Source organism: Alteriqipengyuania lutimaris (assembly GCF_003363135.1).
Lineage (GTDB): Bacteria > Pseudomonadota > Alphaproteobacteria > Sphingomonadales > Sphingomonadaceae > Alteriqipengyuania > Alteriqipengyuania lutimaris.
Map to the genome: position 1 here is coordinate 445,301 of NZ_QRBB01000002.1, position 54,929 is coordinate 500,229.

60 protein-coding genes (2 of these 60 running past the window's edge) are annotated in these 54,929 nt (G+C 66.1%); 30 read left to right on the top strand and 30 right to left on the bottom strand.

Features of this window, described 5'->3' with window-relative positions:
- Both DL238_RS15455 and DL238_RS15460 read left to right on the top strand, forming a co-directional pair.
- Positions 1-662: the end of an AAA family ATPase gene (locus DL238_RS15455; protein ID WP_115493321.1), read on the top strand. The gene continues 2,761 nt to the left of window position 1, outside the view; 662 of the gene's 3,423 nt are visible here — the last part of the coding sequence; its start codon lies off the left edge, out of view; the stop codon is at positions 660-662.
- A gap of 1 nt (position 663) precedes the next feature.
- The gene (locus tag DL238_RS15460) at positions 664-1,389 is read left to right on the top strand and encodes a class I SAM-dependent methyltransferase (protein ID WP_115493322.1); all 726 of its coding nucleotides are present in this window, start codon (positions 664-666) and stop codon (positions 1,387-1,389) included.
- Here the strand turns inward: DL238_RS15460 and DL238_RS16570 are convergent, their stop codons facing one another.
- The 5 genes from DL238_RS16570 to rpmF all read right to left on the bottom strand — a co-directional run bounded on the left by DL238_RS16570 (position 1,390) and on the right by rpmF (position 4,579).
- Positions 1,390-1,875 (bottom strand): MerR family transcriptional regulator, encoded by a 486-nt coding sequence (locus DL238_RS16570; RefSeq protein ID WP_115493323.1) that lies wholly within the window; start codon positions 1,873-1,875, stop codon positions 1,390-1,392. It lies immediately after the preceding gene.
- A gap of 1 nt (position 1,876) precedes the next feature.
- On the bottom strand, positions 1,877-2,179 hold the full coding sequence (locus tag DL238_RS15470) for an integration host factor subunit alpha (protein ID WP_181883979.1): 303 nt from the start codon (positions 2,177-2,179) through the stop codon (positions 1,877-1,879).
- Positions 2,180-2,305: 126 nt separating this feature from the next.
- Positions 2,306-3,283 carry a beta-ketoacyl-ACP synthase III gene (locus DL238_RS15475; RefSeq protein ID WP_115493324.1) on the bottom strand — a complete coding sequence of 326 codons (978 nt, stop codon included), beginning with the start codon at positions 3,281-3,283 and terminating at the stop codon, positions 2,306-2,308.
- Positions 3,280-4,368, bottom strand: a complete 1,089-nt coding sequence (plsX, locus tag DL238_RS15480; protein ID WP_115493325.1) for a phosphate acyltransferase PlsX — start codon at positions 4,366-4,368, stop codon at positions 3,280-3,282. Before plsX ends, DL238_RS15475 begins: the two co-directional genes overlap by 4 nt.
- Before the next feature lie 31 nt (positions 4,369-4,399).
- Entirely contained in the window at positions 4,400-4,579 is a 180-nt protein-coding gene (gene rpmF, locus DL238_RS15485) for a 50S ribosomal protein L32 (RefSeq protein ID WP_115493326.1), read from the bottom strand.
- A 226-nt stretch (positions 4,580-4,805) separates the two neighbouring features.
- Between rpmF and DL238_RS15490 the strand changes: the two genes are divergently transcribed.
- The gene (locus tag DL238_RS15490) at positions 4,806-5,204 is read left to right on the top strand and encodes an MAPEG family protein (protein ID WP_115493411.1); all 399 of its coding nucleotides are present in this window, start codon (positions 4,806-4,808) and stop codon (positions 5,202-5,204) included.
- A gap of 29 nt (positions 5,205-5,233) precedes the next feature.
- Here DL238_RS15490 and DL238_RS15495 read toward each other — a convergent pair whose 3' ends face one another.
- From DL238_RS15495 to DL238_RS15510, 3 genes are all read right to left on the bottom strand, one after another.
- Positions 5,234-5,878: an MBL fold metallo-hydrolase gene (locus DL238_RS15495; protein WP_115493327.1), complete on the bottom strand. Its 645-nt coding sequence runs from the start codon at positions 5,876-5,878 to the stop codon at positions 5,234-5,236.
- A 371-nt stretch (positions 5,879-6,249) separates the two neighbouring features.
- A complete protein-coding gene (locus tag DL238_RS15505) occupies positions 6,250-7,398 on the bottom strand; it encodes an AAA family ATPase (RefSeq protein WP_115493412.1) in 1,149 nt (382 codons plus the stop codon).
- A gap of 82 nt (positions 7,399-7,480) precedes the next feature.
- Complete coding sequence (locus DL238_RS15510) at positions 7,481-8,176, bottom strand: S24 family peptidase (RefSeq protein WP_115493329.1); 696 nt, start codon at positions 8,174-8,176, stop codon at positions 7,481-7,483.
- A gap of 101 nt (positions 8,177-8,277) precedes the next feature.
- Between DL238_RS15510 and DL238_RS15515 the strand changes: the two genes are divergently transcribed.
- From DL238_RS15515 to DL238_RS15525, 3 genes are all read left to right on the top strand, one after another.
- Positions 8,278-8,478: a hypothetical protein gene (locus tag DL238_RS15515; RefSeq protein ID WP_115493330.1), complete on the top strand. Its 201-nt coding sequence runs from the start codon at positions 8,278-8,280 to the stop codon at positions 8,476-8,478.
- Positions 8,468-8,836, top strand: coding sequence for a hypothetical protein (locus DL238_RS15520; protein WP_115493331.1), 369 nt, complete (start codon positions 8,468-8,470; stop codon positions 8,834-8,836). The genes DL238_RS15515 and DL238_RS15520 overlap by 11 nt, the downstream gene beginning before the upstream one ends.
- Before the next feature lie 134 nt (positions 8,837-8,970).
- Positions 8,971-9,696 (top strand): TonB-dependent receptor, encoded by a 726-nt coding sequence (locus tag DL238_RS15525; protein WP_234031144.1) that lies wholly within the window; start codon positions 8,971-8,973, stop codon positions 9,694-9,696.
- 15 nt (positions 9,697-9,711) lie between these two features.
- Here the strand turns inward: DL238_RS15525 and DL238_RS15530 are convergent, their stop codons facing one another.
- From DL238_RS15530 to cysS, 4 genes are all read right to left on the bottom strand, one after another.
- Positions 9,712-11,142, bottom strand: coding sequence for an aldehyde dehydrogenase family protein (locus tag DL238_RS15530; RefSeq protein WP_115493414.1), 1,431 nt, complete (start codon positions 11,140-11,142; stop codon positions 9,712-9,714).
- A gap of 28 nt (positions 11,143-11,170) precedes the next feature.
- Complete coding sequence (locus tag DL238_RS15535) at positions 11,171-12,832, bottom strand: acetolactate synthase large subunit (protein WP_115493332.1); 1,662 nt, start codon at positions 12,830-12,832, stop codon at positions 11,171-11,173.
- 64 nt (positions 12,833-12,896) lie between these two features.
- Positions 12,897-13,835, bottom strand: a complete 939-nt coding sequence (locus tag DL238_RS15540) for a D-2-hydroxyacid dehydrogenase (protein ID WP_115493333.1) — start codon at positions 13,833-13,835, stop codon at positions 12,897-12,899.
- Positions 13,836-13,954: 119 nt separating this feature from the next.
- The gene (cysS, locus tag DL238_RS15545) at positions 13,955-15,397 is read right to left on the bottom strand and encodes a cysteine--tRNA ligase (protein WP_115493334.1); all 1,443 of its coding nucleotides are present in this window, start codon (positions 15,395-15,397) and stop codon (positions 13,955-13,957) included.
- Positions 15,398-15,519: 122 nt separating this feature from the next.
- On the opposite strand from cysS, the gene DL238_RS15550 reads away from it, so the two are divergent.
- Positions 15,520-16,107: a DUF998 domain-containing protein gene (locus DL238_RS15550; protein WP_115493335.1), complete on the top strand. Its 588-nt coding sequence runs from the start codon at positions 15,520-15,522 to the stop codon at positions 16,105-16,107.
- A gap of 9 nt (positions 16,108-16,116) precedes the next feature.
- On the opposite strand, the gene DL238_RS16455 is transcribed toward DL238_RS15550, so the two are convergent.
- The 5 genes from DL238_RS16455 to fsa all read right to left on the bottom strand — a co-directional run bounded on the left by DL238_RS16455 (position 16,117) and on the right by fsa (position 20,995).
- Entirely contained in the window at positions 16,117-16,545 is a 429-nt protein-coding gene (locus DL238_RS16455) for a hypothetical protein (protein ID WP_234031145.1), read from the bottom strand.
- A gap of 59 nt (positions 16,546-16,604) precedes the next feature.
- Positions 16,605-17,282: a nitroreductase gene (locus tag DL238_RS15560; RefSeq protein WP_115493336.1), complete on the bottom strand. Its 678-nt coding sequence runs from the start codon at positions 17,280-17,282 to the stop codon at positions 16,605-16,607.
- 78 nt (positions 17,283-17,360) lie between these two features.
- Positions 17,361-18,395 carry a transferrin-binding protein-like solute binding protein gene (locus tag DL238_RS16530; RefSeq protein ID WP_115493337.1) on the bottom strand — a complete coding sequence of 345 codons (1,035 nt, stop codon included), beginning with the start codon at positions 18,393-18,395 and terminating at the stop codon, positions 17,361-17,363.
- A 109-nt stretch (positions 18,396-18,504) separates the two neighbouring features.
- The gene (cobT, locus tag DL238_RS15570; protein WP_115493338.1) at positions 18,505-20,328 is read right to left on the bottom strand and encodes a cobaltochelatase subunit CobT; all 1,824 of its coding nucleotides are present in this window, start codon (positions 20,326-20,328) and stop codon (positions 18,505-18,507) included.
- A gap of 13 nt (positions 20,329-20,341) precedes the next feature.
- On the bottom strand, positions 20,342-20,995 hold the full coding sequence (gene fsa, locus DL238_RS15575) for a fructose-6-phosphate aldolase (RefSeq protein WP_115493339.1): 654 nt from the start codon (positions 20,993-20,995) through the stop codon (positions 20,342-20,344).
- 104 nt (positions 20,996-21,099) lie between these two features.
- On the opposite strand from fsa, the gene DL238_RS15580 reads away from it, so the two are divergent.
- A complete protein-coding gene (locus DL238_RS15580) occupies positions 21,100-21,696 on the top strand; it encodes a DUF2490 domain-containing protein (RefSeq protein ID WP_234031146.1) in 597 nt (198 codons plus the stop codon).
- Between the two features lie 17 nt (positions 21,697-21,713).
- On the opposite strand, the gene DL238_RS15585 is transcribed toward DL238_RS15580, so the two are convergent.
- Positions 21,714-22,841, bottom strand: a complete 1,128-nt coding sequence (locus DL238_RS15585) for a hypothetical protein (RefSeq protein WP_147291037.1) — start codon at positions 22,839-22,841, stop codon at positions 21,714-21,716.
- An 81-nt stretch (positions 22,842-22,922) separates the two neighbouring features.
- Entirely contained in the window at positions 22,923-23,615 is a 693-nt protein-coding gene (locus DL238_RS15590; protein WP_234031147.1) for a DUF4197 domain-containing protein, read from the bottom strand.
- A 59-nt stretch (positions 23,616-23,674) separates the two neighbouring features.
- Between DL238_RS15590 and DL238_RS15595 the strand changes: the two genes are divergently transcribed.
- Together DL238_RS15595 and DL238_RS15600 are read left to right on the top strand one after the other, a co-directional pair.
- Positions 23,675-25,852 carry a primosomal protein N' gene (locus DL238_RS15595; RefSeq protein WP_115493342.1) on the top strand — a complete coding sequence of 726 codons (2,178 nt, stop codon included), beginning with the start codon at positions 23,675-23,677 and terminating at the stop codon, positions 25,850-25,852.
- 55 nt (positions 25,853-25,907) lie between these two features.
- A complete protein-coding gene (locus DL238_RS15600) occupies positions 25,908-27,479 on the top strand; it encodes a cryptochrome/photolyase family protein (protein WP_115493343.1) in 1,572 nt (523 codons plus the stop codon).
- Here DL238_RS15600 and DL238_RS15605 read toward each other — a convergent pair.
- Positions 27,476-28,231 (bottom strand): siderophore-interacting protein, encoded by a 756-nt coding sequence (locus DL238_RS15605; RefSeq protein WP_115493344.1) that lies wholly within the window; start codon positions 28,229-28,231, stop codon positions 27,476-27,478. The two genes, DL238_RS15600 and DL238_RS15605, sit on opposite strands and share 4 nt — an antisense overlap.
- 129 nt (positions 28,232-28,360) lie before the next feature.
- On the opposite strand from DL238_RS15605, the gene DL238_RS15610 reads away from it, so the two are divergent.
- The gene (locus DL238_RS15610) at positions 28,361-29,740 is read left to right on the top strand and encodes an NAD-dependent succinate-semialdehyde dehydrogenase (protein ID WP_115493345.1); all 1,380 of its coding nucleotides are present in this window, start codon (positions 28,361-28,363) and stop codon (positions 29,738-29,740) included.
- Positions 29,741-29,902: 162 nt separating this feature from the next.
- Positions 29,903-30,529: a TetR/AcrR family transcriptional regulator gene (locus tag DL238_RS15615; RefSeq protein WP_115493346.1), complete on the top strand. Its 627-nt coding sequence runs from the start codon at positions 29,903-29,905 to the stop codon at positions 30,527-30,529.
- Here the strand turns inward: DL238_RS15615 and DL238_RS15620 are convergent.
- The 3 genes from DL238_RS15620 to DL238_RS15630 are packed head-to-tail and all read right to left on the bottom strand — an operon-like array spanning position 30,433 to position 33,329.
- Complete coding sequence (locus tag DL238_RS15620) at positions 30,433-31,485, bottom strand: hypothetical protein (protein WP_181883980.1); 1,053 nt, start codon at positions 31,483-31,485, stop codon at positions 30,433-30,435. The two genes, DL238_RS15615 and DL238_RS15620, sit on opposite strands and share 97 nt — an antisense overlap.
- 39 nt (positions 31,486-31,524) lie before the next feature.
- Positions 31,525-32,289, bottom strand: a complete 765-nt coding sequence (locus DL238_RS15625; RefSeq protein ID WP_115493347.1) for an isocitrate lyase/PEP mutase family protein — start codon at positions 32,287-32,289, stop codon at positions 31,525-31,527.
- Positions 32,286-33,329 carry a bifunctional transcriptional activator/DNA repair enzyme AdaA gene (locus DL238_RS15630; protein WP_115493348.1) on the bottom strand — a complete coding sequence of 348 codons (1,044 nt, stop codon included), beginning with the start codon at positions 33,327-33,329 and terminating at the stop codon, positions 32,286-32,288. The genes DL238_RS15625 and DL238_RS15630 overlap by 4 nt, the downstream gene beginning before the upstream one ends.
- An 82-nt stretch (positions 33,330-33,411) precedes the next feature.
- Here DL238_RS15630 and DL238_RS15635 point away from each other — a divergent pair, with 82 nt between their 5' ends.
- From DL238_RS15635 to DL238_RS15685, 12 genes are all read left to right on the top strand, one after another.
- Entirely contained in the window at positions 33,412-35,067 is a 1,656-nt protein-coding gene (locus tag DL238_RS15635; RefSeq protein WP_115493349.1) for a S1 family peptidase, read from the top strand.
- A gap of 3 nt (positions 35,068-35,070) precedes the next feature.
- Positions 35,071-35,232 carry a hypothetical protein gene (locus tag DL238_RS16465; protein WP_234031148.1) on the top strand — a complete coding sequence of 54 codons (162 nt, stop codon included), beginning with the start codon at positions 35,071-35,073 and terminating at the stop codon, positions 35,230-35,232.
- A gap of 106 nt (positions 35,233-35,338) precedes the next feature.
- Positions 35,339-35,893, top strand: coding sequence for a F0F1 ATP synthase subunit delta (locus DL238_RS15640; protein WP_115493350.1), 555 nt, complete (start codon positions 35,339-35,341; stop codon positions 35,891-35,893).
- Between the two features lie 42 nt (positions 35,894-35,935).
- Positions 35,936-37,465 (top strand): F0F1 ATP synthase subunit alpha, encoded by a 1,530-nt coding sequence (gene atpA, locus DL238_RS15645; protein WP_115493351.1) that lies wholly within the window; start codon positions 35,936-35,938, stop codon positions 37,463-37,465.
- Positions 37,466-37,490: 25 nt separating this feature from the next.
- Positions 37,491-38,384, top strand: a complete 894-nt coding sequence (locus DL238_RS15650) for a F0F1 ATP synthase subunit gamma (RefSeq protein ID WP_115493352.1) — start codon at positions 37,491-37,493, stop codon at positions 38,382-38,384.
- Positions 38,384-38,764 carry a hypothetical protein gene (locus tag DL238_RS15655; protein WP_115493353.1) on the top strand — a complete coding sequence of 127 codons (381 nt, stop codon included), beginning with the start codon at positions 38,384-38,386 and terminating at the stop codon, positions 38,762-38,764. The genes DL238_RS15650 and DL238_RS15655 overlap by 1 nt, the downstream gene beginning before the upstream one ends.
- A 23-nt stretch (positions 38,765-38,787) precedes the next feature.
- Positions 38,788-40,257, top strand: a complete 1,470-nt coding sequence (atpD, locus tag DL238_RS15660; RefSeq protein WP_115493354.1) for a F0F1 ATP synthase subunit beta — start codon at positions 38,788-38,790, stop codon at positions 40,255-40,257.
- The gene (locus tag DL238_RS15665) at positions 40,254-40,886 is read left to right on the top strand and encodes a hypothetical protein (protein ID WP_147291038.1); all 633 of its coding nucleotides are present in this window, start codon (positions 40,254-40,256) and stop codon (positions 40,884-40,886) included. The genes atpD and DL238_RS15665 overlap by 4 nt, the downstream gene beginning before the upstream one ends.
- 39 nt (positions 40,887-40,925) lie before the next feature.
- Positions 40,926-41,405 carry a hypothetical protein gene (locus DL238_RS15670; protein ID WP_234031149.1) on the top strand — a complete coding sequence of 160 codons (480 nt, stop codon included), beginning with the start codon at positions 40,926-40,928 and terminating at the stop codon, positions 41,403-41,405.
- Between the two features lie 113 nt (positions 41,406-41,518).
- A complete protein-coding gene (locus DL238_RS15675; RefSeq protein WP_115493416.1) occupies positions 41,519-42,088 on the top strand; it encodes an SAM-dependent methyltransferase in 570 nt (189 codons plus the stop codon).
- A 111-nt stretch (positions 42,089-42,199) separates the two neighbouring features.
- Positions 42,200-42,457, top strand: a complete 258-nt coding sequence (locus tag DL238_RS15680) for an ATP synthase F1 subunit epsilon (RefSeq protein ID WP_115493357.1) — start codon at positions 42,200-42,202, stop codon at positions 42,455-42,457.
- A gap of 34 nt (positions 42,458-42,491) precedes the next feature.
- Entirely contained in the window at positions 42,492-42,872 is a 381-nt protein-coding gene (locus tag DL238_RS15685) for a VanZ family protein (protein ID WP_115493358.1), read from the top strand.
- Positions 42,873-42,892: 20 nt separating this feature from the next.
- On the opposite strand, the gene DL238_RS15690 is transcribed toward DL238_RS15685, so the two are convergent.
- Genes DL238_RS15690 through glmU form a run of 3 tightly spaced genes read right to left on the bottom strand, consistent with a single transcriptional unit; the run spans position 42,893 to position 45,166 of the window.
- Positions 42,893-43,195, bottom strand: coding sequence for an HNH endonuclease (locus DL238_RS15690; protein WP_115493359.1), 303 nt, complete (start codon positions 43,193-43,195; stop codon positions 42,893-42,895).
- Positions 43,185-43,811 (bottom strand): hypothetical protein, encoded by a 627-nt coding sequence (locus DL238_RS15695; RefSeq protein ID WP_234031150.1) that lies wholly within the window; start codon positions 43,809-43,811, stop codon positions 43,185-43,187. Before DL238_RS15695 ends, DL238_RS15690 begins: the two co-directional genes overlap by 11 nt.
- Complete coding sequence (gene glmU / locus DL238_RS15700; RefSeq protein WP_115493360.1) at positions 43,811-45,166, bottom strand: bifunctional UDP-N-acetylglucosamine diphosphorylase/glucosamine-1-phosphate N-acetyltransferase GlmU; 1,356 nt, start codon at positions 45,164-45,166, stop codon at positions 43,811-43,813. The genes DL238_RS15695 and glmU overlap by 1 nt, the downstream gene beginning before the upstream one ends.
- 60 nt (positions 45,167-45,226) lie before the next feature.
- Between glmU and DL238_RS15705 the strand changes: the two genes are divergently transcribed.
- From DL238_RS15705 to DL238_RS15720, 4 genes are all read left to right on the top strand, one after another.
- Positions 45,227-45,922, top strand: a complete 696-nt coding sequence (locus tag DL238_RS15705; protein ID WP_115493418.1) for an HAD hydrolase-like protein — start codon at positions 45,227-45,229, stop codon at positions 45,920-45,922.
- 114 nt (positions 45,923-46,036) lie between these two features.
- A complete protein-coding gene (locus tag DL238_RS15710; protein WP_115493361.1) occupies positions 46,037-48,199 on the top strand; it encodes a prolyl oligopeptidase family serine peptidase in 2,163 nt (720 codons plus the stop codon).
- 147 nt (positions 48,200-48,346) lie between these two features.
- Positions 48,347-49,276: an SDR family NAD(P)-dependent oxidoreductase gene (locus DL238_RS15715; protein WP_115493362.1), complete on the top strand. Its 930-nt coding sequence runs from the start codon at positions 48,347-48,349 to the stop codon at positions 49,274-49,276.
- Positions 49,277-49,380: 104 nt separating this feature from the next.
- Positions 49,381-50,532 carry a hypothetical protein gene (locus DL238_RS15720; protein WP_115493363.1) on the top strand — a complete coding sequence of 384 codons (1,152 nt, stop codon included), beginning with the start codon at positions 49,381-49,383 and terminating at the stop codon, positions 50,530-50,532.
- A 39-nt stretch (positions 50,533-50,571) separates the two neighbouring features.
- Here DL238_RS15720 and DL238_RS15725 read toward each other — a convergent pair whose 3' ends face one another.
- The 4 genes from DL238_RS15725 to DL238_RS15740 are packed head-to-tail and all read right to left on the bottom strand — an operon-like array spanning position 50,572 to position 53,590.
- Complete coding sequence (locus tag DL238_RS15725; protein WP_115493364.1) at positions 50,572-50,922, bottom strand: DUF2794 domain-containing protein; 351 nt, start codon at positions 50,920-50,922, stop codon at positions 50,572-50,574.
- Positions 50,922-51,629 carry a serine O-acetyltransferase EpsC gene (gene epsC, locus DL238_RS15730; RefSeq protein ID WP_115493365.1) on the bottom strand — a complete coding sequence of 236 codons (708 nt, stop codon included), beginning with the start codon at positions 51,627-51,629 and terminating at the stop codon, positions 50,922-50,924. The genes DL238_RS15725 and epsC overlap by 1 nt, the downstream gene beginning before the upstream one ends.
- Before the next feature lie 29 nt (positions 51,630-51,658).
- Positions 51,659-52,297 (bottom strand): P-loop NTPase family protein, encoded by a 639-nt coding sequence (locus tag DL238_RS15735; protein ID WP_115493366.1) that lies wholly within the window; start codon positions 52,295-52,297, stop codon positions 51,659-51,661.
- A 15-nt stretch (positions 52,298-52,312) separates the two neighbouring features.
- Positions 52,313-53,590, bottom strand: coding sequence for a heavy-metal-associated domain-containing protein (locus DL238_RS15740; RefSeq protein WP_115493367.1), 1,278 nt, complete (start codon positions 53,588-53,590; stop codon positions 52,313-52,315).
- Between the two features lie 72 nt (positions 53,591-53,662).
- Between DL238_RS15740 and purM the strand changes: the two genes are divergently transcribed.
- On the top strand, positions 53,663-54,775 hold the full coding sequence (gene purM, locus DL238_RS15745) for a phosphoribosylformylglycinamidine cyclo-ligase (protein ID WP_115493368.1): 1,113 nt from the start codon (positions 53,663-53,665) through the stop codon (positions 54,773-54,775).
- 24 nt (positions 54,776-54,799) lie between these two features.
- Positions 54,800-54,929 carry the 5' end (the start) of a phosphoribosylglycinamide formyltransferase gene (gene purN, locus DL238_RS15750; protein WP_115493369.1) on the top strand. It continues 851 nt past the right edge of the window, so only the first 130 of its 981 coding nucleotides appear in the window; the start codon lies at positions 54,800-54,802; its stop codon lies beyond the right edge, outside the window.

Below are 54,929 nucleotides of genomic sequence, written 5' to 3' on the forward strand. Positions count from 1 at the left end.
CCGAAGCGCTCGAGAAACTGACGAGCGCGCGCGAGCGGATCGGCCCGGTCAATCTGGTCGCCGCGGACGAGCTTGCCAAGATCGAGGAAGAGCATGGCTCGACCGCCGCCGAGCGCGAGGAGCTGACCGAGGCGGTGCATCGCCTGCGCGGTTCGATCGGGCAATTGAACCGCGAGGGGCGCGAGCGGCTGAAGGCGGCGTTCGAGCAGGTCGACGCGCATTTCCAGAAGCTCTTCGCCCGCCTGTTCGAAGGCGGGCAGGCCCACCTCGCGTTGATCGACAGCGACGACGTGCTCGAGGCAGGTCTGGAGATCTACGCGCAGCCACCGGGCAAGCGGCTGCAATCGCTCACGCTGCTGTCGGGCGGCGAACAGGCGCTCACCGCGATCGCACTCACCTTCGCGCTCTTCCTGACCAACCCAGCGCCGATCTGCGTGCTCGACGAAGTCGATGCGCCCTTGGACGATGCGAACATCGACCGCTTCTGCGACCTGCTCGAGGCGATGACGCAGGAGACCAGCACGCGTTATCTGATCGTGACCCACAACGCCGTGACGATGAGCAGGATGCACCGCCTGTTCGGCGTGACGATGATCGAGAAGGGCGTCAGCCGCCTCGTCAGCGTGGACCTGCAGGCCGCCGAACTGCTGGCGGCGGAGTAGCGTGGAAGAAGCCGACGACATCTACGATCCTGCATTCGTGCGGGATGTGTTCGACCGTTGCTCCGACAAATATATCGCCTTTTCCTACTGGTGCTCGATGGGCTTTACCGAACGTTGGCGGCGGCAATGCGTCGCGATGCTCGACCTGCCCCCGGATCCGTGCAGCGGCTACGACCTGATGGCGGGCACCGGGGAAGCCTGGCCGCATCTGTTCGACGCGTACCCACAGATCGATTCGATCCATGCGGTCGACATCTCGGAAGGGGTGCACCGACGGGCCATCGCCCGGGTCGGGACCATGCGCGCGGACCGGATCCGGTTTTGTCGCGACGATGTGCTGGCGAGCGACTTGCCGGACGAGGGCGCCGACTTCGTGATCGCCACCTTCGGCCTGAAGACGTTCAATGCCGCCCAGCACGACAAGCTCGCCGCACTGGTAGCAAGGCTTCTCCGCCCCGGTGGCCGATTCGCATTTATCGAGGCATCCGATCCCCGTGGCTGGCCCCTGCGGCCGCTCTACAATCTCCACTTGCGCAGGGTGCTGCCGGTGATCGAACGGACCTTGCTGCAGGGGGCACACGATTTCGCGATGATCGGGGAGTACACCCGCAGGTTCGGGAATTGCGCGGGGTTCGCCACCGCACTGCGCCAGGCGGGGCTGAATGCCGAAGAGCGTAGCTTTTTCTACGGATGCGCGACAGGCGTGCACGGGCACAAGCCCGGCTGATCAATCCCCGATCGCCTCTGCCAGCGCCGCCCGGATGTCCTTGAGTTCGGCGAGCAGGGCCTGCTGCGTTTCGTCCGGCTGGTGGTCGGATGAACGACGCAACGGCGCGAAGGATGCGGGTTCGGCAATCTCGTCGGGATCGGGCAGGTCGCGCGCGGTCAGGTAGCGACGCACCCCTTCGCGCGGTGCTTCGGGCCGGTCATCGTCCGTAGCGCTCATGCCTGCCCGCCCCTTCTCGATCGCGGCACGTGCGCCCTTCAGCGTGTAGCCTTCTTCGTTGACAAGCCGGTTGATCGTCTGGACCAGCGCAACGTCGTCCGCGCGGTAATACCGTCGCCCCCCGCTCCGCTTCAAGGGATTGAGCATCGGGAACTGCTCTTCCCAATAGCGCAGGACGTGGGGTTTGAGACCGAGAGCCCGTCCGAGTTCGCCGATGGTCCGGAGCGCCTCGGCATCCTTACCATCGTCGAAGTCACGGCGGATCATCTCAGCTTCCGTTCGCAATCCGGTCGCGAAGACTCTGGCTGGCGCGGAAGGTCATGACCCTGCGCGGCGTGATCGGCACTTCGACGCCGGTCTTGGGGTTGCGGCCGATCCGCTCCTTCTTGTCGCGCAGGATGAAGCTGCCGAAGCCGGAGATCTTGACGTTCTCCCCCTCCTTCAGCGCATCGCACATGTGCGCGAGCACGGATTCGACAAGCGCAAGCGATTCAACCCGGCTGAAGCCGAGCTTGCGGTTGATGGTTTCGGCCAGATCGGCCCTGGTCAGCGTACCCGCCGAGCGCGACATTGTCTGGGGACCCCCTCTTTCACCATTGCATCGCCAGCCACCTCTTGGTGGTCGCCTAAGGCCTAGCGATAATTGCGCAATATCGCAATTGGGCAGCCCGATTTTTGCCCGGCGCGCGATTCGCGACTACATCCGGACGAGCGAGGCACCCCAGGTGAAGCCGCCGCCCATCGCTTCGAACAGCACGAGGTCGCCCAGCTTGATGCGCCCGTCGGCCCGCGCGACGGCGAAGGCCAGCGGAACCGACGCGGCCGATGTGTTGGCGTGCTGGTCGACCGTGACGATCACCTTTTCGGATGGCAGGCCCAGCTTCTTGGCAGTTCCTTCGAGGATGCGGATGTTGGCCTGGTGCGGCACGACCCAGTCGATATCCGCGACCGAATGCCCCGCCTTGGCGACCACATCGGTCAGCACCTGCGCCAGATTGACCACTGCATGGCGGAAGACCTCGCGCCCCTTCATCCGAAGGTGGCCGACGGTCTGCGTGGTCGATGGACCGCCGTCGACATAGAGCAGATCGTGATGGCGGCCATCGGCATGCAGTTGCGAGGTCAGGATACCCGGCCCTTCGCCATCCGCCACCTCGCCGACATCCTCGGCTTCGAGCACGATGGCGCCCGCACCGTCGCCGAACAGGACGGCGGTGGTGCGATCCTCCCAGTCGAGAATCCGGCTGAAGGTCTCCGCACCGATCACCAGCGCGCGGCTCCCCTGCCCTGCGCGCAGCATCGCGTCCGCCACGCTCATCGCATAGAGGAAGCCCGAGCACACCGCTGCAACGTCGAACGCGGCGCAAGGCCCGCAGCCCAGTGCGGCCTGAACCTTGGTAGCGGTGGCGGGAAAGGTGTTGTCGGGCGTCGCCGTGGCGAGCACGATCAGGTCGATATCGCCCGGTTCGACGCCCGCATCGGCGAGCGCGGCGCGCGCAGCGTCGGTCGCGAGCGTTGCAGTGGTCTCGCCCTCGCCCGCGATATGACGCTGGCGGATGCCGGTCCGCTCGACGATCCATTCGTCGCTGGTGTCCAGCTGCTGGGCCAGTTCCCCATTGGGGACGACGCGCGGAGGCAAGGCCTTGCCCGCGCCACGGATAAGCGAGCGAATCACTTGGCTTCGCTCTCGACCTTGCTCGCTGCACCGGCCGCACTCGCGCGGTGGCCGTTCGCCATCAGGCTGTCGCCCAACTCGCCCAGATCTTCGCCGATCCGCGCGGTGAGGTCTTCCTCCAGCAGGCGGGCGGCAACCGTGACGGCATTGGCCACGCCCTTGGCATTGGCGCTGCCGTGGCTTTTCACGACCACGCCGTTGAGGCCGAGGAAGACCGCGCCATTGTGGTTGTTGGGGTCGAGATGATGGCGCAGCAGCTCGGTTGCCGGGCGCGACACGAGAAATCCGATCTTGGAACGCAGGGAGGATCGGAACGCGGTCTTGAGCAGGTCGGTCACGAAGCGCGCCGATCCTTCGATCGCCTTGAGCGCGATATTGCCGGAGAAACCATCGGTCACCACCACGTCGACATCGCCGCGGTTGATCTTGTCGGCTTCCACGAAGCCGTCGAAGTCGATCGCGAGCGTCTTGGCCGCGCGCAGGTGCTGCGCGGCTTCCTGCACCGCGTCGGTGCCCTTAATGTCTTCGGTGCCGATATTGAGCAGCCGCACGCGCGGGCGCGGCCGGCCGGTTACGATTCGCGAATAGGCAGCGCCCATGATCGCGAACTGGACGAGGTTGCGCGCGTCGCACTCGGTGTTCGCACCGAGGTCGAGCATGATGACGTCCTGTTCTTCGAGCGTGGGCAGCAATGCGGCGAGTGCGGGGCGATCGATCCCGGGAAGCGTGCGCAGCGCGACCTTGCTGATCGCCATGAGAGCGCCGGTATTGCCTGCGCTGACCGCAGCGCCGGCTTCGCCGCGCTTCACCGCGGCGACCGCTTCGCCCATCGAGGTGCCCTTGGCACGGCGCAGGGCCTGAGAAGGCTTCTCGTCGCCCGAGATGAGACCGTCGCAATGGCGGATCTCGGCGGCGCCGGCGAGGCCCGGGTGGGCTTCGAGTGCGCGTTCGATGCGCGCCGAATCGCCCATCAGGAGAAAGCTGAACTTGTCGTGCTGGCGCCGCGCGAGAGCCGCGCCTTCGACCATCACGCGCACGCCTTCATCGCCGCCCATCGCGTCGACAGCGATACGCGGCAGGCTCATGTCACTCTCCGAGAAATTTCAAGCGGCGCGATCAGAGACCGACGGCGACGACTTCGCGGCCGTTGTAGTAACCGCAATGCGAGCACAGATTGTGCGGACGCTTCAATTCGCCGCAATTGTTGCATTCGTGGAAGGCTTCGACCTTCAGCGAATCATGCGAGCGCCGATTGCCCCGGCGATGCGGCGATACTTTTCTCTTTGGGACAGCCATGGCGGCACCTGTTCTAAGCGTTTAAAATCGTAACTTGTGAGCCGCCTTAGGCGAGGGCAAAGGCCTGCACAACGGCTATGTCGTGCGGCGCTCATGCTCCGTCAATGGCGGAAGAGGCGCGCTCTATACCGATTTTGCGATGCGATGCAACCATTGTTGGCGCTTGGCGCGCTCAAACCATGCGATAGAAGGCGTGAGGCACGGCTATTCGCGAGGGGGAATGGAAATGGAATTCGTTTTGCCGGTGTCGCTCACCAGCGCGGGCATGTTCGGGCTGCTCGCGCTGTGGCTGGCGGTGCGCGCGGGACGCGCGCGGCTGAAAGCGCGGGTGGGTCACGGCGATGGTGGCGATGCGCTTCTGGCCCGGCGAATGCGCGCTCAGATCAACTTCGTCGAGACCGCGCCCTTCGTGCTGGCGCTGATCATCGTGATCGACCTTGCGGGACGCGGCAGCGGGTGGCTGGCCCCGGTCGCGGTAGTGTTCGTGATCGGGCGCGTGCTGCACGGTTTCGGGATGGATGCCGAGAAAGGCGGCTGGCCGCGGCAGGCGGGCATTGCGATCACCATGCTGACCCTGCTGGGGTTGAGCGTAGTAGCGGTGCTGGTGGGGCTGCGAGTGCTCTGAACGCGATGCGGTAAGTGTCAGCGCGTTGGCTAACCCTCCAGCGCCGCATCGCCCACGAAGGGATTGCTCCGCCGCTCTTGCCCGAAGGTGCTCGTCGGCCCGTGCCCGGGAATGAAGGTGACGTCGTCGCCCAGCGGCCACAGCTTCTGCGTGATCGCATCGATCAGGCTCTGGTGATCGCTCATCGGGAAATCGGTGCGACCGATGCTGCCCTGGAACAGCACGTCGCCCACGATCGCGAACTTGCGGTCGCGGTTGAAGAAGATCACGTGACCCGGCGTGTGGCCCGGGCAGTGGATCACTTCGAGGGTGAGATTGCCGACGGTGACGGTGTCGCCATCCTCCAGCCAGCGGTCGGGCTCGAAACTCGCGGCTTCCATCTGGAAGCGTGCGCCGTCTTCGTCGAGCCGGCTGATCCAGAACCGGTCCGCCTCGTGCGGGCCTTCGATCGGCAGGCCCAGCTCCTTCGCCAGCATCCCCGCCTGCCCGCAATGGTCGAGATGGCCGTGGGTGATGAGGATCTTCTCCAGCTCCACGCCCGCCTTGGCGACGCCGGCCTTCAACCTGTCGAGATCGCCGCCCGGATCGACCAGCGCCGCCTTGTTCGTCTCGGTGCACCAGATCAGCGAGCAGTTCTGCTGCAGCGGGGTCACCGGAAGGATCGCGGCTTTCATCGGCGAAGGTGGGGAGGCAGTGTTGGTCACGGTCATGGAGTGGAGATGGAACACCGATGGACCGGTGGCAAGGGCAGCGATAGCCTCGGGCAAAGCGTAAGGGAGGAGACGGCCCGCCATGAAATCGCATTTCATCCAGTTCGCAGAACCGGGTTCGCTCGCGCTCGCCGCCTGCCAGTCGGCCGCGCTGCGCCGCCCGTCGCCTCGAGGACCAGCGAGGCGCAGCGCGCTGCCCTTGCCGAAACCGACGAGGACGTAGCGCGAGTCACCGAATACATGGTTTCGCTGCAAGACCCTGACCACCGCCTGCCGCCCTCCTGATTAAGGCGCACCGACGCTGCAATCGGCCACAAGCAGTCGCTCGCCCGTACTTATCGCGAGGGCCACTTCCACTCTGGCCTGCCGCGCGCGGGAATGACGGTTTCACCCATTTCCTTGCGAAGCTCGATCGAATGGCTTTCCGGATGCTTTTCAAGCTCGGCGACCAGCCTCGCCGAATGCGAGACGACGATGATCTGGCAGCGCTGCGATGCCTTTACGAGGAGGCTCGCCAGAGGATCGAGGAGGTCTGGATGAAGGCTGGCCTCTGGCTCGTTCAGGATCATCAGTTCGGGCGGACGAGGCGAGAGCAGAGCGGCGGCGAGGAGTACGTAGCGAAGCGTGCCGTCCGACAGCTCCGACGCCACCAATGGGCGCAGCAGACCATGCTGCTGCATCTGTATCTCGAACCTGTCGCTGACCGACAGGACCGCCCCATCGAACGCGTCCGCGATCGTCTGTTCGAGTGTCTCCGCATCGCCGATTTCGAAGATCGTCTGGATGGCCGCCCCGATATCCGACCCGTCGCTGGCGAGCACCGGGGTGAAGGTGCCCACTTGCGCGCGCCTTGCCGGGGCGTCGACGTCGGTGCGCAGGTTGTCGTAGAAACGCCACGCACGCATCCGGTCGCGCAGCAGCAACAGTTCGAGACCATCGGCGGAATTCGCGCAATGCGTCATCATGCTGTCGAAAGCCGTGAGATCGCCGAAGCTGTCGCACCAGGCCCCCGTTTCGGCGCTGCGCACCTGGACACCGTGACCGCGCCTGGCCGCAACGACGTTTGCTCGGCCATAGGTTTCGCCGACCCAGACGGCTTCCACCTTGATCTCGGGATCATGACCGAAGCGGGTGCGGGAAGGGGTCGGCAGGCCAAGATCGATGGCGTAGCCAAAGTCATCCGAAGAAAAGCCGAGCTTGAGGCTGACGGGGCCGCTTCGCACCGTCCCCTGAACCGGCTGCTCTCCCTCGCGCATCGCCCGGCTGAACTTTTCGGGGCCGGCCCACAGCGTCGATGTCAAACCGCCTTCTGCAGCAAGAGCTGCGATCGCACGCCCTTCGGCGACGTCGGCCAGCAGCTTGAGCGCCCGATACAGGCTCGTCTTCCCGCTACCGTTAGCGCCGGTCACGATGTTGATTGGACCCAGCGCTATCGTGACATCCCGCAGGGAACGATACCCGGAGACGGCAAGAGAATTGATCATGCCGGCCAGCATAAACGGCCGCTCGCCGTTTGCGATAGCCTCGCGTTGAAGGATGGCATCCGGCTGCCCGGAACGAACGCCCCTATAGTCGCCCGCTCTTCCACACGACCCGGCCCAGCACCTCGACCTCGTCAAGCGACACCTCCACCGGCGGATAGGCGAGGTTCTGGCTGAGCAGCGCGATCCGGCCCGCCCCCGCGCTCGCCAGCCGTTTGACCATCAGCGTGTCGCCCAGCCGCACGACGTGGACGCCGTCGCGCTCGAACCGCGACCCGCGATCGACGAGGATCTCGTCTCCGTGGCGCAGCAGCGGTTCCATCGAATCGCCTTCCACGGTGAGGGCGGAAAGCATCTTGGGGTCGAAGCCGTTCTCGCGCAGCCAGCGGCCCGAGAAGCCGAAATTGTCGAATGGCGCCTCGCCCCCCGCGAACTGCCCCGGCCCGGCCGCGGCAGCGAGCGAGAGGCGGGGGATGGCGTGGAAATCCTCGTCGTTGGCAGCGGCGCCGCGTAGCGTGTAGGATTTTTCCCCTGAGCCCTCGAATGCGCCGCCCAGTTCGCTTTCATCGACTCCGAAGAATTCGGCCAGAGTACGCCGATCCTGCTCCTCCAGCTTGCGCGGGCTCCCCTTGCGGATGAACTGCTGGAGATAGCTGGAATTGCGCCCGATAAGCGCGGAAAGCCCGGCAAGACTGGCCCCCCGCCCCTTGGCCAGCTGGAGCAGCCGCTCGCGTGCGGGGTCGCTTGCGTCGGCAGATACGGATGTAGGACGTTCGTTCATACGCAATTCCCTATACAAAAGATTTTTCCTAGACAAGTAGGATTTCGCAGGCGAGCAATCCTTCACCGCGGCGACGAATCGATCTTGAGTGAGGGAAAAATATGCTGATTCGAAGGATAGAGAAATTCCTGCGTGAGTTCGACATGCCCGCAACGAAGTTCGGGCGGCTGGCGACCCACGATCCGCGCTTCGTGCTCGACCTGCGCAATGGCCGCATGCCGCGTTCGGGGACCGAGCGCCGCGTCGACGGCTTCATGGAAGAATGGCGTGCGAATGTGGGGGAGCCGCAGCATGCACAGTGAAGCTCTGCCCGCGCCCGCCCCTTCCGCCGCTCGCCGCGGCCATGCCGGAAGGCTCGAAGCCGCGCTCATCGCGCTCGCGGGCGGGCACGGGCACGTGTTCGACCACCGCGAGCGCGGCTGGGCGAGCATCACCTTCGCCGGCGCGCGCCACACGCTGCGGATCACCTTCGACACGCCGCAAGCGATCGAGGGGGGCGAGGCGCTGATCGCAGAGCTTCCCGATCACGAATTCGCGCTGCCCGGGCGGCTGGTGGCCGATGCCACGGTGAGCGCGGTGGATCACGTACAGGCAGCGGCCGACGGTTCGGGCCCGCGCCTCACCGTCACCTGCGAATTGCTGCTGCTCGACGATGCGTGAGGCCCGCGTGCGCGTGCGGCGGGAAATCTCTTTCCCCTGGACACTGTGTCAGGTGTGTCAGCGGACGTATTCGCTTCCACCTTCCTCGGTCCGGCGATAATCTCGCCCATCGCATTGGCGGGGGAGATATCGTCATGAATGGAAAGCTTTTTCCGGTCCGACTCGCGGCGCCGGCATGTCTGGCCCTCGGGAGTGGCGGTTCGCTGGCGGCGCAGGATCTCGAAGCGCAGGAGATCGTCGTCTCCGGCTCGCGCATCGAGCAGGACGACTATTCGGACGCAATGCCCGCCGTCGGCCTGCGGCGACCGGCCGATTTCCTCGTCCAGTCGGTCGTCATACGTGGCGATACGCGCGATCAGGCCGAGCGCCGCCGGGAGATCCGCTCGATGCTCTCCGATGCGGTGCGCCGCGCCAGTGCAGCCGGAGTCGAACTGGCGTATGGCGACTACATCCTGACCACGTTGACGCCGGCCAATCTCGAGCAAATCGCGCTCCAGAACGACAATCGCCCCGATAGCGAGCGGGTGGTGTTCCTGGTCAAGGCGCGGCTCGCCGGGACTCAGTCGGGCGAGCAGGCCGAGGCGCAGATCGCGCGCTTCATCGAGTCGGTGCCCGAGGTGGGGCGTGCGCAGATGGACGAATGGGGCGATTCGACGCTCTCGATCGTCGGGCCGGACAGCTATCGCCCGCAGATCGCCGAACGGATCGCGCAGGACTCCGCAGAAATGGCGCGACGCATGGGCGATGGCTACGCGGTCGAGGTCGAAGGCCTCAACATGCCGGTGCAGTGGGCGCGATCGGGGCCGGGCGAGGTGCTGCTTTACATCCCCTACCGGCTGATGATCGTCCCCCGGCCCTGATCCCGGCCTGCCCGGTCACCGCCGGATCACGAGGTTTCTGATCTCGGTCATGTCCTCCATCGCGAAGCGCACGCCCTCGCGCCCGAGGCCGGAGTTCTTGACCCCGCCATAGGGCATGTTGTCGACGCGGTAGCTTGGGATCTCGTTGATGCATATGCCGCCGTAATCCAGCCGGTCCCACGCATCGAACATCTTGAAAAGGTCGCGCGTGAAGATGCCCGCCTGCAGCCCGAATTCGGAGCGGTTGGTTTCCTCGATCGCCTCGTCGAAGTTGGAGAACTTCATGAGGACCGCCAGCGGCCCGAACACTTCCTCGTTCACCACCTTGGCATCGCGGTCGACATTTTCGAGCAGGGTTGCAGGGATCATTCGCCCGTCGCGCGTTCCGCCGCACAGCAGTTTCGCACCATGGTCGAGCGCTTCCTTCGTCCAGGCCTCGACCCGCTCGGCCTCGCCGTCGTCGATCATCGGGCCGATGAAGGTGTCCTTGTCCTTGGGGTCGCCCGCGACGAGGCTCTGGGCTTCCTCGACCAGCATGTCGCGAAATTCGTCGTAGACGTCTTCGTGAATGAGGATGCGCTGGACCGAGATGCATGACTGGCCGGATTGGTAGAAGGCGCCCTTGATGACGCGCGGCAGCGCATCCTCGAGGTCCGCATCGCGATCGATGATGACCGCGGCATTGCCGCCCAGCTCCATCACGACCTTCTTCTTGCCTGCCCTGGCTTTGAGCGCCCAGCCAACTTCGTCCGATCCGGTGAAGCTGAGCAGCTTGAGCCGCTCGTCGGTGGTGAACAGGTCCGCGCCGTCGCGACTGGCGGGCAGAATCGAGAAGGCGCCCTTCGGCAGGTCAGTCTCGGCCAGCACCTCGCCGATGATGATCGCGCCCAACGGCGTCTTGCTCGCGGGCTTGAGGATGAAGGGGCAGCCGACCGCGAGTGCGGGTGCGATCTTGTGCGCGGCGAGGTTGAGGGGGAAGTTGAAAGGAGAGATGAAGCTGCACGGACCGATGGGCACGCGCTTCCAGATCGACTGGTAGCCCTTGGCGCGTTCGGAGATGTCGAGCGGCAACACCTCGCCGCCCAGCCGCACGCTTTCCTCGGCTGCGATGCGGAAGGTGTCGATCAGGCGCGTGACCTCGCCCTCGCTGTCGCCGATCGGTTTGCCCGCCTCGACGCACAGCGCGTAGGCAAGCTCGTCGAAGCGTTCCTCGAATCGCTTCACGCAGTGTATCAGCACGTCCTGCCGCTGGTAGCTGGCGAGCCGCGCCATCGGCTCCGTCGCCTCGACCGTGCCGACGATCGCGTCGTCGATGATCTCTGGCGTGGCGAGCGCGGTGCGGAAGGCGACCTCGCCGGTGTACTTGTCCGTCACCTCGAGATCGGTGTTGGGCTGCGCGGCCTCGTTGCGAAGGTAGAGGGGGTAAGTGTCCTTGAGCTCTGGCACGGGGGCAATCTCCTTCACCAAGGCAACCTCAAAGCTGCGCGCTGCGTTCCTTGATCTCGTGGTTGAGCAGCGAATCGTTTTGCGAATAGTCGACCGGGCAGTCGATCAGGTGCACCCCGCCCGCATCGCGGCACTGCGCCAGCAGCTGTTCGAGATGGTCGGCGCTTTCCACGCGGTGGCCATGCGCGCCGAAGCTGCGCGCATAGTTCACGAAATCGGGGTTATCGAAGGTGAGGCCATAGTCGGCCAGCCCCATGTTCTTCTGCTTCCAGCGGATCATGCCATAGGCATCGTCGCGCAGGATCAGCACGGTCAGGTCGACGCCCAGCCGCACCGCCGTTTCCAGCTCCTGCCCGCTCATCATGAAGCCGCCATCGCCGCACACCGCCATCACCTTGCGCTCCGGATGGACCAGCGCGGTGGCGATCGCGCTCGGCAGCCCTGCGCCCATACTGGCGAGCGCATTGTCGAGCAGGATGGTGTTGGGCAGGTGCGCCATGTAGTTGCGCGCAAACCACAGCTTGTAGACCCCGTTGTCGAGGCAGACCACCCCGTCCTTCGGCATCGCCCGGCGGATCGCGCCGACGAGGAAGGGCGTGAAGATCGGGAAACGCCGGTCCGCCATCAACGCGTCTGAATGCTCGAGCTCCGCCTCGCGGTAGCGCAGCATGCAGCCCGCATCCCAATCGTCCTGGCGGGTGATCGCTTCCTTCATCTGCCAGATCGCGTTGGCGATATCGCCGATCACCTCGATCTGCGGGAAGTAGACCGGGTCCACCTCCGCCGTGTTGTACGACACGTGGATCACGGTGCGCTTGTCGTCGCGGTGCATGAAGAAGGGCGGCTTCTCGATCACGTCGTGCCCGATCGAGAGGATGCAGTCCGCTTCCTCGATCGCCCGGTGGACGAAATCGCCCGAAGACAGCGCAGCGCAGCCGAGGAACAGCGGCCGTTCCTCGTCCAGCACGCCCTTGCCCATCTGGGTGGTGACGAATGGAATGCCCGTCTTGTCGACGAATTCGCCGAGCATCTTGCTCGCCATGTTGCGGTTCGCGCCCGCGCCGATCACCAGCAGCGGCTTCTTCGCGGCTTCCACCGCCTCGACCGCGATCCGCACCGCCTTGGGCTCGGCCGAGGGACGGCGCGCGACCGACGGGGCGAGCGGCGCGCCATGCGTTTCCTCCGCCGCAATATCCTCGGGCAGTTCGAGGTGGGTCGCGCCGGGCCGCTCTTCCTGCGCCAGCCGCACCGCCTCGCGCACGCGAGCGGGCAGCGTCTCGCCGCTCGCCAGCTGGTGCGCGAACTTGGTGACGGGGTGCATCATCGCGACCACGTCGAGGATTTGGAAACGGCCCTGCTTGGAATGCTTGATCGGCTTCTGCCCGGTCACGGTCAGCATCGGCATTCCGCCGAGCTGGGCATAGGCGACCGCAGTCAGCGCATTGGTCGCGCCCGGGCCGAGCGTGGTGAGGCACACCGCCGCCTTGCCGGTCAGCCGGCCATAGGTCGCGGCCATGAAGCCCGCGCCCTGTTCGTGCCGGGTGAGCACCAGACGAATGTCGGAGCGCGAGAGCGAATCGAGCAGGTCGAGATTTTCCTCGCCAGGGACGCCGAAGACATATTCGATGCCTTCCGCCTCGAGGCACTCGACCATCAGGTCGCTGGTCTTTGTCGCGGGTGCGTCGTTCATCGGTCCCCTCCCATCGTTGGATGCACGATCTATACGGGCGGGCGCGCCGATTTGTTTCTCCGCCTCAATATCCCAGTGCGGGGTCGAAGCGCGGCTCGACCGGTTCGCCTGCGTGCCAGCTGGCAAGGTTTGCGATGAAGCGGTCGGCAGAGCGCTGGAACATCTTCGTCTGCGCGCGGCCCGACAAATGCATCGTGATCTGAGCGTTCTCGAGGCTCCACAGCGGATGATCCTCGGGCAGCGGCTCCGGGTCGGTCACGTCGAGCAGCGCGGCCTCGATCCGCCTGGCCTGCAACGCCTCGACCAGCGCATCCTGATCGACCACGTCGCCGCGCGCGATGTTCACCAGCACGGCGTTGGCCTTCATCGCCGCGAGTTCGTCCGCACCGATCATGTGGTGCGTTTCGGGGGTGGAGGGCACCGCGAGCACGACCCAGTCGAACGCGTCCAGCTTGCCGCGCCACTCGTCGGGCTTCAGCGCGCCGTCCGCGCCCGAGCGGCGCACGGGCACGACCTCCATGTCGAAGGCTTCGAGCCGGGTCTTCACCAGCTGGCCGATCGCGCCGAGGCCGAGCAGCAGCACCCGCTCGCCCGCAAGCTCTCGCTTGCCCGGGCTGTCCTGCAGCCACTCGTGCCGGTCCTGCGCGCGGACCACGTCACGGTAGCCCTTGGCGTGTGTCAGCATCAGCATGACGACATATTCGGCGATAGTGATCGCGTTGATGCCAGCGCCATTGGTGACGATCGTGCCGCGCTCCTCCAGCAGGTCGAGCGGGAGGAAATCGAGCCCGGCATAGATCGAATTGAGCCATTTGAGGTTCGTGGCCGCGGCCACCACCTCGCACATCGGGCCGGGCTGGTTGAAGTCGAACCAGCCGATCTCCGCACGCGGCGCGAGTTCGATCGCTTCCTCCTTGCTCGCGAACCACAGCGGTTCGACCCAGTCAGGCAGCCGCGGCTCGACCAGCGGGCGGATCAGCACAGACAGGACTGCGGTGGTCAAAGGCTCAACCTCTCTTGTCTCGTCGGCCCGGACTCGATCCGGGCCTGGGCTTCTCTTTCACGCGGACGGAACAGAAGTGAAGCACCACCCCGGATCAAGTCCGGGGTGACGGTATGGCCTCACGCAAGCTTCCACTCCCAGCCGAGCGGGTCGCCGTCCATCACCTCGACGCCCTTGGCGGTAAGCTCGTCACGGATCGCGTCGGAGGTGGCAAAGTCCTTCTCCGCGCGCGCAGCCTTGCGGTCGGCGAGGGCCTGTTCGATTTCGTCTTCGGTGATGACTGCGTCCTTCGGGCGAATGCGCAGGTCTTCGCGGGTGAGAGTGTCGAGCTTCAAACCCAAGATTTTATCAACCTCTTGCACCGCTTCCCATCTATGACCTTCATGGACAAAATCTCGTTTGAGCCAGTCTTCCAAAAGTGTGAGCACTTCGGGAGTGTTCAGATCGTTAGAAATTAATCCGCTTAGTCCAGCGAGGTCGGGGCCCTTGTCCTCTGGCAGCATCGCAACTCCCCGGAGCTTCTCGACCCCTATCACCATCCGCTTGAGCCGCGTCAGCGCCGCACCCAGCCCCTCCCACGAAAACTCCAGCTCGCTGCGGTAGTGCGCCTGCAGGCACATCATCCGGTAGGCGAGCGGGTGGTAGCCCTTGTCGATCAGCAGCTGCAGTCTCAGGAACTCGCCCGACGACTTGCTCATCTTGCCCGACCGCTCGACGAGAAAGTTGTTGTGCATCCAGATCTTGGCGCCCGAATGCGCGGCATCGTCCAGCCCGCCGCAGCCGCAATAGGCCTGGTTCTGCGCGATCTCGTTGGGGTGATGGATCTCCCGGTGGTCGATCCCGCCGGTGTGGATGTCGAACGGGAAGCCGAGCAGCTTGCCGCCCATCACGCTGCATTCGAGATGCCAGCCCGGAGCGCCCCGGCCCCACGGCGAATCCCATTCCATCTGCCGCGTCTCGCCCTCGGGCGTGGTGCGCCAGATCGCAAAGTCGGCGGCGTTGCGTTTGCCCTCGACCGTATCGATCCGGCCCTCGCCCTCTTCGGTCACGGCACGCGCCAGACGACCGTAATCCTCCACCGTCGAGACATCGAAATAGAGCCCGCTCTCCAACTGGTAGCAGTGCTTCGCCTCGATCTTCTTCGCGAAGTCGATCATCTCCTCGATGTAGTCGGTTGCGACCGACCACTGCGCCGGTTGACGTATGTTGAGTGCGTTTATGTCGTCCTTGAACGCCTTTGTGTAATGCTCGGCGATGTCCCAGATCGACTGCTTCTGCGTGGCCGCCATCTTCTCCAGCTTGTCCTCGCCCGCATCACCGTCGTCGGTCAGGTGGCCGACATCGGTAATGTTGATGATGTGGGTGAGCTTGTGTCCCGTCCAGCTCAGCGTGCGGCCCAGCACGTCGGCGAAGACATAGGCGCGCATGTTGCCGATATGCGGGTAGTTATAGACCGTCGGCCCGCAGGTGTAGACGCGCGCCTCGCCCTCGTGGACAGGAACGAAGGGTTCGAGCTGGCGGTTGAGGCTGTTGAAGAGCTTGAGTTGCGGCGCGTCGGTCATGGCGGCGCAGATGCGCCAAGCGGCCTCGCGACGCAACAGGCCAGCGCTACACCCGCCAGACGAAAGGCACCGCCATCAGCAAGGATTCCGGAACCGATCCGCTTTCGCGCACGCTCGGCGGCGTGGCCATCGCGGGCTGCGCGATCTCGGTCGCGTGCGACCTGCTGGGCGCAAGCCTGTCGGACCGGGTGGGGCTGGCGAGCGAGACGATCAGCAACCTTGCCGCGGGCGAGTGGGACATTCTCTCCGACCTCGGCATCTATGCCTTCGTCGTCGGGGTGCTCGCGGTGACAATCGGCCTGCTGCGTTGGCGCGTCACCCGGTGGGACTGGCGCCTGGGCGCTGGCCTGCTGGTGCTGCTCGCCGTCGATTACACGCTGATCGCGGCCTACGAGGCCTATTCGACTGGCGATGGCCCGCAGATCCACTACAAGCTGGTCTATTTCATGGGAGCGGCCTTCCCGCTCACCGTGCTGCTGACCGCGGGCCAGTTCTGGGAGATCGAGCGACGGCTGGGCATCGCGCTCTACGCCGGCGGCGTGCTGTGGGCGATTGCCGCGCCCTTCCTGTTCGTGGCGCCCACCGCATGGGACGGCCTCTACGAACGCGCGCTCGCCTTCGGCAAGCTCGGCTGGTTCGTCACCATGGGGGTGATGATCTGGCGCGATCCCGACATCGTGCGGCGGATACCGAAGGAAGAGCGGAGCTAGGCCCAGGCGCTAGAGCCCCTCGCAGTAGTCCGGGTTTCGCGAAATATCGCCGAATTCGCAGCCGCGCTTCAGCTCCTCGCGGATGCGCTCGCACGAATTCTGGATATTGCACGGCGGCCGGGTGGCGGGGGACATTGTATAGCATTGCTCCGACAGCGCTTCCGCCTCTTCGCGCCCCAGTTCGGCAAGGCATGATCCTTCGGTCGCCTGCGCTCGGCTGTTGTCGAGCGGAGGGCGACTATTGGCATATTCGGCGTCGGGAGGGGTGGGCGAAGAGGGCACGTCGTTTGCGGCTGTATCGGGTGTCTGCGTCGGCGCAGGCTGCTCAATAGCGGTATCGCCGCTGGTGTCGGATTCGGCAGGCTCAGCGTCCTGCCCGTTGCAGGCCGCAAGCAGCAGCGCTGCCATCGAAACCGTCGTCCATTGCAATTTGCGCATGTCCGCTCCTTTTCTTCGAGGAGTAGCGCGCCAAAGGCACACACGGTTCCGCGACAGAACTATCTCCAGCCGTCAAAACGCACGTGCTCTTCCAGTGGCACGCGGTTGCGCTCGAAGTCGTTTACCGGCGCGTCCGGGTCGCGATAGCCGATACCCATACCGCAGAAAAACATGTGCGTGTCCTGGCTCACTCCGATGTGCTCCATGATCGGATCGGCGTAGTAGGCGAGGAATTCCTGCGGGCAGGAATCGAGCCCCTCCTCGCGCAGCAGCAGCATGATGGTCTGGAGCCACATGCCCGTGTCGGACCACTGCGCTTCCTTCACGATCCGCGGGAAGTAGCACAGCAGCAGAACGGGCGCGCCGAAGCTGGTGAGGTTGCGGCCCATCGCGGCGGCGCGGCCCGCCTTGTCCTCGCGCTCGATGCCCAGCGATTCGAACATCGAGGCGCCGAGTTCGTAGAGCCGCGCCTTGTACTTATCGTCCTGCTTGGGTCCGTCCCAGTCGTATTCGGGCTGCTGCATGGGCGTGCCGGCCAGCCTGTCGCGCAGCGCCGCGAGCGGCTCGCCGGTCAGGATCGTCGCTTCCCACGGCTGGTAATTGCAGCCCGAGGGCGCCCAGCGCGCTGTGTCCATCACGCGGCGGATGGTTTCCAGCGGCACGGGCGTATCGAGAAATTCGCGCACGGAGCGGCGGGTGCGGACAGCTTGCGAGACGGACCTTGATTGACTGCTCATGCGAAAGAGCTACCGACCGGCGCGCGCCGCGACAAGGATGGCAGCGCTTCGAATCATTCGAATATCGGCCATTCCATCTCAGTATCGCTTCCCCACGGCGCGGGCGGCGAGCACCCCGGTAGCGTGAGATTCTCCCTTCCGAAGCGTGAATGCGAAACCCAATTCGCGTCCCTGCGGCCCATTGAGCGATCCTGCGATCGGGCCACCCCGGCCATCCGTGCTACGGACCGTCCCTTCCAGCATCGGCCCGCCATCGACCAATTTCGCGTCGACATCGAAGGTTATGTCGGTTGGCGTTTCGTCGGCGAGTACCTGAGACTGCATCGTGATAGTTCCGGTGAGCGTTCCGCTTTCGAAATCGAAGACCAACGTGCTGAATTCAGCATCGTTGATATCGTCTGAGTCCCGTCTCTCGCGATATGTCACCATCCGGTTGCCGAGCGCAGTATCCACGACGTCCATCGCAGCCCAAGCCTGGTGCCTCAGGCGGCCGCTCGTCGCCATGTCTTCCTGAAGGGTCGGCGTTCCGGTTATGAAACGGGCGTGGCGGTATTGCCTCTCCCCCCGGCGCGGAACCGCCTCTTCCGTATAGAAGATCGCAAGGGTATGTACCTGATCGAGGCCGGAACCCGGCCTGTCCTGCCACGCTCTGAAGGCATACGCGTGCCGGCGTTCCATTCCGTTTTCGCGGCGATAGTTCAGCTGGTATTCGTCGCGCTGCAGCAAGTCGCTTGCGGAGAAATCCGAATAGGTGTCGAAACCGGCCGCCAGTGAAAAGGTGCCAGCCTCTGCACGATAGCGGGCGTATCTACGCCCGAGCACCAGGTCGTTGTCGTACAGATAGGATTCGATGAAGGTGTTGGTCGTGCCGTCCGCCGACTTCAGATGAGCGATCTCGGCGCCGAAAAGCTCGTAGCTGAAATCCCGCGCCGGATCATAGGCGGTCTGGTAGTCGAATGTAGGGGTGGGGGTCGGGGTGGGCACCGGCGTGGGAGTGGGAGTGGGAGTTCCGGAGATCGGCGGCACGCCCGATCCCGATGAGCTACCGCCGTCTGCACCGCATCCCGCGAGCGCGAGGCAAGCAAGAGCCACCGCCGCCAAACCGTTCTTCATCGCCCATTCCCCCCCTTAGCGCTTTGCGCGCTCGCATGCCTTCGCGTCGGAGAATGTTGCCCCGATCAAAACCGTATTTCCAGCTATATCTCGGAAAAGGCCGATCTTTTTACCCCTCTACCTCGAACAGGTCCGCCATCTGGCCAATCATGGTTCCGCCCAGTTGCTCGACGTCCATGATCGTCACCGCGCGCTTGTAGTACCGCGTCACGTCGTGGCCGATGCCGATGGCGACGAGCTGGACGGGGCTGGCCTTCTCGATCCAGTCGATCACCTTGCGCAGGTGCGCCTCAAGGTAGCCTGCGCGGTTCACCGATAGCGTGCTGTCGTCCACCGGAGCGCCGTCGGAGATGACCATCAGGATGCGGCGATCCTCGGGCCGGGCGAGTAGGCGCTGGTGCGCCCACATCAGCGCCTCGCCATCGATGTTCTCTTTCAGCAGGCCTTCGCGCATCATCAGGCCGAGGTTGCGGCGCGCGCGGCGCCACGGCTCGTCGGCCTGCTTGTAGACGATGTGGCGCAGGTCGTTGAGGCGGCCGGGCTGCTGCGGCTTGCCGTCGGCGAGCCACTTCTCGCGCGTGTGCCCGCCCTTCCATGCGCGGGTGGTGAAGCCGAGGATCTCGGTCTTCACCCCGCACCGCTCCAGCGTGCGCGCGATAATGTCCGCGCTGATCGCGGCGATCGAGATCGGCCGCCCGCGCATCGAGCCCGAATTGTCGATGAGGAGCGTGACGACCGTGTCCTTGAACTCGGTCTCGCGCTCGACCTTGTAGGACAGCGAATGGCCGGGACTGATGACCACTCGGGCCAGCCGCGCGGCATCGAGCATTCCCTCTTCCTGGTCGAAATCCCAGCTGCGGCTCTGCTGCGCCATCAGCCGACGCTGGAGCCGGTTGGCGAGCCGGGTGACGACATGTTGCAGGCCGGTCAGCTGGCTGTCGAGATAGGCGCGCAGCCGGTCAAGTTCCTCGGCATCGCACAGCTCGGTCGCGGCGATCTCCTCGTCGAACTTCTTCGAATAGACCTTGTAGTCGAAATCGTCGGGAATGTCGGTCCAGTGGCGGTTGGGGCGCACGGGCATCATGCCCTCTTCGCCGTCGTCGCCCGCGTCGTCGCTGTCGCCTTCCTCTTCGGACAGCTCGGCCTCCCCGTCGTCGTCCGAATCGCCTTCAGCCTGCTCGGCGGCGGCTTCGGGCGATTGCTGCGGCGATTGGTCGCCCGCGTCCTCCTCGTCGGTATCGTCCTCGGGGCTTTCGCCGTCCTCGTCGTCGCCCTCCCCGTCCGCATCCTCGGGCGAGGTTTCCGCGCCTTCGATCAGGTCGAGCTGGCGCAGCATCTCGATCGAAAGGTCCTGAAAGGCCTTCTGGTCGTCGAGCTTGTCGGCCAGCGAGGCGAAGTCGCCCCCGGTGCGCTCGTCGATGAAGCCGCGCACCAGTTCGACGCCCTTGCGCGCCCGCTCGGGGATCGGCTTGCCCGTCAGCGCCTCGCGCATCATCAGCGAGACGGCGGTCGAAAGCGGCACGTCGCGCGCCTCGGTGGCGCGGGCGATCGGGTCGCTGGCAGCGCGCAGCTCGGTCGCGGCGGCAAGGTTTTCGCCCACGCCCGCAAAGCCCTGCGCGCCCAGCGCTTCGTAGCGGACCTGCTCGACCGCATCATAGACCGCGCGCGCGACCGGCTCCGACGGCGCCCCTTTGTCGTGCAGCGCATTGTCGTGCAGGCGGATCTTGAGCGCGAAGCTGTCCGCAAAGCCGCGCGCCTCGGCCGCTTGCTCGGGCGGCAGCTGGCGACCGGGCAGCGGCACGCGGAAGTTCTTGCCCGCCGCCCCCGGACGGTCCGCGCTCCACGCGACTTCGACCTCGGGCTCGCGCGCGATCGCCCGCGCGCCGCCGGTCAGCGCACGCTTGAACCTGTCGAGAGGGGTTTCTTCGCTCAAGTCGTGCCCCGGCCTAGAGGATCGACTGGCCGGTCGACTGCCAGTCCTTGAGGAAGCCCTCGATACCCTTGTCGGTCAGCACGTGGTTGACGAGGCTGCGGATCACCTTGGGCGGCGCGGTCATCACGTCAGCACCGATCTTGGCGGCTTCGAGCACGTGGTTCGTGTGCCGCACCGATGCGACGAGGATTTGGGTGTCGAAGGCGTAGTTGTCGTAGATCAGGCGGATATCGTCGATCAGGCTCATCCCGTCGAAGCCGTTGTCGTCGTGGCGACCGACGAAGGGCGAGATGAAGGTCGCGCCGGCCTTGGCCGCCAGCAGCGCCTGGTTGGCGGAGAAGCACAAAGTCACGTTGACCATCGTGCCTTCGTCGGTCAGCGCGCGGCAGGTCTTCAGCCCGTCCAGCGTCAGCGGCACCTTGATGCAGACATTGTCCGCGATGGCGCGCAGCTTGTCGGCTTCTTTCATCATCGTCTCATGATCGAGCGCGACGACTTCGGCGCTGACCGGGCCATCGACGATGCCGCAGATTTCCTTCGTCACCTTGATGAAGTCGCGGCCCGACTTATGGATGAGCGAGGGGTTGGTGGTCACGCCGTCGATCAGGCCGGTTTCGGCCAGATCCTTGATGTCGGCGATGTCGGCGGTGTCTGCGAAGAATTTCATTTCCGTTACAAACCTGTCATGTGAGCGTCGCAATCGAAACCAACCTGTGCGGATTCTTCATGCGATCAATGAGCCCTAGGGCGCGCGTCCTCCCACTTGCCGCCGTGCCCCTGCTTTTGCAACCGAGCGCGGCATTCGCCGACGACAGCGAATTCTGGATCGAGCTGTCCGCCAAGGGCGATATCGCGCCCGGGACCGCCCTGAAACTCGAAGTCGAGCAACGCCGCAAGGCCGGGCCCGGCGAATATATCGTGGGCGCCGTGGTCGACCGCGATATGGGCGACGGGTTCACCATCGGCGGCGGGATGGAGGTGCACGACACCGGCGGCTTCACCGAGATCCGTCCCTACCAGCAGGTCGGCTATTCGACCGGCATCCTCTCGCTGCGCACCCGGATAGAGGAACGCTTCTACGACGAATCAGATCGCATGGCGCTGCGCCTGCGCCAGCGCATACAACTGAGCGATGATGTCGCGCCCAAGCTGAAGGCGGCGGGTTCGGTCGAGCTGCTATACCAGTTGCGCGACCGCAACGACGGCGGGCCGCAGCGGATCGACCAGTGGCGCTTCAACGCCGGGCTGACCTACCGCGCGGCGGAGAGGCTGGAGGTGACGGGCGGCTATCTTCTGCAACTGCGCCCGCGCCCCGGCGGCGACACCTATACCCACGTGCCGCAGGCGAGCCTCGCCTATCGGTTCTGAATGCCCGAGCGCGCCGCTTACCCCATGATCTGATACACGTGGTTGCACAGGAAGATCGTCTCGCCGTCTTGGCGGGTGATCGAAGTCACCACGCCATTGATGTTGCGATAGACCTTGCCTTCGAAACGGGTCGTCTCGACGTCGTCCACCTGCTCGCGGTCGCTACCGTCGAGATTGACTACGAAGCCCGCGCTGCGCAGCGCCCGAGCGACTTCGGCCACGGGCTCGGCGAAGCGGATGCCCTTGCCGAAGAGCCCCTCCGATTCTTCGAGGAAGGCGTCGGTCAGGCCTAGAACGCTCAGCCCGTTCCAGCTCCCCGTGAAATCGACATCGATCTGGACACGGTTCGAATTGCGTCCGGAAGGCCAGCTGACCCGCCCGGTCACGTTCCCGCCGCCCCCCGGGAGCCGGGTCGTCGCGGGCACCGTGAGATTGGTCATGCGATTGTCGTCGAAACGATAGCTGCCTTCCATCAGGCGAACCGCCTCGGCGCTCCATTCACATCGGGCGGGATCGTCGAAGTTGAGCCAGCGAAGGTTCGTGGCCCCGCCACGCGCGATCGGCGGGGGCGAGCGGTAGCCCTGCTGCTCGCCTGCGACCTGGGCGGAGCCGCTATAGACCCCATCGGCGACCAGTTTCATCGCGGTCGTGTTCACCTCGATCCGCTGCGCCTCGGTCAGGCCACCGCGCATCTGCGGCAGCAACTCGTCGAGTTCGCGCCGCAGATCGGGGTCCTGCCCGCCGAGCCGTTCGGCGAGCGCGAAGTAGGGCCACGCCTGCTGCACGGAGCCGCCGCGGCGCAGGATATAGAAGGCCGCGCGCTCGAACCCGTTGGGCGTGCCGTTCATCCCGGCATTGACGAAATACTCGATCACTTCTTCACGACAGGGCGATCCGTTGGCGAGGTTCATGATCTTCGACGGGCCGCTGGGCGGCACGATGTCGCACATCGCGGCCAGCACGAACCAGTCGTCGCCGCTCATCGGCTGGCGGTTCTTCAGCTGCTTTCGCAGTGCGGAGCGGGTTTTCTTCCAGTCCCCGTGCTTTTCCATATAGGGCCCGGTAATATCGCCGAACTCGCGCGCCGAAGCGCCTGTCGAACCGAGCAAGAGCGCGGCAACCGCCGCCGACATGAGAATTCGCACGTCCACACCTCCCCTGAAAACCTGACCAATGTTAATTGGATCAGGGTCGGGATGGCAAGGTGGTGGTGCTGCCGCCTTGGGCTAGAGCCGCGAGCCCACGCCGAGCGCGCCGATCAAGACCGGATCGTTGGTCGACCGCGGATCGGCGCGGATCGCGGCTTCCTCGCGCCCAATCTCGGTCCAGATCGTGTCGTTGACCTCGCCCGCCACCCGGCTGGCGACGCCGCCGACGTCGACTCCCGCAAGGCTGGAGAGCAGCTGGCCGATCAGCGGATCCTGCGCCAGCCGCATCGCCTCGCCCAGTTCGGGCACCATCGCGTCGATCACGCGGGTCGCCGCCTGGCTGCGCAGATAACTCGTCGCCGCAGTCGGCCCGCCGGTGATAAGATCGATCGTGTTGCGCACCCCGATCAGCTGGATCGTATCGAAGATGACAGGTGCGGCGCGTTCGCTCGCGTCGACCGCGAAGCCCGCGAACTCGCGCTCCACCCGCGCCTTGATGAGGCCGGAGGTGAGAATATTGGCGAGCACATTGCCCCGCGCGCCGAGAAATCCGTCGAGCCCGATCTGCGCGACCTGCCGGTCCCAGAAGCCGCCGGGCGCTGTCAGGCGTGCGAAGGCGCGCTCGCTGGAGAGCAGCAGCAGCCGCTCGATAACGTTCGTCACGCGGTCCTCGTAGGTCGCGCAGCCACCCAGCATCATCACGCCCGCCCCGGCACCCATCATGCCCAGCAGGCGGCGTCGGTTCAGGCCATTTTCGAGAATTCCGGTCATCGTCTCACCTTCCATCCTTGTCGCGCGGGAGCCCCAGCGCCCATATTGGCGGTCGACCAATGCGCCGTATCCGCCTCCTCGTCCTCAACGCCGCGCTCGGCGTGCTCGATTACCGCGTGCCCGAGGGCATGGCGGTCGAGCACGGGCACGTCGTGCTTGCCCCGCTCGGTCCGCGCCAGGTCACGGGGATCGTGTGGGAAGAGGAACGCCTGCCGGGCGAGTCGGTGCCCGACGCGAAGCTGCGACCGATCCTCTCCGTCCTCCCCGTCGCCCCGGTGCGCGCCGAACTGCGTCGCCTGATCGAATGGACCGCCGACTACTACTGCGCGCACATGAGCTCGGTCGCGCGGATGGTGCTGGCGAGCGGCGGCGCGCTCAAAGGAGGCGTGACCGTGACCGAATATCGCCTGACCGGCGCGCAGCCCGACCGGATGACGCCCCAGCGCAAGGCTGCGCTCGAAAAGCTGGAAGATGCGCAGGGCACGATCCGTGAGCTGGCAGCCATGGCCGGCGTTTCCGAGGGCGTGCTGCGCGGCCTCGTGAACCAGGGCGTGCTCGAGCCCGAAGAGGTTGACGCCGACCGCCCCTACCCGCGCGCCTTGCCCGACCATGCCGAGCCCGTGCTCTCGAAAGAGCAGGCCGAGGTCGCGGATGAACTTGTGGCCGCCGTGGAGGCTGGCGAATTCGCGCCAATCCTGCTCGACGGGGTGACCGGATCGGGCAAGACCGAGACCTATTTCGAACCCGTCGCCGCCGCGATCCGCGACGGAAAGCAGGTGCTGGTGCTGCTGCCCGAAATCGCGCTGACCGAGAACTTCCTGCGCCGGTTCGAGGATCGCTTCGGGGTGGTGCCGGTGCTGTGGCATTCCTCGCTGAAATCGTCCGAGCGCCGCCGCGCCTGGCGCGCGATCACGCGCGCGCCGGAGGATAACGGCGCGCAGGTGGTGGTGGGCGCGCGCTCAGCGCTGTTCCTGCCCTACGCCAAACTCGGCCTGATCGTGGTCGACGAGGCGCACGAGATCAGCTTCAAGCAGGACGACGGGGTGCGCTACAACGCGCGCGACGTCGCGGTGATGCGGGGGCATTTCGAGCGAATCCCGGTCGTGCTAGCCAGCGCGACCCCCGCGCTCGAAAGCCTGCATATGGCGGAGACGGGCACCTACCGGAAGCTCGACCTTCCCAGCCGCTTCGGCGGGGCCACACTGCCCACGATCCGCCTGCTCGACCTGACCGAGGAACCGCCCGAGCGCGGCCGCTGGCTTGCGCCTATGCTGGCGCGCGAGCTGTTCGCGCGGATGGAGCGCGGCGAGCAGACGCTGCTGTTCCTCAACCGGCGCGGCTATGCCCCGCTGACGCTGTGCCGCACCTGCGGATACCGCTTCCAGTGCAAGCAGTGCAGCGCTTGGCTGGTCGAACATCGCTTCTCGCGCAGGCTCGCCTGCCACCATTGCGGGCATGAGGAGCCGACGCCCGACGCCTGCCCCGAATGCGGCGAGAAGGACAGCCTCGTCCCCTGCGGCCCCGGCGTAGAGCGTGTCGCGGACGAAGTGCGCGAGATCGCGCCCGAGGCGCGGATCGCGGTGGCGACGTCCGACACGCTCAACACGCCCGCCCGGGCCGCCGAGTTCGTCGCCATGGCCGAAAGCGGCGCGATCGATGTGATCGTGGGCACGCAGTTGGTGACCAAGGGCTTCCACTTCCCCGACCTGACGCTGGTCGGCGTGGTCGATGCGGACCTTGGGCTGGAAGGCGGCGACCTGCGCGCCGCCGAGCGCGTATACCAGCAGATCGCGCAGGTCGCGGGCCGCGCGGGCCGTGCCTCCAAGCCGGGCGAAGTGCTGATCCAGACGCGCCACCCGGAAGCGCCGGTGATCGCCGCGCTGGCTGCGGGCGACCGCGATGCGTTCTACGCCGCCGAGCTCGAATCGCGACGCCACGCCAATGCCCCGCCCTTCGGACGCTGGGCGGCGATCATCGTTTCGAGCGAAGACGAGAAGGAGGCGCGCCTGGCCGCCGTGCGGATCGGCGATGCGCGCCCGCGGCTGGACGACATCATGATCCTCGGCCCCGCGCCCGCGCCGCTCGCCCAGCTCCGCGGCCGCTATCGCTATCGCCTGCTGATCAATGCCAAGCGCACCGCCGCACTGCAGGACGCGATCCGCGACTGGCTCGGTCCGCTCGAGCTGCCGCGCGGGGTGCGGGTGGGGATCGACATCGACCCCTATAGTTTCGTCTGAGACCCCTGCCCAAAAGCCCAGCCGAACCAATGCAGGGCCGACGCGTTGAGCGGGAATGGCAGATACCCCCGACGGCCCCGTTCTCGTGCCCATCCTCGGCGACCAGCTGACCCGCGATCTCGCTTCGCTGCGCGGCCGCACGAAGGAGGATACCGTCGTGCTGATGATGGAGGTGTGGGACGAGGCGACTTACGTGCGCCATCACAAACAGAAGATCGTCCTCGTCTTCTCCGCCATGCGCCATTTCGCCGCAGAGCTGCGCGATGCCGGCTGGACGGTCGACTATGTGAAGCTGACCGACGAAGACAATGCCGGCGGCTTCACCGGCGAGGTCGCACGCGCGATCGAGCGGCACGGTCCGCGCGCCGTCCATATCGTCGAAGCGGGCGAATGGCGCGTGCAGCAGCAGATCGAGGAATGGCCGGACAAGTTCGATTGCGAGGTCGATATCCTTTCCGACGACCGCTTCGTGAGCTCGCTGTCCGAATTTCGCGACTGGGCGGAGGATCGCGACACGCTGCGGATGGAGTTCTTTTACCGCGAGATGCGCCGCAAGACCGGGCTGCTGATGGACGGCGACAAGCCTGAAGGCGGCGAGTGGAACTACGACAGCGAGAACCGCAAGCCGCCCAAGGAAGGGCTCGAAGCGCCGCAACGGCCGCTTTTCGAGCCCGACGACATCACCCGCGCCTGTATCGCGCTGGTCGAAGAGCGGTTCGGCGATCATTTCGGATCGCCCGAAAATTTCGGCTGGCCGGTCACCCGCGATGAAGCCGAGCAAGCCGCCGACGCCTTTTTCGCCGAGCGAATCGAGTGTTTCGGCCCTTTTCAGGACGCGATGGTCCACGGGCAGGACGACCTGTTCCACTCGATGCTATCGACGAGCATCAACCTCGGCCTGCTCGATCCGCTTGACCTGTGCCGACGCGCAGAACAGGCGTACAAGGAGGGCAAGGCGCCACTCAACAGCGTCGAGGGGTTCATCCGCCAGCTCATCGGCTGGCGCGAATATATCCGCGGCTTCTACTGGCTGCACATGCCGCACCTCCGACGCGCAAATGCGCTGAATGCCCAGCGCGGACTGCCCGAATTCTTCTGGACCGGCGAGACCGACATGCGCTGCCTCGCCGACTGCATCCGCTCGACCCGCGACAATGCGCATGCGCATCATATCCAGCGGCTGATGGTGCTGGGGAACTTCTGTCTGATCGCGGGAATTTCCCCGCGCGAGGTGCAGGACTGGTATCTGGTGGTCTATGCCGATGCCTACGAATGGGTCGAGCTGCCCAATGTGGCGGCGATGATCCTCTACGCCGACGGGGGCAAGCTGGCATCAAAGCCCTATGCGGCCTCGGGCAACTACATCAACAAGATGAGCAATTACTGCTCCGACTGCGCCTACTCGGTCTCAAAGAAGACCGGCGACGGCGCGTGTCCGTTCAATTCGCTCTACTGGCATTTCATGGACCGGCATCGCGACAAGCTGGAAAGCAATCACCGCATCGGCCGGATCTATTCCAACTGGGACCGGATGGGGGAAGATCGCCAGCGCGATTATCTCGACACCGCCGAAGCGTTTCTCGACACGCTGAAGCCCGCGGATTCGGGCTGGGCCCGCGCCGACTAGGCGGGCTGTCCCTCCGCATCCTCGCGCTTCACGACTTTGTGCTCGTCTTCGCCCAAGCCCGCCTTCCAGTAGCTCGAGATGTAAAGCGAGGTACCGCGCAGGCCGAGTTCGTCGCGCAGGAATGTTCGCAGGTTCCGCATGGCGGAGAATTCGCTGGCTGCCCAGCCGGCCACCCGACCGTGCGGCAACGCCACCTTGCGCAGTTCGTCGGCGAGCAGATCGGGCCGAGCGCCCGGTTCGCGGTTGACCAGCCAGCGGATCTCGACGCCGTCGGGCTTGTCGAGCTCGACCTGGTCGGCCTCGCTCTGGATCTCGATCGCCGCAACCCCGCGCGCATCGGGCGAAAGCGCGGCAAGGTTCACCGAAATCGCAGGCAGCGCGGTCATGTCGCCCGCGATCAGGTAGAAGTCGTGGTCGGAAGGCAGCGGCTTGGCGGCGCCCGGTCCGCCGATCTTGATGGTGTCGCCCGGCCCGGCGGCGAGCGACCATCTGGTCGCCGGGCCCGCCGCATCGTCGCCGTGCAGCGCGAAATCGATATCGAGCTCGCCCTCGCGCTGGTCGCGGATCGTGTAGGTGCGCACGATCGGCTTGCCTCTGGCGTCCTCGCCGAGGAACAGCTTGAGATAGCCGCCTTGCTGGCCTTCGGGAAAGCCTGCGAGTCCGGGCCCGCCCAGCGTGACGCGCTGAAGCGAGGGCGTAATCCTTTCGCGGTGGAGGACGGTCAATGCGCGGGGGTCGGGCCTATTGCTCATGCGGGCCACTTAATGCGAGCGACTCTCATTTGCAATGCCGTCCGGGAGCCGCCCAGTATCAACCTCTTGGAACGACGGCCTGCCGAGCGATTTGGTTAAGAGAACCCCCCGATAACGAAAGATCCCCCAATGTCCGACATCACCACCGTCAATCCCGCCACCGGCGAGACTATCGAGACCTACACGCAAATCGGCAAGGACGAGGCCTTCGCCAAGGTCGATGCCTGCCACGACGCGTTCAGCGAGTGGAAGCTGCGCAGCCTCGACGACCGTGCACAGGTCATCAAGGGCCTCGGCAAGGCGCTGCGCGACAACAAGGAAGAGCTGGCCCAGCTGATGACCCGCGAGGTCGGCAAGCTGATCGGCGACAGCCGCGACGAAGTGGAGCTGTGCGCCGCGATCTGCGACTACACCGCCGCCAACGGCCCCAAGGAGCTGGCCGACGAGAAACGCGATCCGAACAATGCCGGGCGCGGCATCGTCACCTATTCGCCCATCGGCGTGATCTACGGCATCCAGCCGTGGAACTTCCCCGCCTATCAGGTGATCCGCTACGCCGTCGCCAACCTGATGACGGGCAACGGCGTGCTGCTGAAGCACGCCGCCAACTGCACCGGCAGCGGCCTGAAGATCGAGGAGATTTTCAAGAAGGGCGGCCTGCCCGATGGTCTGTTCACCGTACTCGTCATCGACCACGACCTGTCGGACGAGGTCATCGCCTACGACAAGGTTCGCGGCGTCACCCTCACCGGCTCGGACGGTGCGGGCAAGCACATTGCGGAAGAAGCGGGCAAGGCGCTGAAGCCGACCGTCCTCGAGCTGGGATCGAACGATGCCTACATGGTTCTGGAAGACGCCGATCTGGACAAGGCGGTGGGGATCTGCGCCAGCGCGCGGCTCTATAATAACGGCCAGACCTGCATCAACGGCAAGCGCTTCATCGTGACCGAGAAGGTCTACGACGAATTCGTCAAGAAATACGTCGCCAAGTTCTCGGCCGTGAAGACCGGCGATCCGACCGCCGATGGGACCGATATGGGCCCGATGGCACGCGAGGACCTGCGGAAGACCTTGCAGGATCAGGTCGACCAGTCGGTCGAAAAGGGTGCGAAGATAGAATGCGGCGGCGCCATCCCCGATGGGCCGGGCGCGTTCTATCCGGCGACCGTCCTCACCAATGTCCAGCCCGGCCAGCCAGCCTATGACGACGAGCTCTTCGGCCCCGTCGCCAGCGTCATCAAGGCGAAGGACGACGAGGACGCGATGCGGATCGCCAACGACAGCCGCTACGGCCTCGGCGGCGGGATCATGTCGAAGAATGTCGACCGCGCGATCGAGCTTGCGTCCAAGCACTTCGACACCGGCATGGTGTTCATCAACACCTTCGGCGTTGCCGACCCCTCGATGCCCTTCGGCGGCGTGAAGAACTCGGGCTACGGGCGCGAGCACGGCGGCTTCGGGATCAAGGAATTCGCAAACGCCAAGGCGATCTTCGTCGGCGCCGAATAGGCGAGACGCAGACCGGGCGTCGCCGACTGGCGAGGCCCCGAAGACCCCGCAACCGGGGCGGCTTGGTCGCCCCGGTTGACGTGTTTTTGCGTGACCGGGCCGCGCTGACAATACGGTCTCGGACCCGGTTGCCGCGGCGTTTCCGCCACGGTACCGTTTCATATGGCAGAGACGAAAGAGCCGGCGAAAGAAAGGCCCGGAGCCGGAAGGCCCCGCGCAAGGGGCCGCCCGCGCAGCGAGCAGTCGCGCGAGGCGATCCTGCTTGCCGCGCTGAAGCTGCTGGTGCGCGACGGTTACGAGAACCTCACGATCGAAGGCGTCGCGCGCGAGGCGGGTACGGGCAAGAGCACGATCTACCGCTGGTGGAAGGGCCGCAGCGACCTGGCGGTGGACGCCTTCTTCAGCGCGATCGACGAAACGCTCGACCTCCATGAGACCGGCAGGGCCGAAACCGATTTCCGCGCGCAGATCGCGGGCATGGCGGCGCAATTGAGGGGGCCTGCGGGCCGCGCCTTCGCCGCCATGCTCGCGGGCGGGCGCGACAGCCCCTCGGTCGCGGCGGCGGTGCGCAAGCGCTGGCTCGATCCGCGGCGCGACTGGGCGCGGATGCGCATGGCGCGGGCGGCCGAGGCGGGCCAGTTGCAGGAGGGCGTCGAGCCGCGCGCCGCGCTCGCGCTGCTTTATTCGCCGCTCTATTCGCCGCTGCTGTTCGGCAACGACATCCCCTCCGCCAAGGACCTCGACGCGGCATTCTCGCTCGCCGCGCGCGCGATCTTCAAACCCTCGTAGAAAGCGGGCGCCTCATCGACCCGGAAAGCGATGCGCGCCACCTCGCGCTCGCGCCCGAACGGGCCGGGAACACGGATCGGTGCGCGCAGCTCGAGCAGCACGTTGGGCCACGAGAGAAGCGCTGCGTTGAGCGTGTCGCGCGCCTTGACCTCTTCGGCAGAGAAGCTGTCGCGCGCCTCGGCGATCGCCTCGTAGGGAACCAGCACGCCGATGACGAAGCCCGCACGCACGCGCACGCCCTCGTCGGTCAGCAGGATCGGCCGCAGCCGCAGGCTCTTGAGCAGCGCGATCGTCCACAGCAGACCCCAGGCGCTGAGCGCGAACAGCGTCCAGGCCAGCGTCGGGCTCCACAGCATGACCAGCAGGTGCACCGCGCCCAGCTCGATCACCTGCAGCACCATCAGAGCCGCGATCATCGGGACGAGATAGCGGTGGTAGGCGAAGGCCTGTGTACCCGCGGGCACGTCTGGCGCCCGCCCCCAGCTCAGCAGCGCGAGATGCAGCACCCGCGCCTCGGCGAAGAGCAGCGCGACGAGCGGGCGGGGCAGCATTTCGCCGAGCGCGCTTTCGAGCGAATGCTGGCGACGCCAGACGCGAAGGGCTCGCCAGCCCGACCAGCCGATATAGGCGATAATGGTCAGCCCAAGCGCCAGCGGGATGGCGGCGGTCGCGAGGATCGCATCGCGGACGGGGCCCCTGCTCGCCACCAGCACCACCAGGCTCGCCGCCGCGAAAGCGCCGAGCATCGCCCTTGGCCCGGGCCTCATAGCTTCGTGCTTGGCGATCGTGCCGAGCGCGAGAGCATCCGCAACGATCCAGCCGAACAGCAGGGCAGCTAAAACGGGATTCGCCGCCGCCCATCCGGTCGCGGCAAAGGCGACCGCGCCGCCCAGCGCGAGGGGCGGCAGGATGGTCGCGAGCATGCGGCGCGACCCGGCGGAAATGGCGATGGCCATGCGCTTGCCTTAGGCCATGATGCCCGCCTGCGCCAGAGCTCAGGCGAGGCCAGCAGCCCCCGCCAGCGCCTCTTTTGCAGCGCTTTCCAGCGCCGCCATCGCCTGTTGCCAGGGACCCGGTCCGTAACTGATCCGCGCGACACCGCAGGCTGCCAAAGCGCGGTTGTCGACCATGCCGGGCAGCCGCATGATATTGACCGGCAGCGGTACCTTCGCGCACAGTTCGGTGATGAGCGCGGGATCGCCCAGCCCCGGCGCGAAGAAGCACTGCGCGCCCGCATGGGTGTAAGCCTGCGCCCGCGCGATCGCTTCGCCCAGCAGCGCCGGATCGTCGGCATTCTCCCCCGCCATCAGGCGCGACAGGAACAGGTCGGTTCGCGCGTTCACGAACAGGCCGCTGCCCGCGACCGCCGCGATCCGCGCGGCCTGATGCTCGACCGCATAGAGACCCTCGCCCGCAACGACCCGATCCTCGAAATTGCAGCCCGCCGCGCCGGTCTCCGCCAGCCGCCGCGCGTTTGCTGCAAGGCCCCCGGGATCGGCAGCATAGCCGCCTTCGAAATCGACCGAGACCGGCAGATCGACTGCCGCGACGATTTCGCGCGCGACGCGCAGCAGATCGGCAAGCGGAAGATCCTCGCCATCCGCGTATCCGTGGGCACCTGCCACCGACATGCTGCCGGTCGCGATCGCACGTGCGCCCGCCGCGGCGACAGCGCGAGCGGAGCCGGCTTCCCAGGTGTTGTAGAGCACCAGCGGGGAGCCCGCCCGGTGAAGCGCCCCGAATTCGGTTTTTCCGGTCATTGCTCGCCTTCCCGTTTCAGCAGTTCCTGCTTGATCTTCGTCCCATAGGCATAGCCGCCCAGCCCGCCGTCCGCCGCGATCACGCGGTGGCACGGGATCAGCACCGCGACATTGTTTGCGCCATTCGCACCGCCGACCGCCCGGCTTGCTTTCGGATTGCCGAGTGCGGCGGCAAGTTCACCATAGCTGCGCGTCTCGCCCGACGGGATCGCCCGCAGCGCCTGCCAGCAGGCTTCCTGAAAGGCGGTGCCCTGCACGTCGAGGGGGATGTCCGAACCCGTTCCCGGCCGCTCGACCGCCGCGATCACCTCGGCCAGCAGGGCTGCGAAGTCTTCGCCGCCTTCGACGAGGTCTGCCGCAGGAAAGCGGGCGCGCAGCTCCGCCTCGCCTTCGGCGAAGCTCAGGCGGCACACGCCCTTGTCGGTCGCGGCGACCAGCATCTCGCCCAGCGTGGTCTGGACCACCGCCCAGCGGATCGTCGCGCCGCGTCCGCCATTTCTCCATGCGCTCGGGCTCATTCCCATCTTCCCCTCCATCGCGGCGTAGAAGCGGCTCGGCGCCTCATAGCCTGCATCGTAAATCGCGTCGGTGACGCGCGCCGCGCCGGACAGCGCATCGCGCGCCCGCTCTTCTTTCAGCGCACGCGCGTAGGCGGCGGGCGAGAGGCCGGTGGCGCGCTTGAACACGCGCTGGATATGGCCGGACGAATAGCCGGTGACCGCGCCCAGCTCCGCGAGGGTCGGATGCTCGCCGCCCCGGATTGCATCGATTGCCGCGCGCACGGCGGCCTCGTCGCGCGCGACGTCGTCGGGCAGGCAGCGCTTGCAGGGCCTGAGGCCCGCCGCACGCGCTGCCGCGCCATCGGCGAAGAAGCGCACGTTGCCTCGCGCCGGGTGGCGCGCGGCGCAGCTCGGACGGCAATAGATACCGGTGGTGAGCACGCCGGTGACGAAGCGGCCGTCGAATGCGCGGTCGCGCCGCATGACCGCATTCCACGCGGCCCCCGCATCGATTGCGTCGCTGGCTTTATCCCTTGTCATCGGGTTCCTTCTAGACTGCTCCGGCAATGCTTCGCATCCCGAAGCTTGCGGCCAAACCCGCAGCCGGTCAAAAGAGCGCCCGATGACGCGATTGAGCATACTCCTGTTCGTTCTCCTGGCAGCGCTCGGCCTTGCCGTGCCCGGACATGCCGAGCCTGCCGATATCGACGCGGCGGCGCGCGGCGTCGTGCGGATCGTGATCTTCGACCGCGTGGTCGAAGGCGGCGAGGAAGAGCTTTACCCGGTCAGCCACGGCACCGGCTTCGCGGTCGCGCCGCAGCGAATCGTCACCAATGCCCATGTCGTGCGCGAATCGATGCAGCCCGGCCCGTTCGGAGAGGACCGCGTGATCGGGATCGTCCCGCCCGATGGCGGCGCGTCCGCCTTCGCCCGAATCGTTGCGGTCGATGCGGAGACCGACCTCGCGCTGCTTTCGATCCAGGGATCGCTGCGGCTGCCGCCCCTCACCCTTGCCGCCAGCCGACCGCGCGGCAGCGGCACCGAGGTCACGTCGGTCGGCTACCCGATGAATGTCGACCGCGCGCAGGGCCTCTCGATCGAGGATATGGTGCGTTCGCAACCGCCGGTAAAAAGCCGCGGCTTCATCTCGGGCGAGCGGCCGAGCCGCCAGTTCGACACGATCCTGCACACCGCGCCCATCGCGCGCGGCAATTCGGGCGGCCCGCTGCTCGACGAGTGCGGCCGCGTCCTGGGGGTCAATTCCTTCGGCGCCGAAAGCGACGGGACCGATGCGGAGTTCTATTTCGCGGTGTCGAATCGCGAGCTTATGCCGTTCCTGCGCGGCCATTCGGTATCGCCGCGCCTCAACGACCTGCCGTGCCGCAGCCTTGCCGAGCTGGACGAGGCCGAGCGCGAACGGCGCGAAGCGGCAGCCCAGGCTGCACGCCAGCAGATGGAAGCCCGCTCCGAAGCGGCGAGCGAGCGGCGCGCGCGGCTCCAGCTCGAAGCCGCGCTCGCCGTGCAGGAAGAGCGCGAGAACCGTATCGCCATGGCGCTGCTGTGCCTGCTCGCGGCGATCGGGCTCGGCGTGCTCGGCTATGCGCTTGCTCAGCGGCGCGAGAAGGAGCTGGCGGCGGGCGAGGCGGTGCCCGCAACCGAAATCGCGGACGATCCCGAGTGGGACGATGATGCGCGCAAGGGCCTGCCCGAGTGGCTGCCCTATGCCTGCTACGCCGGTGCGGCGATCCTCGCGGTGGCGGCGGCTGCGCTCTATCTCACACGGCCCGGCCTCGACGCGATCGACCGCCGCGTGGCAGCCGCGCTGGGCGAGGAGACGGGCAGCGAACAGGTGGCCGATGATGCCGCCAGCGCGACCGCAGGGCGATTCGTGTGCACGCTGGAGCCTTCGCGCAGCCGGGTGACCGGCGAGCCCACCCGCAGCGTCAACCTGCGCTGGACCGCCAACGGCTGCGTCAACGGGCGCACGCAGTATGGCTTTGCCAATGGCCAGTGGGCGCGCGTGCTGGTGCCCAATGACGAGGATATCGTCAGCGTCGCCCGCTACGACCCGCAGACGCGCACCTACCGCGCCGATCGCTACCTCCTTTCGCGCAACGGCATCGCTGCCGCGCGCGAGGCTCGCTCTAGCTATTCCGCGCCGTCCTGCGAGGCGCCGGATGGCGCGGCGGAGCTGGGACGGCAGCAGGACGCCGTGCTTTCCGCCCTCCCCTTGCAGCCGAACGAGCGGCTGGTCTATTCCTGCGAACCGGCGGACTGAGCAATGGAAAAGGCGCCCGTTCCCATCTCGACCGTCCGCGGCGTCGCCATCATTTTCGAGCTGGAGAACCTCAACCGGCTGCGTCAGGCTTTCGCGCCCGCCGCAACGCCCGCGAAGGACGAATCCCGGCCCCCTCGGCTTGCGCTCTTGAAACCCCGATGCTAGGCGCGCGCCAGCCTTGCCGGGGCAGCCCCTCTTCATCGACGGGACGCGGCCCCACCACGGCAAGCGAAGCACTCGATTTTTTCCGGACCCGAAGAGGACCCAAGGCGTGGACATTTCCGCCGGTATTCAGGCCAGCCTTGCAGGGCGCTATGCAGTCGCGCTGTTCGAACTGGCCGCGGAAGAGGGCGTGGTGAGCGCGGTCGAATCCGACCTCGACAAGCTCTCCGCCGCGCTCGACCAGTCGCCCGAGTTCGCCGGGCTGACCACCAATCCGCAGCTTGGCCGCAAGGTCAAGATGGATGCGATCGCAAAGGTCGCCGGCCTGCTCGAACTCACGCCGCTGACGCTGCGCTTCGTCGGCGTGCTGGCGGAGAATCGGCGTCTGGCCGAACTCCCGCGCATCATTCGCGCCTTCCGCGACATCGCCGCCGCCCAGCGCGGCGAGGTGAGCGCGGAAGTGATCAGCGCGCATCCGCTGTCCGAAGACCAGCTCTCGGCGCTCAAGACCAAGCTGACCGCGCGCGAAGGCCGCACGGTCAAGCTGACCAGCAGCGTCGATCCCGAAATGCTCGGTGGCCTGATCGTCACCATCGGCTCCAAGCGGATCGACGGATCGATCCGCACCCGTCTCAACGCGCTTACGCAGGCAATGAAAGGCTGACAGATCCTTCCGAAGAAGGACTGTCGATGAAAGGCTAAGGCAATGGATATTCGCGCCGCAGAAATCAGCAAGGTCATCAAGGACCAGATCGCCAACTTCGATTCGACAGCGCAGGAAAGCGAAGTCGGTACCGTGCTTTCCGTCGGTGACGGGATCGCCCGCATCCACGGGCTGGACAAGGTCCAGGCCGGCGAGATGGTCGAATTCGCCAACGGCGTGAAGGGCATGGCGCTCAACCTCGAAGCCGACAATGTCGGCGTGGTGATCTTCGGCGGCGACACGGGCATCAAGGAAGGCGACACCGTTAAGCGGACCGAGACGATCGTCGACGTTCCCGTGGGCAAGGCCCTGCTGGGCCGCGTGGTCGACGCGCTGGGCAATCCGATCGACGGCAAGGGCCCGATCGCGACGACCGAGCGCCGCCGCGTCGAAGTGAAGGCGCCGGGCATCATCCCGCGCCAGGGCGTGCACGAACCGGTGCAGTCGGGCCTCAAGGCGATCGACGCTCTCGTGCCCGTCGGCCGTGGCCAGCGCGAACTGATCATCGGCGACCGCCAGACCGGCAAGAGCGCCGTGGCGATCGATACCTTCATCAACCAGCGCGACGCGCACCAGGGCGATGACGAGAACCAGAAGCTGTACTGCATCTACGTCGCGGTCGGGCAGAAGCGCTCCACCGTCGCGCAGATCGTCAAGCAGCTCGAAGAAAACGGCGCGATGGAATATTCGATCGTAGTCGCCGCGACCGCGTCCGAACCGGCCCCGCTGCAGTACCTCGCGCCCTATACCGGCTGCGCGATGGGCGAGTTTTTCCGCGACAATTCGATGCACGCCGTGATCGTGTACGACGACCTTTCCAAGCAGGCAGTCGCCTATCGCCAGATGTCGCTCCTGCTGCGCCGCCCGCCGGGCCGCGAAGCCTATCCGGGCGACGTGTTCTACCTCCACAGCCGCCTGCTCGAGCGTGCGGCGAAGATGAGCGACGAGGAAGGCGCCGGTTCGCTGACCGCGCTGCCGATCATCGAAACGCAGGCTGGCGACGTGTCGGCCTACATTCCGACCAACGTGATCTCGATCACCGACGGCCAGATCTTCCTCGAAACCGACCTGTTCTACCAGGGCGTGCGTCCCGCGATTAACGTGGGCCTCTCGGTGTCGCGTGTCGGTGGTGCCGCCCAGACCAAGGCGATGAAGAAGGTCTCGGGCTCGATCAAACTCGAACTCGCGCAGTACCGCGAAATGGCCGCGTTTGCGCAGTTCGGTTCGGACCTCGACGCTTCGACGCAGAAGCTGCTCAACCGCGGTGCGCGCCTGACCGAGCTGCTCAAGCAGCCGCAGTTCTCGCCGATGCCGTTCGAAGAGCAGACCGTGTCGATCTTCGCGGGCACCAACGGCTATCTCGACGCTGTCGCCGTCGACCGAGTGACCGAGTACGAAACGCAGATGCTCAGCTTCATGCGCCACGAACATGCCGACGTTCTCAAGGACATCCGCGAGAGCAAGAAGTTCGAAGACGACGTGAAGGACCGCACGGTCAAGGCGCTCGACGCCTTCGCCAAGCAGTTCGCGTAAGCCCTAGACAAACGCAGGAGCCGAAATGGCTAGCCTCAAGGAACTCAAGGGCCGGATCAAGTCGGTCAAGTCGACGCAGAAGATCACCAAGGCCAAGCAGATGGTCGCGGCGGCCAAGTTGCGCCGTGCGCAGGAAGCCGCCGAGGCCGCGCGTCCCTATGCCGAGCGGCTGAACGCGGTCATGGCGAGCCTGGCGGACAAGGTCGGCGACAGTGCGTCGGCGCCCAGGCTGCTCGCGGGCACCGGCAGCGACCAGCGCCACCTGCTGGTCGTCGTGAACACCGACAAGGGCCTGTGCGGCGGTCTCAACTCCAACATCGTCAAGGAAGCGCTCCGCAAGGCGCGCGCGCTGGTCGAGAACGGCAAGACAGTCGAATTCTACCTCGTCGGCAAGAAGGGCCGCGCGCCGATCAGGCGCAGCGGCGTCGCCGAGATCAGCGATCACTTCGACACCTCGACCGTGCGCAATCCGGGCTTCGAGGAAGCCGAGGCGATCGCCGACGAGCTGCTGGAAATGTTCGAAGCGGGCAAGTTCGACGTCGCGCATCTCGTCTACCCGATCTTCAAGTCCGCGCTCGCACAGGACCCGACGGTGCAGCAGCTGATCCCCGTCCCGCCCCCCGAAGCGTCGGATGTGGCCAAGGGCGGCGCGACTTCGGGAGATGCCGTGGTCGAATACGAGCCGGGCGAGGAGGAAATCCTCGAAGCCCTGCTGCCGCGCTACGTTCGCACGCAGCTGTTCGGCGCGCTGCTCGAACTCGCGGCGTCAGAACAGGGCGCGTCGATGACCGCGATGGACAATGCGACGCGCAACGCGGGCGACCTGATCAAGGACCTCAACAAGCAGTACAACCGCAGCCGCCAGGCCGCGATCACGACCGAGCTGATCGAGATCATCGCCGGCGCGGAGGCGCTGTGATGGCCCGCGTATCGCTCGCCCTCGCCACTGTGCTGGTGCTCTCCGCCTGTGCCGAGCCCGTCGACCCCAATCGCGAGACGGACTACGCCTCGTCGCAGGTGCCGGCCGAAGTGCCCGAGCCCGAACTCGACGTCCCGCCGGGGCTGGAAAGCGATGGCAATATCCCCTCGCTCGCCGAGTTGCAGCTTGCCCTCGCCACTTGTATGCCCGCGCAAGAGGCGGTCGAGGCGCAGTGCGAGCCGTCCGAGGAAGGCACCGAGTTCACCTGCCGCTACAGCCTCGAAGACGATACGCCCGAAACCGAGCGTGAAGCCGTGATCGCCGCTGACGGCGACGGCTACATCCTCGTCGATATTCCCGAAGACTGCGACACGCAGTAACAAGCCATAGGAAGTTTGCAGAGATGGCCACCGCCGCAACCACCACCACCAAGCCCAACCTTACGGGCAACGGCACCATCGCACAGGTGATCGGTGCCGTCGTCGACGTGCACTTCGAAGGCGAACTGCCGCCGATCCTGACCGCGCTCGAAACGAAGAACGGCGACTCGACGCTGGTTCTCGAAGTCGCGCAGCACCTCGGTGAAAACACCGTGCGCACCATCGCGATGGACGGCACCGACGGCCTCACCCGCGGAAGCGAAGTGATCAACACCGGATCGCAGATTTCCGTGCCCGTGGGTCCCAAGACGCTCGGTCGGATCATGAATGTGATCGGCGAAGCGATCGACGAGCGCGGCCCGATCGGTGCGGAAAAGACCGCCCCGATCCACGCCGAGGCTCCCGAGTTCGTCGACCAGTCGACCGAATCGAGCATCCTCGTCACCGGCATCAAGGTCATCGACCTGCTCGCGCCTTACGCGAAGGGCGGCAAGATCGGCCTGTTCGGCGGCGCGGGCGTGGGCAAGACCGTGCTGATCCAGGAGCTGATCAACAACATCGCGAAGGGCCACGGCGGCGTGTCCGTGTTCGCGGGCGTGGGCGAGCGGACCCGCGAAGGTAACGACCTGTACCACGAATTCCTCGACGCGGGCGTCATCGCCAAGGATGCCGACGGCAACGCGACCAGCGAAGGTTCGAAGGTTGCGCTCGTCTTCGGCCAGATGAACGAGCCTCCCGGTGCGCGTGCCCGCGTCGCCCTGTCGGGCCTGACCATGGCGGAATATTTCCGCGATGAAGAAGGCCAGGACGTGCTGTTCTTCGTCGACAACATCTTCCGCTTCACGCAGGCCGGTTCGGAAGTGTCCGCACTGCTCGGTCGTATTCCCTCGGCGGTGGGCTACCAGCCCACGCTGGCGACCGACATGGGCAACCTGCAGGAACGCATCACCTCGACCAACAAGGGTTCGATTACGTCGGTGCAGGCCATCTACGTGCCTGCCGACGACCTTACCGACCCTGCGCCCGCCACCTCGTTCGCCCACTTGGACGCGACGACCACGCTGAACCGCGCGATTTCGGAGCTGGGCATCTACCCAGCGGTCGACCCGCTCGACTCCACTAGCCGCGTGCTCGAACCGCGCGTCGTGGGCGAAGAGCACTACGAGACCGCACGCAAGGTCCAGGAAACGCTGCAGAAGTACAAGAGCCTGCAGGACATCATCGCCATCCTCGGGATGGACGAGCTGTCCGAAGAGGACAAGCTGACGGTCGCGCGCGCGCGCAAGATCCAGCGCTTCCTCTCGCAGCCGTTCCACGTGGCCGAGGTGTTCACCAACATCCCCGGGCAGTTCGTCCAGCTCGAAGACACGGTCGCCAGCTTCAAGGCGGTGGTCGAAGGGGAATACGACCATCTGCCCGAAGCCGCCTTCTACATGGTTGGCGGGATCGATCAGGCGGTCGAAAAGGCGAAGAAGCTGGCCGAGGACGCATGATGAGGCCGGGCGGGTTCGCTCTTGCTGCGTTCCTGCTCGCCGCATCCCCGCTTCAGGCGCATGCGGCCACCGATGCGGATTCCGCGTCGGTGGCCGTCGCCTATGCAGACGCGATCATTGATGGCTGCTTACCGGTCGCGCACGGCAACGCCGATTTCGGCGGATCGACTCCGGCCGAGGACGAGCGGCAGCTGACCGAGCAGGGCTTCGAATACGGTATCGACGGTGAACTCTTCGACCGGTTCGGCCCACGTGACACCGCGCTGATCAGCCGCTCGGTCATGGGCCACCGCGTCGCCGACGATCGCCAGGACGGGGCGGCCTTTGTTCTCGCGATCGGTGGTGCGATGCCGGGCTGCAAGGTCATCCTGCTGACCTCCGAGGATCATGTATCGAGCGATGACGTCGCGGTCGCGCTCAACGAGTTGGAACCGGCCTGGCGCCAATTGCCGTTTGCGAACACACGACCGGGGAGCAGCGTTTCCATGCGCCGCTTCATCATGCGCGATGCCGACGACAAACCCTTCCTGATCAACCTGATCGCCAATCCGGCGCCGGACTCGGAGGTCAGGATGTTGGCGACGCTCTCGCCCATTCCGGCCAACGTCCGGATCCCGGACGGGTACTGACCCGTACCTCCCGGCGAGGGGTCGTGAAAGGCAATGAGAGTGACCGACACGCAGCAACGAACGGGCGTCGACCTGCTGCTTCGACGGCTGTTGCAGTTCGCCATTGCCGATTTCCTGCTCATCTCCGCATTCGACATTCATCGCTGGCGGCGCGACAACTGGCAGGAATTCGAAGAAATGTTTCGGATCGCCGCGCGGCTCGTGTTCGACCAGCCCGCCCAGCCGATCTGGCTCTATGCCTTCGCCTTCCCCTTCGTGGCGACGAATTTCGGCTGCATGGTGCTGTGGCTGCTGGGCAAGCGCAGGCCGATCATGCTGCCGCTGTTCGTGATCAGCGCGATCGCGATTGCCGCCATGCCGCTGGCCGCGTGGCAGATGGTCGTCTACCGGATGATCTGGCCGGATATCCTGAGCTTCATCGGCTACGGCCTGGGTGGAGCGATTGCGATCATCATCGGTTTGCGGCTCGACAGCACCTCGCAGGCCGCCGCTGCCGCCGGAGTGAACCAGAACGGTTAATCGCGCATCGGACCGATGACGAACGGGAACCTGCCCGACCTACACGAAGTTGAGTGTGCGACCCGAACGATCCGGTCGTCGCCCCTGCCCTGCCCCTTCTTGCCGGACCCGTCATGCCAATCCAGCGTCATCTCGCGGCCCTGTGGCTTGCCCTGCTGCTCGCCGCGTGCGGCCCGCATCTCGACATTCACTATGTCGCCACGCCGCAGCCCGTGGTCGATGCCATGCTCGACATGGCGGAGGTCGGTCCGGGGGACGTGGTCTACGACCTGGGGTCGGGCGACGGGCGCATACCGATCACCGCCGCGAAGCGCTTCGGCGTGCGCGCAGTGGGGATCGAACTCGATCCGCGCCTGCTAAGGGAAGCGCGCCGCAACGCCGAGGAAGCCGGCGTTTCCCATCTGGTCGAATTCCGGCAGGAAGACCTGTTTGAAGCCGATATCTCGGATGCGAGCGTGGTGACGCTCTATCTCGGCGACATGCTCAACCTGCGGCTGCGCCCGCGCCTGCTCGACCTGCCGACGGGCACACGCGTCGTCAGCCAGTCGTTCAACATGGGCGACTGGTTGCCCGACGAGCGCCGGGTGGTGAGCAACCGCCCGGTCTATCGCTGGACGGTGCCCGAACTTTTCGTGCCCGGCTTTCCCTCGCTCCCGCCCGAAGGCGATGAGGCGGCGTCCTGACAAGGGGGGATACGTCGCCCGCTACCGCAGCCGCGTATCGGTGCGTGCAATTCCTCTTCAGTGCCGCTATCGAGCCCACACCAAACCGCAATATCTCCCCAAGGATGAAAGATGCCCCTGCACTTCGAACTCGTGACCCCGGCCAAGCACGTACGCTCGGACGATGTTCACATGGTCGTCGTCCCCGGTGCCGAAGGCGAATTCGGCGTGCTGGAAGGCCATGCGCCTTTCATGTCGACGATCAAGGACGGGCCGCTGCATATCTACAAGACCGCCGGAGCCGCGCCCGAGACGATCGAGGTGCGCGGTGGCTTCGCCGAAGTCGGCGACAACGGCCTGACCGTGCTTGCCGAGCACGTCGAGAGCTGAGGCCGTCGCAAACCTTAGCCCTGTGGGTCGCCCCATGACGGTCACTGCCTACATTTCGCGCCTCGCACGGATCACGCTCTTCATTGCTGCGCTGATCGCCTTCGTTATTGCAATCGTGCCGTCCGCGCCGGGACCCGACAGTCTCAACGACAAGGTCAACCACGCGCTCGCCTTCTTCGTGCTCGCGGCGCTGGCGCATGCCGGCTGGCCGAAGGCCGGGCCGCTGCGGGTGTTCCTGGTGCTGACCGTGTTCGGAGCGCTGATCGAGGGGGCACAATACGTGATGGCCTTGGGCCGCGAGGCCGAAGTTCTCGATCTGGTCGCAGACATGGTCGGGACCGCAGCCGGTCTGATCGTGGCGCATCTCGTCCTGCGCTTCGCGCCCGAACTGGTCGCCGAGGTCGAGGGCTCCTGATCGCCCAATGCGCGGCCCGCTCAGCGCGTCGGCGCGTGGAAATCGGGCGGCTTGTCGGCAATCCAGCCGACGAATTTCGCCACCGCCTCGTTCTCCTTCAGCCTCTCTGGATCGTCGCCGATCCGTGCCAACTGCGCATTGGTGAAATTCGCGTGGATCGTGCGGTGGCAGATCGGGTGGACCGGCACGGTCGTGCGGCCCTTCTTCGCCTTGGGCACAGGGTGATGCCATTGGACCCGCGTCGCGATAGGCCGCCCGCACAGCCAGCAGGCGAGCGGCCCCTGTTCGTCCCGCTCCGCCTGTCTCCCCCCGTCAGTCGAGATAGAACAGCTCGTTCGCGACGCCGCCGTAGGAATCGCCCGCCATCACATCGACCGATTCGGCATTCGCGGTGCAATTGCGCTCCGCAATCGGTGTGCCGTCGCGCACGACCAGCACGCCGTCGGTGAATTCGGGACTGTTCGGCTCGCCCGCCTCGAAATTGGTGCGCACCGTGCGGCTGTAAACGACGTAGCGTGCGCCGCCGTTGGCGAATTCGATCTGCGACTCGCCGCCGCCCGAGTAGGGCACGCTGGCAAAGCGCCCACCGTCGAGCACGATCTCCGCCGCCTCCGCCGATCCGAAGCGGTACTGCGCGGTCTTCTGGCCCTGCGCGTTGGTGACGCCGCACACCGCGATGCGCTTCGCGCCTGCGGTGCAGGAAAACAGCTCCTCCTCGCCGGAGGCGCAGGCGACCTTCTGTCCGTCGGGTCGGCCTGCCTCGGTCATCTCGCCCGCCTCGGGTCCGCTCTCGGCAGCTTCGCGCGAGGTTTCGCGCGCTTTGGAGATCGTCTCCCCGGTCTCGTCCGCGCTTTCGCTCGCGCTGTCCGCAGCCGTGCCGCAGGCGGCCAGCGCAAGACTGGCGCAACCGATCAGGATCATCCGCATCTGTTGGCGCATCACTTCTTCTCCGCCGCCTTTTTCTTCTTCATCGTGTCGTGGAAGCGGTCTGCCCACCCGGGCTTGATCGACTGTTCGGCGCGCTCCATGCGCAATTCGCCCGCGGCCACGTCGCGCGTCACCGTGCTGCCCGCCGCCACGATCGCGTCGGCGCCAATGACGACGGGGGCGACCAGCGCGGAGTTGGAGCCGATAAAGGCCCGCTCGCCGATCACGGTCTTGTACTTGAAGTAGCCGTCGTAATTGCAGGTGATCGTGCCTGCGCCGATATTCGCACCCGCGCCGACTTCGGTATCGCCGAGGTAGGTGAGGTGGCTGGCCTTGGCGCCTTCGCCCAGCGTCGCCTTCTTCATCTCGACGAAATTGCCGACGAAGGCGTCCTTTTCCAGCACCGCGCCGGGGCGGAGGCGGGCGTAGGGCCCGACCTGTGCGCCCTCGCCAATGATCGCACCCTCGAGATGGCTGAACGCCTTGATATGCGCGCCATCGGCGATGGTCACGCCCGGGCCGAAGACAACGTTGGGGTCGATCGTCACGTCGCGGCCCACTTGTGTGTCATAGCTGAAAAACACGGTTTCGGGCGCACGCAGCGTCGCTCCGCCTGCCATCGCCTCTTCGCGCTTCAGTTCCTGCCACTGCGCCTCCGCCCGGGCGAGTTCGGCGCGGCTGTTGATCCCGGCGACCTCGCCCGGGTCGGACGCTTTCACCGCCGCGCAGGTATCGCCGTCGGCGATGGCGATATTGACGATATCGGGCAGGTAATATTCGCCCTGCGCGTTGTCGTTGCCCACGCGGTGCAGCAGCGCGAACATGTCGGCGGCACGCGCGGCCATGAGCCCCGAATTGCACAGGGTGCAGCCGCGCTCTTCCTCGCTCGCGTCCTTGAATTCGACCATCTTGGAGATGCGCCCGTCGTCATCCGCGATCACGCGACCATAGGCGAGCGCCTCGTCGGGTTCGAAGCCCAGCACCACCACCTTGGGCGCATCTTCCGCATGCAGCCGGTCGAGCATGGCCTGCATGGTCTCGCCGCGCACGAAGGGCACATCGCCGTAGAGGACCAGCACATCGCCGCTGAATTCGCCCAGCGCGTCTTCGGCCTGCTGCACCGCGTGGCCGGTGCCCAGCTGCGGCTCCTGCACGCGCGTCTCGGCCTCGTCGCCCAGCGCCTCTTCCAGCTGCTCCCGCCCAGCGCCGACCACCACGACCTTGCGCTTCGGTCCCAGCGTATCGAGCGAATCGAGCAGGTGATGCAGCATCGCCCTGCCCGCGATGGGGTGCAGCACCTTGTGCAGGTCGGACTTCATGCGGGTGCCCTTGCCCGCGGCGAGGATGATGGCGGCAAAATCTCTCATATGCGTGGCTGTGCCACCATCGGCTTGCAGAATGAAGAAGCTTTCGCCACGCCTTGCGGGATGAGTGATTTTCCCTTCGCCGCAATAGGCCTCGATCTCGATGGCACCCTCCTCGACACCAAGGCAGACCTTGCCGCGGCGGTGAACCATGCGCTGGCCGAGGGCGGATACGAGCAGGTCCCGGCGGAGCAGGTCGAGGGGCTGATCGGCGGCGGCGCGAAGGTGATGCTGGCGCGAGCGATCGAGGCGCAGGGCGGGAGCCTGGAAGACGCCGATTTCCGCCCGCTCTACAAGAGCCTGCTGCGCTATTACTCGGATCACAATGCGGTCTACACGCAGCCCTTCCCGGGCGTGATCGAGACGCTGGACGAGCTGGCGGCGATGGACGTGACGCTGGCGGTGGTGACCAACAAGTTCGAAAGCTTCGCCGCCGAAATCCTCGCCGCGCTGGGCCTGCGCGATCGCTTCGTCACGCTGATCGGGGGCGACAGCTTGGGCAAGGATGCCGAGGGCAATTTCCGTGCGAAGCCCGCCGCCGATCCGATTCTCGCCGCCATCGAGCGCTGCGGCGGCGGCCCCTTCGCCTTCGTCGGCGACAGTTCCTACGACGTGATGGCCGCGCGTGCGGCGAAGGTCCCCGTCGTAGCGGCAGGATACGGCTATTGCGAGAAGCCGAAGGACCTTGGCGCGGATGCGGTGATCGACCGCTTCGCCGATCTCGTCCCCGCGCTGCGCCGGATCGCCCCCGCATCGTGATCAATCGACGAAAGCGCGCGATGGCCCGTCCAACGACATTGGCACCCGCGGCCTTGCGCGGGACACTCCGGCCATTCATCAACCGATTGAAGCATTTACCCGGGGGACCCGAACATGAAATCCGCATCCATTCGCACGCTGCTGGCATCGCTTGCGGTGTCGGTCGCCGCAGCACCGCTGCTTACCTCCCCGCTTGCCGCGCAGGACACCAACACCGTGGTTGAACCCGAATTCGAAGCCGAGAACGATCCCTTCATCTGGCTAGAGGAAACCCGCAGCGATCGCGCGCTCGCCTGGGTCGAGAACGAGAACGGGAAGACCGTCGCCGCGCTGCAGACCGATCCGCGGTTCGAGCAGCTGAAGGCCGAAGCGCTGGCGATCTTCAACGCGCAGGATCGTATCCCCAGCGTGAGCTTCACGCATTACGGCCTGGTCAATTTCTGGCAGGATGCGGACAATCCCAAGGGCCTCCTGCGGCGCACCACGCTCGAAAGCTGGCGCACCGACACCCCCGAGTGGGAAACCATCCTCGATATCGACGCGCTCGCCGCGGCGGAGGGCAAGGAGTGGGTCTACGGCGGGATGAGCTGCCTGCCGCCCGACGGCACGCGCTGCATGGTCTACCTGTCCGACGGCGGGAAAGATGCGCGGGTCGCGCGCGAATTCGACCTTGAGACACTCGACTTCCTGCCCGCGTCGCAGAACCCTTTCGTCCTGCCCGAAAGCCAGGGCAGCGCAAGCTGGGTCGATAAGGACACGCTGCTGATCAGCCGCGATTTCGGCGAGGATACCGTCACCGACAGCTTCTACCCCTTCACCACCCGCGAGTGGAAGCGCGGCACGCCGATCGAGGATGCCAAGGAAATCTACCGCGGGGAGAAGAGCGACGTTTCGGCAGGCGCCTTCCTGCTGCGCGACAACGAGGGGACGATCCACGCACGCATGGCCTCGCGCGGCGTGTCGTTCCACGAGCGCGAGTATTTCGTCGAACGCGACGGCGAGTGGGTGAAGCTCGACCTGCCTCCGAAGGCGGGGCTTTCGGGGATCATCGATGGGCGCATCCTGTTCTACACCGATGTCGACTGGGAGACCCAGGGCAAGACCTTCCCCGCCGACGCGCTGGTTTCCGCGGACCTCGCGGAATGGAAGGCCGACCCCAACGGGGCGGATTTGTCGCTCGTCTGGGCACCGGGAGATCGCCAGACCAAGCAGAGCGTCACCTCGAACAAGTCGAGCCTCTATGTCAGCCTGCTCGACAATGTGCGCGGCGAGGTGCTCAAGTTCGACTTTGCCGACGGCGAATGGACCTCCACGCCGATCGCCCTCCCCGAGAACGCCACGGTCGGCGTCACCGCCGTTTCGGACGAAACCGACCAGATCATGTTCATCTCGACCGATTTCCTCTCGCCCGGCACCTATTACTACGCCGAGGACGGTGTGGATCTTGAGGTCGTCAAGGAAAGCCCCAGCCGCTTCGATGCCCAAGGCATGACGATCGAGCAGTTCGAGGCGACCAGCCCCGACGGGACCAAAATCCCCTACTTCCTCGTGAAGCCGCAGGGCATGGAAATGGATGGCAGCACGCCGGTGTTGATGGGCGGCTATGGCGGCTTCCAGGTACCGCGTCTGCCCGCCTATCTGGGCACGACCGGCAAGATGTGGCTCGAGCGCGGCAATGCCTACGTCCTCGCCAATATTCGCGGCGGAGGCGAATTCGGACCGAACTGGCACCAGAGCGCGATCCGCGAGAACAAGCAGCGCACGTGGGACGATTTCATCGCCGTGGGCCGCGATCTCGTCGAACGCGGGATCACCAGCCCCGAGCATCTCGGCGTCGAAGGCGGCTCGCAGGGCGGGCTGCTGGTCGGCACCGCCTTCACCCAGGCTCCCGACCTGTTCAACGCGGCGATCGTGCAGATCCCGCTGTTCGACATGCTGCGCTACCAGTTCATCGGCCGCGGCGCGTCGTGGATCGGCGAATATGGCGACCCGCGCATCCCCGAGCAGCGCGAATGGATCGAGGGCTATTCGCCCTACCAGAAGCTGCTGGAGGAGAAGGATTACCCGCGCGTGTTCTTCGTCACTTCGACCGCCGACGACCGCACGCACCCGAGCCACGGACGCAAGGCCGCGGCGCGCATGGCGGCGCAGGGCGACGACTACCTCTATTACGAGGACATGAAGGGCGGCCACTCGGGCGGGGTCGACAACGAACAGCGCGCGACGCTGCGCGCGATGCAGATCGTCTACCTGCTGCAACAGCTGGCGGACGACTGATCGACCGCAGAATGGCAGGTCGCGCGGTGCCGGCGCGCCCTGCCCCTACGGCATCGCGGCCCGTGCCGCGCAGTGTTGCCAGAATGGCTGGAACCTGCCACTCCGCAGCCAATTTTTAGATTGTAGAACACTAGCGGAGAGACACTCATGAGCATCTCGTTCAAAGACAAGGTCGCAATCGTCACCGGCGCAGGCGGCGGCCTCGGCCGCGCCTATGCGCTCGAACTCGGGCGCCGCGGCGCGAAGGTCGTGGTCAACGATCTGGGCGGTGCGCGCGACGGCACCGGATCGTCCGACGCGGCGGCCGAAGTGGTCGAGGAAATCGAGAAGGCCGGCGGCGAGGCGATGGCCAACGGCGCGAGCGTGACCGAATACGAGCAGATGGAAAAGATGATCGCCGACGCCAAGCAGAAGTGGGGCGGCGTCCACGTGCTCATCAACAATGCGGGCGTGCTGCGCGACAAGAGCTTCGCCAAGATGGAGCCGGCCGACTTCGAATTCGTCGTCGACGTGCACCTCAACGGATCGGCCAACGCGACCAAGGCCGTGTGGGAAACCATGCGCGAACAGGCCTATGGCCGCATCCTGATGACCGCCAGCTCCACCGGCCTGTTCGGCAATTTCGGCCAGGCCAACTACGGCGCGGCTAAGCTGGGCCTCGCGGGCCTCACCAAGACGCTCCAGCTCGAAGGCGCGAAGTACAACATCAAGGTCAACACGCTCAGCCCCGTCGCGGGCACGCGCATGACCGAGGACCTGTTTCCCAAGGAAGCTTTCGAGCTGTTCGCGCCGGAAAACGTCGTTCCCGCCGCGCTCTACCTCGTCAGCGAAGATGCACCGACCAACGCCATCGTCGGCGCGGGCGCGGGTGGCTTCCACTCGGCATGGGTGGTGATGAACGACGCGGTGTGGCTGCCCGAGGGTGAGCGCACGGTCGAAGGCTTCGCCGAAAACTGGGAAAAGATCAGCGAGCAGAGCAATCTGCGCGCGCCGCAGTCCGGCCAGGAGCAGTCGGGCGCGATCCTGACCGCGATGCAGAAGGTGACCGGCACCGGCCCGGGTTCGGCACGCGGCTAGCCTGACTGCGACCCGACGGAGGGCCTACCCGCTCCGTCGAGCCGTATTGACCACGTAACACACCGGTCGTAGCCTTCCCTTCGAGACAGGGGAGGTTTCGGCCGGTGTATTCTGAAGACGATATCAACTCCGCCATCGAAGCGGATGCGCTGAGCGCGGATGCCGCCGCATCCTTCCGTGCACACATGAGCGAGGTCCGTGGTATCAGCCGCGGCGACGAGGAGAATTTCAGGCTTCTCAACTCCTTCAACGACATCTTCGTCGCGATCGGCATCTGTATCATGCTGTTCGCCGCGGGCGCCATTGGCCAGCAGCTGGGTCAGCTGATCGTGCCCGAGCCGAGCTGGAACTGGGAAGCGGGCGGAGCCGCGTGGGAGGCACAGAGCCGCCAGAGCAGCCTGAGCACGGCGGTGCAGATCGCGGTCGCGGCGGGGCTCGTCGCACTGGTCTCCTGGCCGCTCGCGGAATTCTTCACGCGGGCAAGGCGCATGGCGCTGCCCTCGATCATCCTGCTGCTCGCCTTCGTCGGCGCGATATTCGTCGGTTCGACCGCCCTCGGCGTGTCGCTCGTCGGAACCGAGACGAGCGAACCTTACGCGGGCTACTTCGTCGCCGGCGCGGGTCTGATCGCCGCCCTTTTCGCATGCGCCCACTGGCTGCGCTTCAAGGTCCCGATCACGGTCGCCGCCGGTGCCGCAGCGCTCGCCGCGACGCTGATCGGCCTCATCCTTGCCGCTCTGCACCCATTGGACATCGATCACGGCCAGGTCGCGCTGTGGCTCACCTTCGTCGCCGGGCTGGGCGTCTTCATCTTCGCGATGACGTGGGACCTGAAGGATCCGGAGCGGATCACGCGCCGCAGCGACGTCGCCTTCTGGCTCCACCTGCTCGCCGCACCCATGATCGCGCACCCGATCTTCTACCAGCTGGGGGTCGTCGACGGATCGGATATCGGTATGGCCAACGCGATCGCGGTGCTGGCGATCTATATCGCCTTCGGGATCGTGGCGCTGATCGTGGACCGGCGCGCGCTGCTCGTCTCCGCGCTGGTCTACGTGCTGTTCGCGCTGGCCTTCCTGTTCGACCGCTTCGGCGCGGTCGAGCTGACCGTGGCGCTGACCGCGCTGGTGATCGGATCGGCGCTGCTCACGCTGTCGGCCTTCTGGGCTCCGATCCGCCGCGGCGTGCTGGGCATAGTACCCTACGACTGGCGCGACGCCCTGCCGAGCAGCGAGCGCGATCTGGTCGCGGCCTGAAATGGGATTCCCCTCCCCTGAGGGAGGGGGACAGGGGTCCTAGTCGATCGCCTTGAGCAGTCGCCGTTCGAGCGGGGCGAGCACGCCGGCTAGATCGTGGCCCCGCTTCAAGACCTGTCCGTGCTCGCCGAACAAGGTCCACATGCCCTGCTTGTTGCGCAAGGCAGGGCGCTTTTCCACCCGCGCCTGCGGACGCTCGGCGGTGCGGCGGAAGGCGGCGAAGGATGCGGCGTCGCGGCCGAAATCCATCGCGTAATCGCGCCACTCGCCCGCTGCGACCATCCGCCCGTAGAGGTCGAGAATGCGCATCAGCTCGTCCCGCCCGAAGCCGATCTGGTTGGGCTTCGTACCCGGAAACGCCAGCACCGTACCGCCAGGATTGCCCGCCATCAGCTATCGGTTCCGCTGCGGCGGAGGGGATCGGGCGCCGAGTGGTCCGCCTTCAGCGCCTCTATCTCCGCGCGCAATTCCACGATCTGGGCTTCGAGCGTGTCGGTCCGGCGCAGGCCATTCGCGTTTTCATCGCAGGGCTCGTCGCACGGCGTGCCGTAGGGGATGAATTCGCGCAGCCATTCCTCCGCCGGAACCAGCGTGGAGCGGGCCTTCATGCCGATCATGGTCGCCCCGCTCGGCACATCGTCGGTGACGACGGCATTCGCGCCGATCCGCGCGCGCTCGCCCACCGTGATCGGGCCGATCACCTGCGCGCCCGAGCCGACGATCGCATAGTCGCCCAGCGTAGGGTGGCGCTTGCCCCCCTGCCCGTTGGTGGGATTGGTCCCGCCCAGCGTCACGCACTGGTAGATCGTCACCCAGTCGCCGATCTCGGCGGTTTCGCCGATCACGGTGAAGCCGTGGTCGATGAAGAAATACTTGCCGATCTTGGCCCCGGGGTGGATGTCGATCGCCGTCAGGAAGCGCGAGAAATGGTTGACCAGCCGCGCGAGGAAGAACAGCCGCGCCTCGAACAGCCAGTGCGCGACGCGGTGCAGCCCGAGGGCGAGCACGCCCGGATAGAGCAGCACTTCCCACCGCGATCGTGGCGCGGGGTCCCGCTTCTTCACGGAGTCGAGATAGTCGATCAGACCCACGAACATCGTCTCATGAGTGTTTCACCCTTCATCGCCTAAAGCAAGCGGCCTTGCGAAGGGCCGATCATCGATTCGAGCGCATCGCGGCACAGGTTACGCGTCGGCCGCGATTGTCGTTCCAATGCGAGACGATCGAGCGTGGCGACAAAGCGCTCGGCCGCATCGAAACTGCGCGTCATGCGCGGGACAACGTAGGTAAGTGCATCCTCGCCGATTACGAGCCCGCGCCGTTCAGCGTGGCTGACGATCAGATCGCGCATCATCTCGTCGTCGGGTGAGCCGATTTCGAGCGGCAGCGCAGCGCCGAGGCGAGAGCGCAAATCGGGCAGGGTGATGTCCCACGGCCCCTCGCCCTCGTGCCCGCCTTCGGGGATCAGCAGCAGCGGCGTGCCCTGCTCCTGCGCGCGGTTCCAGCGGTGGAACAGCGCGGTCTCGTCCATGGCGTCGGCCGGATCGATCGTCTCGCCCAGGCCGGCATGTTCAAACCAGCGCCCGAGCAGCGACTTGCCCGAGCGTGGCGGGCCGCGAAGGATCGCGGTGCGGAAGGGCCAGCCGGCGGCATCGCGCAGCGCATCGACCACGCCTGCATTGGCATCGCCGATCACGATGCTGGCGGGGTCTCCCTCGCGCGCCGGGGGGAGCGGGAGTGCGATCTGCGAAGCGGGCTTGCCCATGGCGTGGCCACCTGCCTAGCGGCTGATGGTGAGGTTGTTGCCAGCGCGCTGCACGTTGTAGCCGCGCTGCGCGAGCGCGCCGACCAGTTCGTCGATCGTGCCCGCATAGCTCACGCTCATCACCGACGTCCCGCCGATCGCGGTGCTGGCGACCGAGGCGCCGCGAATGCCCGGAGTCCCGCGCACGGTCGACAGCCCGGCATCGAAGGCCGCTGCATCGGGCGTCGGGAAGTTGATGAACAGGTTGACGACGCTCGCGACTTCGCCTTCGGGGCCATCGGCCACCTGCGCGGCATTGGCATCCGCCACGCTGTCTTCCTCGGTCTGCGTCGTGCGGTTGCGCGCGGCTTCGGCACGGGCCAGGATCGCGCGGCTCTCCGCGATGAGGCGCGCGATGTCGGCGTCCATCACGCCTGACCCGCGCGACAGGGTCGGGTCGACCTGGATCGTCCCTTCGGCCAGCGCCTCGACGAACATCTCATCGAAACGCTCGACCGCGCGGGTCAGCATCGCATCCAGCTGGCGCGGCGAATCTACGCGCAGCGAAAAGCTGCCGAGGTAGCGGTTGTCGGGTCCGAAGCGCGCGACGAAGCGCCCTTCGACCGGGCCGCCGGGATAGAGGTAGTCGAGCTCGGCGATGGGAACCAGTACGTCGGCCGCGCCGAACTGGTCGAGGATATTAGCCCACCAGTTGCGGCTGCGCCGCCCGACCTGGCCATAGGTCAGCAGCAGCGATTCGCCGCCCGCGCCCGCAGGCCGCACATAGTCGATCCGGCTCGCGCCCGGCTGGTACTCCGCCCAGGCGCGCTGCCACGGATTGGCCTGCTGGTACATCAGCTCGCTGCCTGCGCTGATGGTGACCGGCAGCAGCAGCATCGGCGCGGAACGTTGGGTCTCCCCCGAACGCCCGAGATAGCCTGCCGCCCGCTGGCGATCGAACGCCACGCCCAGCGTCGCGACGTAGCGCCTGGGCCCTGCCTGCTCGCGCTGGATCACGATGGCAGAGACGAGGCCCTGCAACTGGCTGTCCGAGATCTCGGGCCCGCCGAGCTTTTCCCACGCCAGCCGCTGCGCATCGCGCCAGGCCTCCTGCCGCGCTTCCTCCGCGGTCTCGCCGGTCACGTTGACCTCGATCCCGCCGACATTGATGTCCGTGCTGGCCATCAGCGGCGCGATGCCGCGATCCCCCTCGACCTGCGCGAAGGCGCCGCCCGCATAGAGCATGGCAAGCGCGCCGGTGGCGACGAGCAGGGCGATGGCGACACGCGCGAAGGGGGGAAGAGAGAGTGTCATCGGGGAAAGGTGTCCGCCTTTTGCCCAAGTGGCGATGGATTTCCAAGCGCGAAAGCGTAAGACGGGCGCGCAATGAGCGAGCCAGACAAAACAGACAGCCCCAAGAGCTACACCTACGAAGACGCCGGGGTCTCGATCTCGGCCGGCAACGCGCTGGTCAAGGCGATCGGCCCGCTGGTGCGCGCCACCGCGCGTCCGGGCGCCGATGCCGAGCTGGGCGGCTTCGGCGCGTTCTTCGATCCCAGGGCCGCCGGATTCAAGGACCCGCTGCTGGTCGCGGCGAACGATGGCGTGGGCACCAAGCTGAAGCTCGCGATCGATCATGACCGGCACGACACCGTCGGCATCGATCTGGTCGCGATGTGCGTCAACGATCTAATCGTGCAGGGTGCCGAACCGCTGTTCTTCCTCGACTATTTCGCGACCGGCAAGCTGGAGAGCGGAGTCGCCGAACGCGTCGTCGCGGGGATCGCCGAGGGCTGCAAGCAGGCGGGCTGCGCGCTGATCGGCGGCGAAACCGCCGAAATGCCGGGCATGTATGCGCCGGGCGACTACGACCTTGCGGGCTTCTGCGTCGGCGCGGTCGAGCGGGGCGAGCAGTTGATCGGCGACAGGATCGCGCCCGGCCACGTCCTCCTCGGCCTCGCCAGTTCGGGCGTGCACTCGAACGGCTTCTCGCTGGTGCGGCGGCTGGCGGAGGACAAGGGCTGGAAGATGGATCGCCCCGCGCTGTTCGACCAGGACAAGCTGCTGGTCGACCACCTGATGGAGCCGACGCGGATCTATGTCAGCAGCCTGCAGCCACTCATCCGCGATGGCCTGATCGACGGCCTGGCGCACATCACCGGCGGCGGGTTGCTCGAGAATATCCCGCGCGCCCTGCCCGATGGCTGCCGCGCGCTGGTCCACGCCTTGCGCTGGCCGCTGCCGCGGCTCATGGCCTTCCTTCAGGCACAGGGAAATATCGAGCCCGAGGAACTGGCCCGGACCTTCAACTGCGGCATCGGCATGGTGCTGATGGTGCGCGAAGAGAATGCTGTGGCGGCAACCGCGCGGCTGGAGGAAGCGGGCGAAACCGTCTTCCCCATCGGCACGGTCGAGGCGGGGACGCGCGGCTGCACGGTCAAGGGCAATGCCGGGCTGTGGTCGGGCGAAAGCGACTGGATTGCCGAGCATGACCACTGACACGCGTGACCAGCGGGCGGCGCAATGATAGCGCGTCATCGCGCCAAGGTCGCAGTTCTGATCTCGGGCAGCGGGACCAACATGGCCGCGCTGCTCTACGCCAGCCGCATCGGGATGAGCGGCGCGGGCGTGCCATACGATATCGTGCTCGTCG

Excerpts from the sequence above, each read along its gene's own strand:
- DL238_RS15635 (WP_115493349.1), top strand. The coding sequence starts at position 33,412 with ATGACGCGATTGAGCATACTCCTGTTCGTTCTCCTGGCAGCGCTCGGC.
- DL238_RS15675 (WP_115493416.1), top strand. The coding sequence starts at position 41,519 with ATGCCAATCCAGCGTCATCTCGCGGCCCTGTGGCTTGCCCTGCTGCTC.
- DL238_RS15495 (WP_115493327.1), bottom strand. The coding sequence starts at position 5,878 with ATGAAAGCCGCGATCCTTCCGGTGACCCCGCTGCAGCAGAACTGCTCG.
- DL238_RS15650 (WP_115493352.1), top strand. The coding sequence starts at position 37,491 with ATGGCTAGCCTCAAGGAACTCAAGGGCCGGATCAAGTCGGTCAAGTCG.
- DL238_RS15615 (WP_115493346.1), top strand. The coding sequence starts at position 29,903 with ATGGCAGAGACGAAAGAGCCGGCGAAAGAAAGGCCCGGAGCCGGAAGG.
- DL238_RS15535 (WP_115493332.1), bottom strand. The coding sequence starts at position 12,832 with ATGAACGACGCACCCGCGACAAAGACCAGCGACCTGATGGTCGAGTGC.
- atpD (WP_115493354.1), top strand. The coding sequence starts at position 38,788 with ATGGCCACCGCCGCAACCACCACCACCAAGCCCAACCTTACGGGCAAC.
- DL238_RS15595 (WP_115493342.1), top strand. The coding sequence starts at position 23,675 with ATGCGCCGTATCCGCCTCCTCGTCCTCAACGCCGCGCTCGGCGTGCTC.
- DL238_RS15470 (WP_181883979.1), bottom strand. The coding sequence starts at position 2,179 with ATGTCGCGCTCGGCGGGTACGCTGACCAGGGCCGATCTGGCCGAAACC.
- DL238_RS15605 (WP_115493344.1), bottom strand. The coding sequence starts at position 28,231 with ATGAGCAATAGGCCCGACCCCCGCGCATTGACCGTCCTCCACCGCGAA.
- DL238_RS16570 (WP_115493323.1), bottom strand. The coding sequence starts at position 1,875 with ATGATCCGCCGTGACTTCGACGATGGTAAGGATGCCGAGGCGCTCCGG.
- DL238_RS15560 (WP_115493336.1), bottom strand. The coding sequence starts at position 17,282 with ATGAGCAGTCAATCAAGGTCCGTCTCGCAAGCTGTCCGCACCCGCCGC.
- DL238_RS15600 (WP_115493343.1), top strand. The coding sequence starts at position 25,908 with ATGGCAGATACCCCCGACGGCCCCGTTCTCGTGCCCATCCTCGGCGAC.
- DL238_RS15630 (WP_115493348.1), bottom strand. The coding sequence starts at position 33,329 with ATGACAAGGGATAAAGCCAGCGACGCAATCGATGCGGGGGCCGCGTGG.
- fsa (WP_115493339.1), bottom strand. The coding sequence starts at position 20,995 with ATGAAATTCTTCGCAGACACCGCCGACATCGCCGACATCAAGGATCTG.
- DL238_RS15665 (WP_147291038.1), top strand. The coding sequence starts at position 40,254 with ATGATGAGGCCGGGCGGGTTCGCTCTTGCTGCGTTCCTGCTCGCCGCA.
- DL238_RS16530 (WP_115493337.1), bottom strand. The coding sequence starts at position 18,395 with ATGAAGAACGGTTTGGCGGCGGTGGCTCTTGCTTGCCTCGCGCTCGCG.
- DL238_RS15715 (WP_115493362.1), top strand. The coding sequence starts at position 48,347 with ATGAGCATCTCGTTCAAAGACAAGGTCGCAATCGTCACCGGCGCAGGC.
- DL238_RS15695 (WP_234031150.1), bottom strand. The coding sequence starts at position 43,811 with ATGCGCCAACAGATGCGGATGATCCTGATCGGTTGCGCCAGTCTTGCG.
- DL238_RS16465 (WP_234031148.1), top strand. The coding sequence starts at position 35,071 with ATGGAAAAGGCGCCCGTTCCCATCTCGACCGTCCGCGGCGTCGCCATC.
- DL238_RS16455 (WP_234031145.1), bottom strand. The coding sequence starts at position 16,545 with ATGCGCAAATTGCAATGGACGACGGTTTCGATGGCAGCGCTGCTGCTT.
- DL238_RS15740 (WP_115493367.1), bottom strand. The coding sequence starts at position 53,590 with ATGACACTCTCTCTTCCCCCCTTCGCGCGTGTCGCCATCGCCCTGCTC.
- rpmF (WP_115493326.1), bottom strand. The coding sequence starts at position 4,579 with ATGGCTGTCCCAAAGAGAAAAGTATCGCCGCATCGCCGGGGCAATCGG.
- DL238_RS15610 (WP_115493345.1), top strand. The coding sequence starts at position 28,361 with ATGTCCGACATCACCACCGTCAATCCCGCCACCGGCGAGACTATCGAG.
- DL238_RS15710 (WP_115493361.1), top strand. The coding sequence starts at position 46,037 with ATGAAATCCGCATCCATTCGCACGCTGCTGGCATCGCTTGCGGTGTCG.
- plsX (WP_115493325.1), bottom strand. The coding sequence starts at position 4,368 with ATGAGCCTGCCGCGTATCGCTGTCGACGCGATGGGCGGCGATGAAGGC.
- DL238_RS15525 (WP_234031144.1), top strand. The coding sequence starts at position 8,971 with ATGAATGGAAAGCTTTTTCCGGTCCGACTCGCGGCGCCGGCATGTCTG.
- purM (WP_115493368.1), top strand. The coding sequence starts at position 53,663 with ATGAGCGAGCCAGACAAAACAGACAGCCCCAAGAGCTACACCTACGAA.
- DL238_RS15490 (WP_115493411.1), top strand. The coding sequence starts at position 4,806 with ATGGAATTCGTTTTGCCGGTGTCGCTCACCAGCGCGGGCATGTTCGGG.
- DL238_RS15510 (WP_115493329.1), bottom strand. The coding sequence starts at position 8,176 with ATGAACGAACGTCCTACATCCGTATCTGCCGACGCAAGCGACCCCGCA.
- DL238_RS15685 (WP_115493358.1), top strand. The coding sequence starts at position 42,492 with ATGACGGTCACTGCCTACATTTCGCGCCTCGCACGGATCACGCTCTTC.
- DL238_RS15620 (WP_181883980.1), bottom strand. The coding sequence starts at position 31,485 with ATGGCCATCGCCATTTCCGCCGGGTCGCGCCGCATGCTCGCGACCATC.
- epsC (WP_115493365.1), bottom strand. The coding sequence starts at position 51,629 with ATGTTCGTGGGTCTGATCGACTATCTCGACTCCGTGAAGAAGCGGGAC.
- DL238_RS15515 (WP_115493330.1), top strand. The coding sequence starts at position 8,278 with ATGCTGATTCGAAGGATAGAGAAATTCCTGCGTGAGTTCGACATGCCC.
- DL238_RS15505 (WP_115493412.1), bottom strand. The coding sequence starts at position 7,398 with ATGATCAATTCTCTTGCCGTCTCCGGGTATCGTTCCCTGCGGGATGTC.
- cysS (WP_115493334.1), bottom strand. The coding sequence starts at position 15,397 with ATGACCGACGCGCCGCAACTCAAGCTCTTCAACAGCCTCAACCGCCAG.
- glmU (WP_115493360.1), bottom strand. The coding sequence starts at position 45,166 with ATGAGAGATTTTGCCGCCATCATCCTCGCCGCGGGCAAGGGCACCCGC.
- DL238_RS15725 (WP_115493364.1), bottom strand. The coding sequence starts at position 50,922 with ATGGCGGGCAATCCTGGCGGTACGGTGCTGGCGTTTCCGGGTACGAAG.
- DL238_RS15520 (WP_115493331.1), top strand. The coding sequence starts at position 8,468 with ATGCACAGTGAAGCTCTGCCCGCGCCCGCCCCTTCCGCCGCTCGCCGC.
- DL238_RS15680 (WP_115493357.1), top strand. The coding sequence starts at position 42,200 with ATGCCCCTGCACTTCGAACTCGTGACCCCGGCCAAGCACGTACGCTCG.
- DL238_RS15625 (WP_115493347.1), bottom strand. The coding sequence starts at position 32,289 with ATGACCGGAAAAACCGAATTCGGGGCGCTTCACCGGGCGGGCTCCCCG.
- DL238_RS15735 (WP_115493366.1), bottom strand. The coding sequence starts at position 52,297 with ATGGGCAAGCCCGCTTCGCAGATCGCACTCCCGCTCCCCCCGGCGCGC.
- DL238_RS15590 (WP_234031147.1), bottom strand. The coding sequence starts at position 23,615 with ATGACCGGAATTCTCGAAAATGGCCTGAACCGACGCCGCCTGCTGGGC.
- DL238_RS15655 (WP_115493353.1), top strand. The coding sequence starts at position 38,384 with ATGGCCCGCGTATCGCTCGCCCTCGCCACTGTGCTGGTGCTCTCCGCC.
- DL238_RS15705 (WP_115493418.1), top strand. The coding sequence starts at position 45,227 with ATGAGTGATTTTCCCTTCGCCGCAATAGGCCTCGATCTCGATGGCACC.
- atpA (WP_115493351.1), top strand. The coding sequence starts at position 35,936 with ATGGATATTCGCGCCGCAGAAATCAGCAAGGTCATCAAGGACCAGATC.